Below are 56,357 nucleotides of genomic sequence, written 5' to 3'. Positions count from 1 at the left end.
AACCGTTTCAACCATACTTAATTCGTTTTCTGAATTGGCTTTTGCGGATTTACCAGCGTCTCGTAAATTAATAAGAAATACACGATGCGTAGCAGTGAAAACATCCGCAAAGTAATCACCAGTTTCATTAAATTGTGAATAGTGATGTGTAATGCAAAGTGGTTCGCCATTTCCTTTTGTAAAGAGTTCAAATGTGCCACGTTTTGTAGGGACCATTTGTTGCTTCCACATAATATCACACCTTTTCTCATAAAAATTGGACCGATTAATTGTGAAATAAAATATATCAGCGAATCTTAAGATATATCGGCGCAACTCGAAATATATCAGCGATTATCAAAATATATCGACTTACCGACAGAAAACGACAATACTAGCAAGCTATAAATAAAAGGAGGCTATTCAAAAACGAGCCTCCTTTTCGTTTAGTATAAAGATTTTGTCATATTATTCCGAATTATTTCAAGAGATTTCGCTACAGTTAATGCATTCTTTTCTTCAATTTCTGGTTTGCGGGGGATAGGTTTATACATGTTGTTTGGGTCTTCCCATGTGAGGGGAAGTTCTGTTTTGGCTTGTCCTTTCCAAGCGTCAATCCATTCTGGAGGGAGATAACCTGAGATGTTTTGGATGTTGTTCATTTCGAGCCAAATGAGTGCCCAAGCTCTTGGGACGACGCGCCAGTGGTCATAGCCACCACCACCGACAGCAATCCAGCGGCCTTCGCAATATTCGTTAGCGATTTCGCGAGCGAGCTTCGGTATTTCACGATAAAGATTCATCGTTGCGCAAAGGTGTGTAAGTGGGTCGTAATAATGTGCGTCAGCGCCATTTTGCGTTAAAATAATATCCGGTTTAAAGTAGGCGGCAACTTCTTTTACGACAGTTCGATATGAATCTAAAAACGATTCGTCTTCTGTAAAAGCATCGAGTGGAACGTTAAAAGAATAACTGTAGCCATTTCCTTGTCCGCGTTCATTTACAGCACCAGTTCCAGGGAATAAATAACGCCCAGTTTCATGTAGTGAAATGGTGCATACGTTAGGATCGTCGTAAAAAGACCACTGTACACCATCACCGTGATGAGCATCTGTATCAATATATAAAACACGTAAACCGTATTTTTTCTGAATATATTTCATGGCGATAGAACTATCGTTATAAATACAAAAGCCAGATGCCTTGCCGCGGAAGCCGTGATGTAAGCCGCCACCTAAATTAAGTGCGTGTTTTACATTCCCGGAAAGAACAGCATCGACAGCTGTTAACGTACCGCCAACGAGTAATGCACTTGCTTCGTGCATATTTGGAAACATCGGTGTATCTTCTGTTCCGAGTCCATATGTCATCGCGATTGATTTTTCTAACTTACCTTCTCCAGCACGTTTTACCGCATTTATGTACTCCTCTGTATGAACGTAGGCGATCTCTTCATCTGTAGCCATCCGTGGTGAGATGATTTGGGAAGGAGAGATGAAACCACCCTTTTGTAATAAATCATACGTAAGTGTGACGCGCAGTTGGTTAAAAGGATGATCAGGGCTAAACGAATAGCCCCGAAAGTCATCCGAATAAATAAACGCGCTACTCATGCTTGCATCCCCATAATATTTGGCCATAATACGCGGTAGCCTTCTGCTTCAAGTGCATCAATCACTTTTAGCGGATTCATCGTTTGAATGCGGAAAACGAGTACTTTATCATTCTCATCTTTTGCTGGATAGACGAGAACGCTCACGATATTGATTTGTAACTCACTAAAAATAGCAACGACTTTTCCGAGAATACCAGGTTCGTTTTTTACTTGAATTTCAATTTGTGAACTCGGTTGATGTGCTCCTGTTAATTTCACTAACGTGTGCAGCACAGTAGATTCAGAAATGATTCCAACTAGCTTTCCAGCCTTTGTAACAGGAAGACAGCCAATTTTATTTTCGAAAAATAAAGTGGCAATTTCCTCAACGAAATCGAGAGGATGGCAAGTCATAACAGGATGTTTCATAATAAGTTCAAGTGGTTGCTTCAGCATATCGAGTGAAACTTGTTCATCTAAAATAGACGGACTTGCATCTCTTACATCCCGATCAGAAATAATGCCTACGACATGATTATTTTGATCGACAATTGGAATGTGCCGAATGCCTTTCGTGCGTATCGTTCGGATTGCTGTTTCGATTGTATCGTTTGGGTGTAGTGTCACCACATCTTGATTCATAATTTCTTCTACAATCATTCCAGTTGCCCCCTTTATTAATACATAAAACGATTGTGAAAACGTAGACGATCAAATGCTTGAATAGAATCCGTATCAACGCGTTTACCGATGCGGACCATTAAACAGTTAGCAGGGTGCGAACAAATTTCAGGATCATCTGTAGCCATCCATTGTAAGCCACCAGCATTCATCATTTTTTCCATTACTTTTCGGTACTCCCAAACATTTAAGCCTGTTTGTTTTAAATCCCAGTGCCAATAATATTCAGTCGTCAATATAATGTAATCTTCCATATGGTCGTCCATCATTGAAACTTCTAATAAGTTCTTTCCGACAGCGCAACCGCGGAAGGCAGGGACAACTTCAATCGCCCCGAGTTCAATTAAGTTTTCTATCTTTCCTTCTGACCATCGTTCGAGTGGATCAGGATACAAGTATGTAACATATCCAACAATCGTTTGGTCATGTCTAGCAATAATGAGACGAGCTTCTGGTAGTTTAGAAATTTCGACAATTGCTTTATATTGCTGCTCGGCAGGACGAAACGCAATTAAGTCTGGATGAAATTCATACATTTCTAAGTTATGTGTAGAGACAGGACCTTCAATAATTAAAGTGCCTTTCGCTGTTTTTAAGTTTCTAGCATTATATATTTTTTTATGAATCAATGTATTGCTCACCACCTTGAGGGTTTGTGAATCTATTCATATCGTACTTTATAATATATGCGATGTGAATCGAAATTTGTCATTAAAAATTTGTCTAAAAATCAACAAATATACTGAAAATTTTAAATAATGTTATTATAATAGATAATAGAATACATAGGAGGGGGATGTAAAGTATGAAAGTAGAAACGCTTCCTGTCATTAAAGGAGAAAATAATTTGCCGAATTATGATGAGGCATACGCGAATTTTAACTGGGAAGAGGTTAATAAAAACTTTACTTGGAATGAGACAGGCCGAGTAAATATGGCGTATGAGGCAATTGACAAGCATGCGAAATCCGATCGTAAAAATAAAGTAGCCCTTTATTATCAAGATGGATCGCGAAAAGAGAAGTATACATTTAAGGAAATGAAGGATTTTTCTAATAAAGCAGGAAACGTCCTGAAAAATTATGGCGATGTAGAAAAAGGCGATCGCGTTTTTATTTTTATGCCGCGTTCTCCAGAATTATATTTCGCACTTCTTGGTGCAGTGAAATTAGGGGCAATCGTAGGTCCACTATTTGAAGCGTTTATGGAAGGCGCAGTTCGCGATCGTTTAGAAGATAGCGAAGCAAAGGTGTTAATTACAACGCCTGAATTGTTAGAGCGTGTACCATTAAATGATTTACCAGCCTTAAAAACAGTCTTCCTTGTTGGAGATAATGTAGAAGAAGGCGGCAAAACGGTAGCGTTTAATCCTTTATTTGAACAAGCTTCAAAGGAATTACATATTGAATGGTTAGGCCGTGAAGACGGTTTAATTCTACATTACACGTCTGGTTCTACTGGTAAGCCAAAAGGTGTGCTTCATGCGCAAAATGCAATGGTGCAGCACCATCAAACGGCGAAATGGGTATTAGATTTAAAAGAAGACGATGTATATTGGTGTACAGCTGACCCAGGCTGGGTAACTGGAACAGCTTACGGTATTTTCGCACCGTGGTTAGTTGGGGCATCAAATGTTGTTTTAGGTGGCCGCTTTAGTCCGGAAGCGTGGTATGAAGCGCTGCAAGATTACGGTGTAACAGTTTGGTACAGTGCGCCAACAGCGTTCCGTATGTTAATGGGAGCTGGACAAGACGCAATTAAAAAATATGATTTATCACAAGTTCGTCACGTATTAAGCGTTGGTGAACCGTTAAATCCAGAAGTAATTCGCTGGGGTATGAACGCATTTGGACTTCGTATTCATGATACGTGGTGGATGACAGAAACAGGTGGACAAGTTATTTGTAACTACCCTTGTATGGAAATCCGTCCAGGTTCAATGGGTAAACCAATTCCAGGTGTGAAAGCAGCGATTGTTGATAATGAAGGAAATGAAGTTCCTCCATACACAATGGGTAACTTAGCAATTGGTAAAGGTTGGCCAGCGATGATGCGTGGAATCTGGAATAACCAGCAAAAGTATGAATCTTACTTTATGCCGGGAGACTGGTATGTATCAGGTGATTCTGCTTATATGGATGAAGATGGATACTTCTGGTTCCAAGGGCGTATTGATGATGTAATTATGACGTCAGGTGAGCGCGTTGGTCCGTTTGAAGTAGAAAGTAAATTAATCGAGCATGCTGCTGTTGCAGAGGCTGGTGTAATTGGTATTCCTGATCCAGTGCGCGGCGAAATCATTAAAGCATTTATCGCGCTTCGGGCAGGATACGAACCATCTGATGAATTAAAAGAAGAGATTCGTCAATTTGTAAAAAAAGGACTAGCAGCTCATGCAGCGCCAAGACAAATTGAATTTAGAGATAAATTACCGAAAACGAGAAGTGGTAAAATTATGCGCCGCGTATTAAAAGCGTGGGAGTTAAACTTACCAACAGGTGACTTATCAACGATGGAAGATTAAGAGAGAAAGGTCTGAACAAGGAATATGTTCAGACCTTTCTCTTTTTATGATATCATAAACTTATACATACGAGTTAAAGGGGAGAAGGAAATGAAAACAGAAAAAGAAAAGATGATACAAGGGGAAATGTACATACCAGCTGATCCTGTTTTGGTGCAAGAGAGGGAGCAAGCTCGTATACTAACGAGAAAATTAAATGAAACACCAGAAGTACAATTAAAAGAGCGTAGCGAAATCGTAAAAGAATTATTCGGAACGACTGGAGATAACATTCATCTTGAATCTTCTTTTAGATGTGATTATGGCTATAACATTCACGTTGGCGAAAATTTTTACGCGAACTTTGACTGTACAATTTTAGATGTATGCCCGGTGACAATCGGAGTGAACTGTATGTTAGCTCCAGGTGTTCACATTTATACGGCAACACACCCGCTTGATCCGATAGAGCGCATAAGCGGATCAGAATACGGAAAACCAGTTACAATTGGTGATAACGTATGGATTGGCGGAAGAGCGGTTATTAATCCTGGTGTCACAATTGGAGACAACGCGGTAATCGCATCTGGCGCCGTCGTAACGAAAGATGTGCCGGACAATGTAGTAGTTGGTGGAAATCCTGCAAAGATTATTAAAAAAATAAAATAATATTTGAACGAAGTGCCTTCCTCGTCTGTATACATTTATGAAAGAATAGATGAGGGAGGCTTTTTTATGTCTAATAAATTACTTCTTACTTTTGCTTTACTTGGAATTATAGTCGTATTTTCTTGTGGCTTGCTATTACCGATGCCAATCGGATTTAAAGTATCAATGATTACAGCTGGGGTTATGATGATTGTTATGTTTTCAATCATTATCCCGTTTGATAGAAAACATATAGTACGGAAAAAAGGATATAAAATTGATTTTACAAAAACAAAAGTGTATTTTCGCTGGAATGTATTTGATACGATTTCGGCTTGTCTTGCAGTGTATGCATGTATATGTGTGCAAGCATTAAATATTTTAGTTTCAACGGGACAGACAATACAAAACCCGTATGTTCAATTTTTTACGAATCAATCCCAAGTATGGATTATCGTAGCAAGTTGCTATTTAATTTCCCGCATTTCATTAACGTTAAAAGGAATAAAGGAGATCAAAAATCATGGCGCAGATTGGGATTGAGGAAGAGCTCATGCTTGCGTATCAAAGTGGAGATAAACAGGCGGGAGAAAAACTATATGTTTTAATCAAACCAGCGCTATACACATTTTTATATCGATTTAACCGAGATGAACAATTAAGTATCGACCTTGTGCAAGATACGTTTTTGATGCTAGAGCGAAAGAAACATATGTATGAACCTGAAAAAGGAAAAATAAAAACGTATTTATTCCAAATTGGTTATCGCCTTATGATTAATAAATTAAATAGAAGAAAAAAGTGGCGTACGCTTTTGCCGTTTTTAGTGCCGATTCAGGAAAAAGAATTTTCTCACGAAGATCGGCTCACAGTAAGAGAGGCAATTTTGAAAGTTCCGGAAGAGCAGCGGGCTGTCCTTATTCTTTCTTATTATCATGATATGCAGCAAAAAGAGATTGCGGAGATATTAAATATTCCGATTGGAACAGTGAAGTCGAGACTCCATAACGGGATAAAGAAATTGAAACAATTGCTGGAGGTGGATGAAATTGAGCGAAAATCCCTTTAAGAATGAATATAAATTACAGCAACATTTAGATAGTGATCATGTAGAAATACCGGATTTTCCAAAAACGGTAAGTCGCTTCGACCGATTAATTGGATTTCTTGGTTCTCCAGCGAAAGATCCTGTGGAGGCGACGATTGGAAATGATTTATCGGTTGTGTTTCATGTATCGTTATTAGTTGGGGTTCCAATCCTTTCTCTTATTACGATACTCTTTGCGACGTTGTAAAGGATTGGAAAGAAGAGAAACCCGACCTCTATTTGACATGCCTATATAAATGATGGTATAAAGAAAAGTATATGAATAATTGAGCGTGGAAAGGGAGAAGTAGTGATCATTTCCCTGTTTTAGAGAGCTGATGGTCGGTGAAAATCAGCACATAGATGATCGCGAATTACGCCCCTAGAGCATCTTTTTTCGATTGAATTGTATTCAAAAGGGAAAAGACGGTGCTAAGCCGTTATATAAATAAGGTGGTAGGCTTTTTTGGCCTGCAACTAGGGTGGTAACGCGATAATCAAAATCGTCCCTTATTTGAAGGGGCGATTTTTTTATGTTTTCAACCTTCACGCCAGTAATGAACTTAAAGGAGAGTATGTAGGATATGGGTATTTTACAAGATCTTGAATTTCGCGGTTTAATTAATCAGCAAACAGATGCTGAGGGACTTGAGCAATTATTAGAAAAAGAAAGCGTTAAATTATACTGTGGTTTCGATCCGACAGCGGATAGCTTACACATCGGTCATATGTTACCAGTATTAATGTTACGTCGTTTCCAATTAGCTGGTCACCAACCAATCGCACTTGTTGGCGGTGGTACTGGTATGATCGGTGACCCAAGTGGTAAAAAAGCAGAGCGTACATTAAATACGAAAGATACAGTTGCTTACTACACAGAAAGCATTAAAAACCAACTTTCAAACTTCTTAGAGTTCGAAAACGTGGACAACCCAGCAACAATGGCTAATAACTATGATTGGCTTGGTAACTTAGATGTCATTTCATTCTTACGCGATATCGGTAAAAACTTCGGTTTAAACTATATGTTAGCAAAAGATACAGTAGCATCTCGTTTAGATACTGGTATTTCATTCACTGAGTTTAGTTATATGATTTTACAATCATACGACTTCTTAAACTTATACCAAAACCATAATTGCCGCTTGCAAATCGGTGGTAGTGACCAATGGGGTAACATTACAGCTGGTCTGGAATTAATCCGTAAATCAGAAGAAGATGCGAAAGCATTCGGTTTAACAATTCCACTAGTTACGAAATCTGACGGTACGAAGTTTGGTAAAACAGAAGGCGGCGCGATTTGGTTAGACCCAGAGAAAACAACTCCTTACGAGTTCTACCAATTCTGGATTAACACAGATGACCGCGACGTTGTTAAATACTTAAAATACTTCACATTCTTATCTCATGAAGAAATTCTTGAGCTTGAAAAGCAAGTAGCTGAAGCACCAGAAAAACGTGCAGCACAAAAAGCATTAGGTTCTGAAATGACTAAACTTGTTCACGGCGAAGAAGCATTAGAACAAGCAATTAAAATTTCAGCTGCATTATTCAGTGGTTCTGTAGCAGAACTGACTGCAAGCGAAATCGAGCAAGGATTCAAAGATGTACCATCTGTAGAACGTACTGCAGAAGATACAGTATTAATCGACTTACTTGTAGAAAGCAAAATCTCTCCATCAAAACGTCAAGCACGTGAAGATGTAACGAACGGCGCAATCTACGTAAACGGTGAGCGTACACAAGCATTAGACTACGTTGTAACAGAAAACGACCGTATCGAAGGTAAATTCACAATCATTCGCCGCGGTAAAAAGAAATATTTCTTAATTCGTTACTAATTAGAAACGAATATAAAACAAATAGTACCCCGGATTGTAGGCTGAAAAGTTTATGATTCGGGGTTTTTATGTATAAATTTAGATTGCCTTACGAGTTCTTGTAAATAGAATATGAAGAATTAATACGATCATATAAAGTAAGCTAATGAGCATAACAATAAATGCTGTTGGATAAAATTTTGCCGCATATATAAAGAAATCGATTTGATAAATATCTTCGTAATTTGAAACGGTGCCTTTAAAGTAATTTGTAAACTTAGCGCTATATTTCCATTCATCAGGATCATCTATTAAATTACTCCCCTGATACCAATTAATAAGCGCGGAAGCAATAAAGAACATACATGCACTACCCAATTGAACCATTTGGTTTATTGTCAAAATGAATCAACCTCCTATTTTATGGTTATTATAGCGTGCATTCGTATTCCTGTAACCTTTTTGTTGTAATCTCCTTTTCGAGTTCATATGGAAATCACATGTAAGCGGTATGATAAATGTATAACAACTAGAAAGGAGTGGTAAAACAAAATGTCACTAGAAGCACTCATTATTTTTTCTTTGCTAAACGCGGGTCAGCTTGCAGAGAATTCGAAGGTTGATATACATAAAGAGCAGAAAGATGCTTATGTATATGTTCAAAAAGAGGAAAATAAATAATTTTAATATATATAAATAAAAGCTACTCGAAGTAACTGTTTTGGTGTCTTCGGTAGCTTTTTTGTATGCATAGAATTCAAATTTAGTAAGTGGGCTATTTAATAGAGGGTTTGTAGAAGAAACAAGTATAATTAATGTGAACTGATAAATTGATAAAAATAAACCGTTATAAACAGGAGGATTTGTATGGAACATAGTGAGGCATCTCGAAGATTGTTACTTTCAGATTGCATGGATTCTATAATTACTATTCAAAAGTTAGGTAATAATGGTAGTTTAATATTTGAATTCCTTCCGTATATAGGCATTATTATTTCTGGAGTATTGGATTCCTTTGATGAGAATCAACAAGTAAGGTGGCATTCAGAAGAAATTCGTAAAATTATGAAGGTTAGGGCTGAAACAAAAGTCATAAATAAGGTCAATAAAACAGTTGAATCTGTATCTGAATCAATTTCATTATTTGACGATTATTTAACTAAGGATTATAACAGTTTTCAAAATATGTTTATCAATGTATTTGGACAAGATAATTTTGGGTGTTATAAATTTGAAAATGTATATGTAAGTAATACCTTTAGGGCAAACAAGATAGTAAATAATTTGATTCAGGAATTAGATAATGGTGAAGAACTCAAAGGTTTTGGTGAAATAATGACTCAAATTATTTGCACGTATTTGAGAGAGAATGGATTTACAATTCCAACAAATATTCCGATGGTAGAAATAAATATAAAGGATGAAGACTATAGATTTTCTTTGGAAGATAGGATGAAGTTATTTGGAAATGATGTAGACAATGATATTAATATTATTTTGTTTAATATTTTATGTGGCATAAATTATGTTCTGGCTATTTTACCACAAGTATTATCCAAAGAAACAAATCTTTATAAAAGGATAGTGTCTATCTGTTGTTATTCAAGTGTACAAGCGTTGGGTAAATTAATGAGAACAGATGAACAAAGTTCAAGATATTATGGCGCAGTTGAGAGAAAAGAAGAAATCACTATTATAATTGATTCAATAAATAAACTATATACATCTAGCTTACGAAATAATATTTTCCACTATGGCATAAGGGAAAATGATTTAAAGATGATTCGTAAGGAGATATCTTTTCTATTTGGATTAGTTGAAGAAAATATTGATATATCAGTATGTGAGTTTGTTCAAAATCAGGAAAAAATATTGTTAAGGGTACGAAAAATTATTACGGATTGGCTACAAATTAAATCAACAGAACATGTTTAAAAAAGATGATAAATTTTATATTTAGTTACGCTAAAGAAATGTGGCTTGTCAGTACCTTAAACTGTTGATAAAAGAGCAACTGTTTAAGGTACTATTTTTTATTATGAATAATAGGGATATAGTTAAAGCATCCAATATGGATGCTTTTTTGAGAAAATAATCTATGAATTTTTATTGTTTTTATTTTCAATATTGAACATGCTTATAAATCCTAAAAAGTTCTGAATTAAAATAGCTAAAAATGTTAAATCAAGAAATTTGCATGTATTAATATGAATTACTTGAATTGCTCTAGCTAATGTGTGTTCATTAAGTAATTTCACGTAGTTTTGGATGCTCTCTGAATTTATAGGTAATGCAAAATGGATGAGGAAACTAAAGTATGAAAATTCCCAAATGCTTGTTTCAAATAATTTATTATCATAAAAGCCGAATATAAAACTATAAATTATCCCGAAAATTATATCAGGTAATATTAATGTAGTAAAGAGAGCTATAAAAAGATGTATACCGAATCCAAATAGTTCAAATTTATTCTTAATACGCTGTGGTTTTTTAATATGTTTATAAAGATGAAATATTAACTCGAATAAAAAAAATAGGAATATAGAAACTGTATATAAGATTGTTAAATAAGATAGTTCTTTCATATACTTTAATGCTAAAAAGTATACAAAAGAAGTCTTTTGTTGAGATATTATCACCATAAAAGCGGAAAAAAATAATAGTGACAGCGTAAAAGCTAATAAACGATAAAATGGGATCATTGGTGTTGAATTCAGTTTAGCCATTATAAATCGTATAGTAATTCCATAATATGAAAGTAATATTGCGGCAAAGAAAAAGAAAATTCCACGGAATGTTGGAACTGTAAACCCAAAAACGGTCAAAGCAGGTAAAGAGAGCCCAATCAATGCGTGTACATAAACTTTAACAGGATATGTAGGATTATTCATATTATTCACCTCCTATCTAAGAGAATTATAGCAAAGAAACATAAAATTATAAATTTGTTTATATTAATACATTATTTTTAGTTGGAAAAAATCTTCCTTTCTAAAAATATGTTTGAATTTTATATGAGAAGTAAGGAGTATGCAAAAGGAGCTGTATGTAATGATAAGAGTTTTGAATTAAGTAACTATACTTTGAACATCTTTTATTGGACATAATGATCATTGTAAGTGTTGATATGTTACATGAATGAGAGGAATTTGAAAATTAATAGCAAGTCTTGGGAAAATAATGAAGATGATTGTAATATAAGAATTGAAATAGGAGTAATCGAATTTTGTCGTAAAATGTGTTTAGTTGCTGGGAATTTTTATGATAAAAATTTCGGAACAAGATATTTTTATCAATATTATTATTTCTGATGATTTATATAAGGTTTTGCGGCTTAATGATTCAAATTAAATTTGAGAAAATAATCGATAGGTAATTTAGAAAAAGTCATGTTTAATTAACTTGGCTTTTTCTAATTCATTGAAGATGTATATGTAAAATATATAGGGAAAGTAGCGTTTATCCACGATTATTTTATCCCTAAAATCCCTTATATATAAACGAAAAAAGCCAATCCAGAGGATTGGCTTTTTGTCATTAACGAGAGTAGAACTCTACGATTAATGCTTCGTTGATTTCAGCTGCTAACTCAGAACGCTCAGCGTGACGAGTGTAAGTAGCTTCTAATTTATCAGCATCGAAAGTTAAGTATTCTGGTACGAAATTGTTAACTTCGATCGCTTCTTTAACAACAACAAGGCTGTTAGATTTTTCGCGAACGCTGATTGTTTGACCAGGTTTTACACGGTAAGATGGGATATCTACGCGAGATCCATCAACTGTGATGTGGCCGTGGTTTACTAATTGGCGAGCTGCGCGACGAGTGCGAGCTAAGCCCATACGGTAAACTAAGTTGTCAAGACGAGCTTCAAGAAGGATCATGAAGTTTTCGCCGTGCTTACCAGGCATTTTACCTGCTTGGTCAAATGTGCGACGGAATTGACGCTCAGTCATGCCGTACATGTGACGAAGTTTTTGTTTCTCTTGTAATTGTAAACCGTATTCTGAAAGTTTCTTACGTTGGTTAGGACCGTGAGGACCTGGTGCGTAAGGGCGTTTTTCTAATTCTTTTCCTGTGCCGCTTAGAGAGATTCCAAGACGACGAGACAGTTTCCAAGCTGGACCTGTATAACGAGCCATAGTTGACTCCTCCTTTAAAAATGTTTTTATTTACGTAAAATAAAAACAGACGTAATCGATATTTACGGGCATTTTGTTTTCATGTACCTTCGCTCCAGCAGCAGGGAGTTACGAGATACACCTCCGTAGAGGAACAAAATACAAACGATAAACTCACATTACAAGGCTGCCTTTTTATTTTACACAAACGCTATTATATCTTTTACCCAGAGTTTCGTCAAGCAAGTACGTTTTTGTTTTATGCATATAAATTTTGGAAATGAACAAGAAGGAATTTAAAACGATATAAAAGAAGTGATAGAAACACAAATAAAACGCTTACATAAAATGTAGTAAAAAATGTTCATTAATTTTTTGTTGATGAATATGCGGCAGTAAAAACATAAAAGGGGATGTTTTTATGAAAAAGAAGCATATGGAGACAGCGTTAATTCATCACGGGTATACATCTGAGGAACATAAAGGAAGTTTAACACCACCTTTATTTCAAACGTCTACATTTACATTTGAGACTGCGCAGCAAGGAGAGGCGAGTTTTGCGGGAGTGGATCCGTCTTATATTTACTCAAGACTTGGAAATCCAACCGTAAAATTATTTGAAGAACGTATGGCTGTGTTAGAGGGAGGAGAAGAAGCTCTTGCTTTCGGATCCGGTATGGCAGCTATTTCCGCAACGTTAATTGGTTTTCTAAAAGCTGGAGATCATATTATTTGTTCAAATGGATTATATGGGTGCACGTACGGTTTTTTAGAAGTATTAGAAGAGAAATTTATGATTACGCATTCGTTTTGTGATATGGAGACAGAGGATGATGTCGAAAACAAAATCTGTCCAAATACAAAGGTTATTTTCGTTGAAACACCGATTAATCCAACGATGAAATTAATCGATTTAAAACAAGTGATTCGGGTTGCGAAGCGGAATGGCTTACTTGTCGTTGTTGATAATACGTTTTGTTCACCTTATTTACAAAGACCGCTTGAGCTTGGTTGTGACGTGGTTGTGCATAGTGCTACGAAATATATTGGCGGTCATGGCGATGTTGTGGCGGGTGTAACGATTTGTAAAACGAAAGCGTTAGCTGAGAAAATTCGCCCGATGCGAAAAGATATCGGTGGTATTATGGCGCCGTTTGATGCGTGGTTATTGTTACGCGGATTAAAGACGTTAGCGGTAAGAATGGATCGTCATTGTGATAATGCAGAACAGATTGTATCGTTCCTAAAAAATCATGATGCGGTAGAAGGTGTTTGGTATCCAGAAGGGGAGTTAGCATCTCGCCAAATGAAACGGGGCGGCGGTGTGATTTCTTTTTCAATTAAAGGCGGAAAAGAAGAGACGCAAGCGTTTATCAATGACCTTCACTTTATTACAATTGCGGTAAGTTTAGGGGATACAGAAACGTTAATTCAACATCCGGCAACGATGACGCACGCTGCGATTCCAGCTGAGTTAAGACAGGAAATGGGTATTTATGATAATTTAATACGTTTATCTGTTGGTTTAGAATCATGGGAAGATATCGTGTCTGATTTAGAGCAGGCGTTAAAGAAAATATCTACTGTTAGTAATCAATAAAAAAGAGCTAGCTATCGGTTTCGTACGTGATGTACGCAGTTGATAACTAGCTCTTTTCCTTTTACATATGTTTTAGGAGTGTTTCCACAAACTTTTCTAAATAGCGCTGATCTACTTCATCAAAACGATTTTTTTCAGGGCTATCAATATCAAGTACACCAATGACAGTTCCTTCTTTTACAATCGGTACAACGATCTCTGAATTCGAAGCACTATCGCAAGCGATATGTCCTGGGAATTGGTGAACGTCTGCTACAAGCTGCGTTGTTTTCGTTTCAGCTGCAACACCGCAAACGCCTCGTCCAAATGGAATGCGCACGCAAGCAGGCATTCCTTGGAAAGGTCCAAGAACAAGCTGATTTCCTTCTGTTACATAAAAGCCAACCCAATTCACACGATCAAAAAATTGGTTTAATAGTGCGGACGCATTTGATAAGTTTGCGACTACGTTTGATTCGCCAGTTAATAATGCATCCAGTTGTTTAATTACCATCTCATATTGCTCTTCACGAGATCCTGCATAACTTTCTTTAGTAAACATGGAAACAGCCCCTTTTTTATCGAGATGTGTAAAATATTAGCAAAATACGATGTATTTCACATGACTTTGTCGATAGAAAATTAAAGGAATTTGTCTTAAAAGTCAAGAAATTTACACTATAGCTGTTCAGTGAGAGGAAGTGAGCGCATGAAACAGACGAAACAAAAAGTAATTGATGCGGCAATATCGTTGTTTAACACGAAAGGTTATGATGGAACGTCGGTGCGAGACATTGCAAAGCGAGCGGATGTGAATGTAGCGAATATTTCATATTATTTTGCTGGAAAGCAAGGCCTATTAGAGCAGCTTATTACTGATTTTTTAGAAGGGTATATTCATGTGATTGAAACGTCCTTTGAACAGAGAGAGTATTTGTCGGCTAAAGATGTAATGGTGCAAATGGTGCGCGGGATTTTACGATATCAATTTGAAAATAGGGAACTGACACGTTTCTTCTACCGAGAGCTTTCACTGGATACGACATTAATTCGCGAAGTGATGACCATTTATTTTTCCAAAGAAAGATATTATATAGAGCAAATCATAAAGCAAGGACAAATGAAACGAGAGTTTAAGAAGGTATCTTTTACAATGTTTATGACGCAATTAAAAGGCATGATGAATATGCCGTTTTTATATCCGCAATATATATCAGAAGTGTTGCATTCTTTTCCGTCTGAGACATTTTTCATAGAAATGTACACGAAGGAAATTGAACAATGGATGGAACAAACATTATGTATAACGAATATGTATCAGGAATGGCCAAGAGCTGTTCATATGTGAAAAATCCCCACCTAACGAACTGAGGTGGGGATTTTTGTGCTTTCTTTTCTTTGCCATATATTGTTGCATATTAGCGCGATAATTGTTAAAGAGGCTCCGGAAATTTCGATTTTGTCGACTGTATAACCTCGAAAGATGGAACCGATAAGTGCAAGTACAGGAACTAAATTCATAAATAATATGCCGTTAATAGATGAAATATAGCGATTTCCTGTGTTCCAGCAAAATACAGCGATAACACCTGCAATAATCGACATATACAAGAGTTCAAAACGAACGTTCATAATTGTACGTAGTGAAGGTATAGTAATGACGTTTGTGTAAGTTAAAAAAGTGACGATAACGATGAGTGAAATTGAGCCGAATAAACAAGTTAACGTCGTATACCTGAGTGGTGACCAAGATTGAAAACGAGCACCGCCGTTCGTGTAAATGACCCAGCAAGTAACGCCGCATAGCATAAGTATATTTGTTGAGAGGTGACCGGCAGCTCCAAATAATAAGTGAATATTTCCTTTTGAAATGACAAGCATAACACCGAGCAATGCAACGAACATACAAAGGAATGTGTAGTTTTGTGGACGTTTATTTTTTGTTAGCCACTGCAATAATAAAGCGATGAGTGGCATAAGAGACTGGATCATCGAGGCATGGATGGCTCCAGAAGGTCCGGCAAGTTGTTGACCGTAAAAAACGAGAAAACCGTATCCAGCGAAGCCGACCGTTCCGTAAAAGAATAACGAAAGTGTTCTTTTTTCTAAGTGGAGTGAAGTTTTTCCTTCAGTAATGAATAGCAAAATAAGAAAAATGATAGCTGCTGATCCGTACCGGATAGTTGTGAAGAAGAACGGATCGATAAACTGTAGGGCATTTGCCATGACAGGAAACATAAATCCCCAAGCCGTTACGGCAAGTAGGCATAGGAGGGATCCGAGTAGCATTTGTTTTTTGTTCAAGAGTTTCATTCCCCTTTATATTTCGTTATAGTAAGTTGATGAAATAAGTATAAAGAGTAATTGTTTATAGAAGGAAATATCGATTTTTTATGACAGTTATAACTTTTGGTTAGAGGTGTGTACGATGGATTTGGAGGCAGTACGATCGTTTATTGAAGTAAAGAATACGCGAAGTTTATCGAAGGCGAGTAAGCTTTTACATATTTCTCAACCGGCGCTTAGTAAGCAAATTCAAAGATTAGAAGCGGATTTAGAGGTTACTTTACTGAAGCGTTCCGCGCAAGGAGTGGAGTTAACAGCGGCTGGAGAGTTATTTATAACAAGAATGTTACCGATTTTGAAACACATATATGAAGTGAAAGCCGAAATGAAGAAATTTCAGGAGAAGCGGAAAATTTCTATGGGCATATTGCCAAGTTTAGCAGCTCATTACATATCAAAATGTAAAGATGTATTAGGTGACGGGTTCGAAGTAGAATGGAAAATTGAGCATACGAAAGTACTAATGGGACTCTTTAAAGAACGGAAGATTGAAGCGATGTTCGTCGATTCAGTAGTAGAAGGCGCTACGTGTATAAAAGAAATGCGAGAAGAAAAAATTGTTTGTGTCGTTTCAAATGATCACCTTTATAAAGAGAAAACAGTGATCCGAATGGAAGATTTGCAAAATGAAAAGTTAATCGTATATCCAGAAATCTGTGATGTAAGGAAAATGATTACGAATATGTTTCAGGGGATAGGTGCGAAACCAATCATTGCATTTGAAACTTCTTATGCAGAACCGATGCTTGCGATGGTCGGGGCTGGACTTGGTATTACGTTACTTCCAGAAATGTCAGTAAAGCAAGCGGTAAAGCAAGGGAATGTGCATGCGATTTCTATTGAACCACCACTTGCACGCAAAATTTATTTCGTATCCCATATGGAAGAGAACCCGTTATTGCAATCATTTGATGATGGAAGCTAATCGAAACAGAAGATTGAGAAAGATTACAATTGCATTGAAAGAAACATGAAATTTTAAAAAAAACTAGGTCAAAAACAAGCCATTACATGGTATGATTAGTACATTGTTAGTTGTTAAATATAGGGGAATTCCCTTTTTATACATAATGCCTTCCATTTCATAAACGGAACGGACAAAAAAAGAGATATAACTAGGAGGCTTTTTTGCATGGATTCTATCCTGACGATCGTTATCATTGTAGTAAGCTCTATTCTAGTGCTGCTCATGATAGAGCTTGTGATAAGAAATCGTTCATATAAAGATATTGAAGCACTTGAACAGTGGAAACAAGAGATAAAAGATAAACCTGTGGCAGACGAACTAAAACGGGTGAAAGATTTAAACATGACGGGTCAAACAGAAGAACTGTTTGGTAAATGGCGTGAAGAATGGGATGAGATTGTATCAACAACCCTTCCGAAAGCAGACAAAGATTTAGCGCAAGCGCGAAAATTCGCCTCGCAATTCTCCTTCCGAAAAGCAAAGCATGCGATGAATGAATCCATAAGTGGTTTAGATGACGCTGATAATCGTATTACAGACATTTTAAATGAATTACAGCAATTGTTAGAAAGCCATGAAAAAAATAGCTCGGAAATTGAAGAGTTACGTGATACATATCGTAGTATGAAGAAGAGTGTTCTTGCTCATAGACATATGTATGGAGCAGCAGAGCAGAAAATCGAAGAGATGCTAGACGCTGAATCTAATAAATTTAAAAGCTTTGAAGAGGCAACAGATAATGGTGACTATTTAAAAGCGAGAGAAATTGTTATTAGTTTAGAAGAAGGTTTGGCAAGCTTAGAAATCATTATTCACCAAATTCCAGATTTATTGGTAGAGTGTCAAGCGACGTTACCAGTTCAGCTGGAAGATTTATTACACGGACATAATGATATGGTAAGACAAGGTTATGTATTAGAGTATTTGGAAGTCCCTAAAGAAGTTCGTGATATGACGACACAACTACACACATGTTTAATGGATATACAGGAGCTTCATATAACGGAAGCAGCCGAAAAAGTAGAAAACTTAAAAACGCGTTTAGATGGCTTCTATGATCAATTGGAACAAGAAGTACATGCGAGACATTATGTGGAGCAAAAAACACTTTCTGTTTATGAAGACTTAGAAGAAATTCGCGCTGAAACGATTGAAACAAAAGCAGAAACACAACTTGTAAAACAAAGTTATCAGCTACAAGATAAGGACATTGAGTCTCAAAAAGTAATTGAAAAGCAAATGCATATTTTAACGAAACGTTTTGAAATGCTGCAATTACGTGTTGCGGAACAAGATATTGCCTTCTCTATTATTCGTGAGGAACTAGAAGAGGTTTATGAGCAATGTGAAACGTTAAAAGTACTTCATGCAGAATATAAAGAAATGCTGCAAACGATGCGTAAAGAGGAATTTGAAGCGCGTGAGAAGTTGCAAGAAATGCGAAATATCATTTTTGAAACGAAACGTTTTATGCAAAAGTCGAATTTGCCAGGTCTTCCAGAAAGCATTATGGAAGATTTAAAAAGAGGACAAATGGCAATGCAAGCTGTATATGAACAGTTAGAAGTAAAACCGTTAAATATGAACGCTGTAAATAGCAGTTTAGAAGAAGCGTACACAACTGTTAATGGTGTAGCTGAAATGACAGAAGAGTTAATTGGACAAGCGTATTTAGTTGAAAAATTAATTCAATACGGTAATCGTTACCGCAGTCATGATGAGAACCTTGCAGAGAGCTTAAATTATGCGGAGAAATTATTCCGTGAATATCAATACGATGCAGCTTTAGAACAAGCGGCTTCTGTACTAGAGCAACTTGAACCTGGCGTTGTTCAAAAAATAGCTGAATATGTAGACAATGAACAAACCCTTTCATAAGGGTTTGTTTTTTTGTGTAATTTTGGGGACGATGTTGCTATAATGAATAGCGGAATACAGTAAGGTTATTCGTTTTAAGGTAAAGTGAAAGGGGATCCTCACTAGTTATCGGCCTTCACAATCGGGATAAAATGGAACCTTTGAGTAGTCTTAGCGTAATTACACGTATTTGTGATATGATTATATGATGTGATAGCGCTGAAAGGGGAAGAACGATGATCTATTTTGATAATAGTGCGACGACGAAGCCATATCCAGAAGCCCTTCAATCGTACGTAACGGTTGCTGGAAAATATTTTGGAAACCCTTCTTCTATTCATTCGCTTGGAGGAGAGGCAGAGCGTCTATTAACACAATCAAGAACGATTGCAGCGCAGCTTCTTCACGTTAAACCTTCTGAGATTATTTTCACATCAGGTGGAACGGAAGGGAATAACCTTGCGATTAAAGGAATAGCGATGAGGAATCGTTCGCGCGGTAAACATATCATTACAACAAATATTGAACACGCGTCTGTGTTTGAAGCATATAAACAATTAGAAGATCTCGGTTTTGATGTAACATATTTACCGGTTAATGAACATGGTGTTGTATCGGTAGAAGATGTAAATCGGGCCCTTCGTGAAGATACAATTCTTGTGTCAATTATTCACGTGAACAACGAGACTGGAGTAATTCAGCCTGTTGCTGAAATTGGAACGTTATTATCGAATTATCCGAAAATAAGATTCCATGTGGACCATGTGCAAGGGATAGGAAAAGTACCGCTTGATTTATATGCTTCTCATATTGATCTTTGCTCAATATCTGGACATAAATTCCACAGTGTAAAAGGAACGGGTCTTCTTTATGTGCGTGATGGCGTAAGGTTAGATCCAATTTTATCAGGTGGTCAACAAGAGCTTAAGTATCGCTCTGGTACAGAAAATTTACCTGGCATTGTAGCGATGGTGAAAGCACTTCGCATGACAATGGAACAAGTGAAAGAAAAGATAGCTCATTTGCACAATTTACAAACAGAGCTTGTCCGTTTCTTTAAAGAGATGGAAGATGTAACGATCAATACGTCGCTTGCCTATGCAGCACCGCACATTTTAAATGTATCATTTGTTGGTTTAAAACCAGAAGTGGTCGTTCATGCTTTAGAAGAGCACGGTGTATATGTATCGACGAAGTCTGCTTGTTCTTCAAAAGCAAATGAAGTGAGCAGAGTGTTAGTGTCAATGGGAGTACCGCATGCCGCTGCTGCAAGTGCTATTCGCATTAGTTTGGCACCAGAAAACACGATGGAAGAAGTAAAACAATTTGAAGGTATTGTGAAAGAGACGATGCCAAAATTATATGAAGTGATGAGGTAAAGAAATATGATGACATATGAGTATATTTTAGTTCGTTATGGAGAGATGACGACTAAAGGTAAGAACCGTTCTAAATTTGTAAGCACATTAAAAGATAACGTAAAGTTCAAACTGAAAAAGTTCCCAAATATTAAAATCGATGCAACACATGATCGTATGTACATCCAATTAAATGGTGAAGACCATGAAGCAATTTCTGAAAGATTGAAAGATGTATTTGGTATTCATAAGTTTAACTTAGCGATGAAAGTACCATCAGAATTAGAAGATATTAAAAAAGGTGCATTAGCAGCTTTCTTACAAGTAAAAGGCGATGTGAAAACATTTAAAATTACAGTGCACCGTTCTGATAAGCGCTTCCCAATGAAAACGATGGAGTTACTTCCAGAAATCGGTGGGCACATTTTAGAAAATACAGAGGATATCACAGTAGATGTTCATAATCCAGATGTGAATGTACGTATAGAAATTCGCAGTGGTTACAGCTATATTATGTGTGGTGAGCATATGGGAGCTGGCGGTTTACCAGTTGGCGTTGGCGGAAAAGTAATGGTACTTCTTTCTGGTGGTATCGATAGCCCAGTAGCAACGTACTTAACGATGAAACGCGGCGTGTCTGTGGAAGCAGTTCACTTCCATAGCCCACCTTTCACAAGCGAGCGTGCAAAACAAAAAGTAATCGATTTAGCACAAGAGTTAACGAAGTACTGTAAACGTGTAACACTTCACCTTGTTCCATTTACAGACGTGCAAAAAACGATTAATAAAGAAATTCCATCTAGCTATTCAATGACAGTTATGCGCCGTATGATGATGCGTATTACAGAGCGTATCGCAGAAGAGCGTAATGCACTTGCAATCACGACGGGTGAAAGCCTTGGACAAGTAGCAAGCCAAACATTAGATAGTATGCATACAATTAACGAAGTAACAAACTATCCAGTTATTCGTCCACTTATTACGATGGATAAATTAGAAATTATTAAAATCGCTGAAGAAATCGGCACATATGATATTTCAATTCGTCCGTACGAAGATTGCTGTACAGTATTCACACCAGCAAGCCCAGCGACGAAGCCGAAGCGTGAAAAAGCGAATCGTTTTGAAGCAAAATACGATTTCACACCATTAATCGATGAAGCTGTAGCGAACAAAGAAACAATGGTATTACAAACGGTAGAAGTAGTGGCGGAAGAAGAAAAATTCGAAGAACTTTTCTAAAACCATAAATTACCATATCTAAAACATGTATGAAGTCATGTTGTTTATCACACTCTATACTCACAAGGAGGTGATACAACATGGCAAGCAACAATAAATTAGCAGTATCTGGTGCTCAAGCAGCATTAGATCAAATGAAATACGAAATCGCTCAAGAGTTTGGTGTTCAACTTGGAGCTGATGCAACATCTCGCGCTAACGGTTCTGTTGGTGGCGAAATCACTAAACGTCTAGTTTCACTAGCTGAGCAACAATTAGGCGGTTTCCAAAAATAATCCCATATATGATGGCTTAGAAAGAGCGGGTTCTCCCGCTCTTTCTTTTTGTTGTTTGCACCGTTATACATTTATCCCGCTTTAATGGGCAGTAAGACCCCCACCTCAAAATTCAGCGAAAGCAAAGAAGTTAGGTGGGGGATCAACTGCCCATAAAAGTCCGATTGGTGAGGGCTAATAATCAGTGGGGGATGAAGAAAACCCCCACTGATTAAAGTTTCACTTTATTTCGACATAGACATAAAAAATTTGTCAAAAGAAGAGGGTTCAAAATTAACTGAAAATTCTTTATTATATAAGGGAGGCATAGAAATGGAGGAGGATATTGTATGAAGAGAGAAGAATTGTTGGCGCCGCCGTCTTATAATTTAGTTTCTGAAATAGAGAAATATACAGGTGATAAAGAGAAGCTTGCTTTAATTTGGCAAGATGATAAAGGAAATAGACGAGAAGTTACATACACTGAGTTAATGCAAGGTGCGAATAAAATTGGAAACGCTTTTATAAAGAGTGGTCTACAAAAAGGGGACAAGCTTCTTATCATGATGCCGCGTTTAATTGAAGCGTACATGACGTATATCGCTGCAATTAAAGCAGGATTTGTCGTAATTCCAAGTTCGGAAATGTTACGTAAAAAAGATATTGAATATCGAATCGAGCACGGGGAAGTAAAAGGGATTGTAAGTTATGAGCCGTACATTGGCCAGTTTGATGATATAGAAGCGATGGAGTCTCTTCAAAAATTCGTTCTGAGCGAGCAGTCAGTAGATGGATGGATTAATTTAAAAACAGCGTTAGAAACAGAAAGTGACCTGTTAGAAATGGCGAAGACAGATAAAGAAGATATGGTCTTTTTATCTTACACGTCAGGAACGACAGGAAATCCAAAAGGTGTTGTTCATACGCATGCGTGGGCATACGCTCATTTACGTACGAGCGCTCCAAATTGGCTCGGAATTGAAGAGAATGATGTTGTGTGGGCAACAGCTAGTCCAGGCTGGCAAAAATGGATTTGGAGTCCGTTTGTAGCAACTCTCGGATCAGGAGCAACAGGATTTGTATATCACGGTAAGTTTGAACCAAAAACGTATTTAAATTTATTAGGTGAGAATAAGGTGAATGTGCTTTGTTGTACGCCAACTGAGTATAGATTAATGGCAAAAGTAGAAGACTTAAGCCAGTACAATTTAGAAGCGTTACATAGCGCTGTATCGGCAGGTGAGCCGTTAAATAGAGAAGTCATTGAAACATTCCAAAAGCACTTTAATATTACAGTGAGAGACGGCTATGGGCAAACGGAAAATACATTGCTTGTTGGTGTAATGAAAGGGATGGATATTAGACCAGGATCAATGGGAAAACCAACGCCAGGCAACCACGTTGATATTGTAGATGAGGAAGGTATTCCGGTACAGGTAGGAGAAGTTGGTGATATTGCAGTTCACATTGAAACACCAGCCCTCTTTAAACAATATTATAAAGACGATGAGCGCACAGCGATGCAATTCCGCGGTGATTATTATATTACTGGTGATAAAGCGAAGAAAGATGAAGACGGCTATTTCTGGTTTGAAGGGCGCGGTGATGATATTATTATTAGCTCTGGTTATACAATCGGACCGTTTGAAGTAGAAGATGCACTTGTAAAACATCCTTACGTAAGAGAGTGCGCAGTTGTTGCAAGTCCTGATGAAATTCGCGGAAGTGTCGTGAAGGCATTTATCGTATTAAGAGAGAATATAGACAAAAACGAAGAAACATTAATTCCAGCACTCCAACAACACGTCAAAGAACTCACTGCACCATATAAATACCCTCGCAAAATTGAATTTGTAGATGAACTACCAAAAACGATTTCCGGAAAAATTCGCCGTATTGAACTTAGAAAACAAGAGATGGAGATTCCATCAAAATAATTTCGAAAATAGTTGAATGAACTGTAAACCGTATGGTATTATAAAAACGAACATAAGTTCGTTTTTATAAATTAAAAAAAGAGGTGTCCGTATGATTTTAGGTATTAATCCGTACTTAGTTTTAGATGGTAGTGGGCAAGAAGCTGTACAGTTTTATAAAGAGGCGTTAGATGCAAAAGTAGAAGTCATGCAAACATTTGGTGACATGCCTGAAAATCCAGAATATCCGATTCCAGCTGAAGCGAAAGAGCGCGTTTTACATGCTACTTTAAAAGTTGGTAATACGGACCTTATGATTTCTGATACATTCCCAGGTCAAGGGCATGCAATCGGATCTCAAGTAACAATTGCAATTCAAATTAGTGATGCAGAAAAAGCGAAAGAAGTATTCGAAAAGTTACAAGAAGGTGGAGAAGTTATTATGCCACTTCAAGAAACGTTCTGGAGCCCAGCATACGGACAACTAAAAGATAAATTTAGCATTGAATGGCAAATTACAACGTCTACTACTGAGCAAAAGTAATTTTTAGAAAAGCACCATGTTTTGAAATGGTGCTTTTTTTTATACAATAAAAACAAAGGAGATGGGATATATGGGAGAAATTTGGTATGGCGGCACCATTTATACGATGAGAGAAGAGAATGAAAAAGTAGATGCTGTTTATGTTGAAAACGGTATGATCGTTGATGTCGGAAGTAAAGAAGAGTTAGGAGACCGATATGCTACGGTTAAATTGCATGATTTAGAAGGTAAAACGATGATTCCAGGTCTCGTTGATAGTCATATGCATCTTATTGGGCATGGAGAGAGGTTACTCCGTCTAGATTTATCAAACTGCACATCTTATAGCGAAGTGCTGACTCTCGTGCGGAAGCGAGTGGAAGAAGCTCCAAAGGGCTCTTGGGTTATTGGAGAAGGATGGAATGAAAATAACTTTATAGATACGAAAGATGTTCATGTGAAAGATTTAGATGAAATTTCGAAAGAACACCCCATTTTATTAAAGCGTGTTTGTCGTCACGTGACGTGGGTGAATTCATACATACTGCAAGAAGCGAACATAACAGAAGCGACGCAAGACCCGAAAGGCGGAAAAATTGGCCGTGATGCGTCAAATAATTTAACAGGACTTTTATATGAACAAGGGCAAGAGTTAATTAAACATGTTCAGCCAGAAATTGATGAAGCTTATTTACAAAGCGCTTTGCAAACAGCGATTAAAGACTGCTGGCAATATGGTCTGGTTGGTGGGCATACGGAAGATTTAAATTATTACGGTGGTTTTAGAAAAACGCACAATGCGTTTTCTCATGTTACAAAGGAAATGCCATTTAAAGCACATTTACTCGTTCACCATGAAGTAGCGCATGAACGAAAAGAATATGAAAATGAGCATTATATTGAATTTGGGGCGATGAAAATTTTTTCTGATGGTTCTTTTGGCGGAAGAACAGCTTTATTAAGTGAACCGTATGAAGATGCGCAGGAAACAAATGGAGTTGCGATCTTCTCACGCAAAGAGCTTGCGGAGTTAGTGAAAAAAGCACGAGATTTACATATGCCAGTAGCGATTCATACAATCGGTGACTTATCGCTAGAATATGTCATTGATGCACTTGAATTATATCCACCAGCAGAAGGATTACGTGACCGTATTATTCATTGTCAGCTCGCTCGTGAAGAGTTGATTGAGAGAATGAAAAACTTACAAGCCATTATTGATATACAACCAGTTTTTGTTTCATCAGATTTCCCATCAGTCATTGAAAAACTAGGCGAGCATCGTCTTCGTTATGCGTACGCTTGGAAGACGTTATTGGAAGCAGGATTACACTGCAATGGTGGATCTGACGCGCCAATTGAACAAGTGAATCCATTTTTAGGCATATATAGCGCTGTTACACGCAGAAGTTTTATTGACGGTGTATGTTATATGTCAGAAGAGAGATTAACGGTATATGAGGCTGTCTCTTTATTTACAACAGGAAGTGCCTATGCAATCGGAAAAGAAGCGAAGCGAGGACAAATTGCAAAAGGATATGAAGCAGATTTTACGATAGTAGATCGCAATATTTTTGAAATAGAGGCTGAAGAAATAAAAGAAGTACAAGCAGAAATGACCGTAATTGATGGGAAGATTGTGTATAGGAAAGACGTGTGAAATTATATCGAATTACCGACAAAATCTACCAATATTGACCGATAGCGAGAGAAATAAAAAACCGCCGCATTATCATAATGCGGCGGTTTTTTTCATGCTATAAAAACGTTCTCTGTACTTTTTCCCAGAAGGAATTGTTTTTTAATTTAACTGTTTTAATTTGTTTATCGCTTAAGCGTACAACAGCTTTTTCTACTTGTTTAATGCTAAGCGCTTCATTATCCATACCGATAACAGGATAATCGTTACCGTCTGGTCTTAGTTTTAAAGTTAATGTACGTTCGTGATTTAAAATGAACGGTGAACCGAGTGTACGGTAAGTGTTGTTATTTAAAGATGCTAGTTCGCTTACTTGGAAACATGGGATAAGCGGATCAACAACTGCACCATGCAATGATTTGTTGTAAGCTGTACTTCCTGTTGGGGTAGAAACTACTAAACCGTCCCCTCTAAATGTTTCGAAGTATAAATCATCAACGTGAACATCTACAACAAATGTTTTAATAATGCTAGAACGTAATGAGAACTCATTTAAACAATAGAAAGATGTACCGTGATCTACATCTACCTGAATTGTTGGATATTTGCGCACTTCAATTTCGTTTTTTGTAATTTCTTGAAGGGCTGTATCGATGTGATCAATGTGGAAATCACAGTAGAACGAAATTTCATCTTTCGTAGAAATCCCTGCGTATAAGCAATCTTCTCTAAAACCAGTTTTACGAACGGCTTGTAAGAAGGTTGCATCATCTCCAACACTGACGATAGCGTTTGCATTTTTTGGATGATCTAATATGGTAAATCCATTCTCTTCTAAAATACGATAGATTGGGTTCATTTTTTCAACGAGCGTTGCTTTGTCATCACCATAAAAGAAAAATAAATTGCGACGATCTGCCATTATGTATCCCTCCACTGCAGTTAAATTTTCTGTTTTTCGTGCTACATATCATTAGAGTCCGTTCTCGATGATATGTTCAAATAATATATTTCGATATAAAATGTCAAAATCCCTTTTTATTTTTAGAAAAATTTTTATATTCAATCTTATGGAATTCTGTTTAATGATGAATAAACTTGTCGATAATGGGTACGGAGTGAAAGGATGATACGTATGCAGTGGTTCGTAATTGGAATAATAATTCTTCTCCTTTTTATTTTGCTTATACTATTGTCGAAAATAAAGCTTAAAGTGACATTTTTATATTCAGAAATGGAAAAGCAATGTTTGTTTCAAGTGAAAATATGGATGATTCGATATACATTCGATGTACTGGAAAGAATTGAAAAGCAACAGAAGAAGACAGGACAAAAGATCGAGAAAGCTGAAGAGGACGGCGGATTAGATAATAAAATTATAGCGCAACTTGATAGTATGGGGGAGCTGATAAAAAAGCTGCAAGAAGTTCATACTATTGTTAAAGATTTTCTCAAACGAGTGAAAATCAATGGTTGGAGATGGCATACGCAAATTGGTGCAGGTGATGCAGCTAGTACTGGAATTGTCACTGGATATGCATGGGGGACAAAAGGAATGGCTGCTGGAGTTGTAGGACAATATATGCATATTGTCGATGTACCTGAATTTGAAATTACGCCTGTTTTTCAAGGGAAAGGATTTGCGTCAAGATGTGAGTTAACAGCATCCTTTCGTATATTCCGTACTGTAAAAACAGCGGTGAAATTGCTCATGTTTATGAGAAAGCAAAAATCTGGTGTGACAGAAAAATCTGTTCAAGCATAGGGGGGATATAGAATGGACCATCCAATTCAAGGTTTAATGACAACCGCAATGCAGCATTTAAAACAAATGACTGATGTAAATACAATTGTTGGTGATCCGATTAAAGCGGCAGATGGAAGTGTAATTCTTACCGTTTCGAAAGTTAGTTTCGGCTTTGCCGCTGGTGGAAGTGAATTTGGTAAAGAACAAGCAGGCCGTCATCCATTTGGTGGGGGAAGTGGAGGAGGAGTTTCTATTAATCCTGTTGCTTTTCTTGTTATAAATGGAGACGGTGTAAAAGTATTGCATTTAGATAAGCAAACACACGTCATCGATAAAATAATTGAATTAGCGCCACAAGCTGTTGATAAAGTGAAGGAAATGATGGATAAACGAAAAGAAGACGATCCTGAATTTCAAATTTAACAAATAAAGAAGCTGATCAATGGATTGGCTTCTTTAATTTTTTTGTAAATAAAGCGATTTTATTTGCATTATCGATAGGGACAAACTATCATTTACATTGTACATATTTTGTTTAAATAAGGGAGGATTTTCAAGTGGCAAACGTAACTTTTAAAGGTAATCCAATGACTTTAGTTGGAACAGAAGTTAAAGTTGGCGATCAAGCGCCAAACTTCCAAGTATTAGCAAACGACTTATCTCCAGTAAGTTTAGAAACATACAAAGGCGAAGTAAAATTAATTAGTGTTGTACCTTCAATCGACACAGGTGTGTGTGATGCACAAACACGTCGTTTTAACCAAGATGCAGCAGGTATTGAAAACGCGAAAGTATTAACAATTAGCGCTGACTTACCATTCGCTCAAAAACGCTGGTGTGCAGCAAACGGTTTAGAAAATGTTGTAACACTTTCTGACCACCGTGACCTTTCATTCGGTGAAGCTTACGGCTTAGTAATGAAAGAGCTTCGTTTACTTGCTCGTGCAGTATTCGTAGTAGATAGCAACGACAAAGTAGTTTACGCAGAGTACGTAAGCGAAGGTACAAGCCATCCAAACTATGAAGCAGCATTAGAAGCAGCTAAATCTGCAAAATAATGTGAAGGAAATGACCTCTTATAAAGAGGTCGTTTTTTCTCATATATTGCTGCATAACGGTACCAATATATGAGAAAAAACGTTATATCGCATATAACTGAAAGGGGAGCTCTTTGCAGGAGGTCGCTTTTTCTTTTTGGAAAAAAACACTTTGTGGTATGATATAAGTTATGTGTAAAAGAGAGAAGGAGGAATGTACGTGAGTCAGACAGTAGAAACATTATTTTCTATTTTTGATTCTTCTGCGGTAGTTTTACGTAAAGAATTAGATGTAACATATTTAGAGGCGCTTGTAGAAACAGGTGATAACTTGTTTGAAGGAGCAATTTTACAAGAGGAATTATCTGAGTCAGCAATTGAAAGGCTGAATCGTGAATATAGTACGTTTAATGAAGAAACATATAAAGGTGAAGAAATTCGTAAAGCATTTCAGTTAGCCATTTTAAAAGGAATGAAAGAAGGCGTACAAGCGAATCACGAAATGACGCCTGATGCAGTTGGCATGTTCATGAGCTACTTATTCCATAAATTTATGCAAGGTCAAAACGAAATTACTGTGTTAGACCCTGCGATTGGAACAGGTAACTTAATGACTACAGTGTTTAATAGCGCCAAAGAAGGACTAGCAATGAGTGGATTTGGTGTAGAAGTGGATGAAGTGCTAATTAAACTTGCTTTAGTAAATGCGAATTTACAAAAGCATGCAATCGAATTCTTCCATCAAGATGGACTAGCGCCACTTTATATCGATCCGGTTGATGCAGTCGTTTCAGACTTACCGATTGGTTACTATCCAAATGAAATCGGTGCAAGTGAATATAAGTTAAAAGCAGATGAAGGAATGTCGTATGCACATCACCTATTTATTGAACAAAGTGTGAAACATACGAAAGAAGGCGGGTACTTATTCTTCCTAGTGCCAAACTTCATCTTTGAAAGTGATCAAGCACCAAAATTACATGCATTTATTAAAGAAACATGTTTTATTCAGGGGTTATTACAGCTACCTGTTTCCATGTTTAAAAACGAGAAAAATGCAAAAAGTATATTTGTTCTTCAAAAGAAAGGCCCTAGTGTAACGATGCCAAAACAGGCGTTATTAGTGGAGTTACCTAAATTCTCCAACATGAAGGCGATGGAGAACATTATGGATCAGTTAAATACTTGGTTTGCAACGCATAAATAAGGCTAGGTATATGTAACAGGGTAAGTAATTCATGTAGTACAGTTTTATATGATATGTCATATTTTTAAATATATACTAGATTTAACTGAATTTTTTTGAAATCTGTAATATATATTTTTTCTTGGTGTTACAATTTTTTCACTTGAAATATATGTCGGACGATGTTTAAATTAAAATCGTGAGTATAAAATTTGCTAATGATGAAACGTTTTCATATGAAGTGAATTTAATTAGATAAAATCGAGCGGTTTGTGGAAACATCCACACAACTACCAAGAGAAAAAGGGGCGAAAGACTAGATGTCAAAAATCATCGCGATTAACGCAGGAAGCTCTTCCTTAAAATTCCAATTATTTGAAATGCCAAGTGAAACAGTATTAACAAAAGGTTTAGTAGAACGTATCGGTTTAGAAGATAGTATCTTCACTATTACTGTAGATGGCGAAAAACAAAAAGAAATTACAAACATTCCAGATCACGCAGTAGCAGTTAATATGCTTCTTAAAAAATTAACTGAAAACGGAATCGTTAAGTCTCTAGATGAGATTGGCGGTATCGGTCACCGTGTTGTTCACGGCGGCGAAAAATTTGCTGATTCTGTTTTAATTACTGATGAAGTATTAGCTGATATCGAAGAATTAAGCGATTTAGCACCACTTCATAACCCAGCAAACCTTGTTGGTATTAAAGCATTCCAAGAAGTATTACCAAACGTACCAGCAGTAGCAGTATTCGATACAGCATTCCACCAAACAATGCCGGAATCTGCATTCCTATACAGCTTACCATATGAGTACTATGAAAAATTCGGCATCCGTAAATACGGTTTCCACGGAACTTCTCATAAATACGTAACTGAGCGTGCGGCTGAATTATTAGGTCGTCCACTTGAAAGCTTAAGCTTACTTTCTTGTCACTTAGGTAACGGTGCAAGTATCGCAGCAGTAGAAGGCGGTAAATCTATCGATACTTCTATGGGCTTCACTCCACTTGCTGGTGTAACAATGGGTACACGTTCTGGTAACCTTGACCCTGCGTTAATTCCATACATCATGGAAAAAACAGGCCAAACAGTAGAAGAAGTAGTTAACGTATTAAACAAGAAGAGTGGTATGCTAGGTCTTACTGGGTACTCTAGTGACCTACGTGACATCATTGCGAAAGAAGAAGAAGGCGACCACCGTGCGAAAGTAGCACTTGATGTATTCGTAAGCCGTATCCACAAATACATCGGTTCTTACACTGCTCGTATGAAAGGTGTAGACGCAATCATCTTTACAGCTGGTGTAGGTGAAAACAGTGCAATTATTCGTGAGCGCGTATTAGAAGGCCTTGAGTACATGGGCGTATACTTCGACGTAAAACGTAATAACGTATTTGGTGAAGAAGCATTCATCAGCTTCCCACACTCTCCAGTAAAAATTATCGTAATTCCAACTGACGAAGAAGTTATGATCGCTCGTGACGTACTACGTCTTGGAGATATTGGTTAATATACTATATAAAAAAAGACGAGATCCTATAGGGTTTCGTCTTTTTTCTTTTGGATATAGTTTAAAATTCCATCTGGATATAGTACTTTTTCCTTCTGAATGAAAGCTGTAATGGGCATCCATTTCGCATACGATACTGTTTGCTCATCTTGTATATTCATTATTTCCATTTCATATAGTGATGTGCCTAGTAAACGTAAAGAATATAGCTGAATGATTTCATGACCAATTTCTCCATCAAGATGAAAGATGTTTTCTAAGCATCCTAAATAATGGGTGATTTCCACTTCTGTATGAAGTTCCTCTTTAAATTCACGAATAACGGTATGTGCTGATTTTTCACCAAGTTCAATTGAACCACCAAGAGGTCGGTAAAATGTTTCATCGCCTGTATGATATTCTTGTACGAGAAGGCGACCTTGATGTGTAGCAAGACCAAAAGCTTTTGCACGTGGATACATATACAATCACTCCTTATTTATTTTGTATAAGGATGATTATAATCTGTTTTGTAATAAAAGGTGTCGTGTATTTAAGCCTGTGTTCTAATCGTGATCCCATTAAATAAGTCATTCCAAAATGCTTCATTATACTGAAATACATCCATAATAGGGCATTTTATAGCGCAAATATTTTGTAATCCCCAATCTTCTTCTACAACAGTTGGTACATCTTCAGGAATGAGTAATAGGACAGAGAATGTATGTTTAACTATTTGAGATAAAATGTGTTCCAAGGAACGAGCTTCTTCGTATGTTCCTCCAGTTCGAATAAACAATATGGATTCTTCCGTTTCAATTGTAGTTAGAAAACGATGAATTCGATGCTCATAGTTTAACTTAATTTCTGTATAAGAAGGCCAAGAAGTTGGTGTGTTTACATCTGTTTTAAAATCATGGCAGGAGTCGATTTCATATAGGTTATCACGGAGCCTTAATTTCGCATCATCATCCCAAAATGAGATGAAGGATAAGTTTTCGAACTGTAAAAAACGGTCAAATCGATTTTGTAATAATACATTCACTTTTTCTAATGAAGGGCTTAGCATAAAATCGATAACACCAAAAAATGGTGATAATTTGAATTGATATAAAGCCCAAGCAGGCCAGCAATTTTGTCCTAAGCTGAATACTGCATTATATTCTTTTTTTATATTGGATAGATTCATGTGGTTCATCTCATCCTTTTTGTTAATATTTTATGTCATTAAAAAATGGTATGTGAATAAAGATAGACAAGCATATTTGCAAAGAATAAGCAGAAATATGTTACAATAGAAAAAAATCGAACGAGGTGGTTGTTACGATGCGATCGAAGCGAGAACAAGCCATTTTAGACAATATAAAAGAATGGGAATCGCAATTAGTTGAGCAAGAAGCGACTGATTTTCAAAAAATGTTTGATAAATGGGTACATACGACAATTGCGAAATTACCTGAGAAAAAACGAAAAGATTTCTTTACGAAAGCAGATGGATGGCTCTTTCATTTGCATGCATTGATTCAAAGTTCACAATCACAGTTAGATGCGCGTAATCGTATTTTAGGAACGTCGAGATTATTTGATGAATCGATTGAACAACTGGAAGATTTAAAAGCGCTATCTATTGATCAATTAACATACATAGCAGAGCAGCAAACAGCACGACATCGTTTATATTCATTCGTACAAGGCGGAGCAACGGGTGCTGGAGGTTTATTATTATTAACGGCTGATTTTCCGGTTATGATCGCGTTAAATGTGAAGGCTGTCCAACTTATTGCCACATCATTTGGGCATGATGTGAACAAGCCTTATGAAATGATGCTTGCGTTAAAGGTGTTTCATGCGTCATTACTACCAGGAAGACTTCAGCAATATGCATGGTACAATTTACTGCAAGAGCTAGAGCAAGAAGATTCGTTCTTCTATGAAGGGGACGAAGCGGTGTTACAACCAGCTTCTACTGAAGTTGTGTTAAAACAAATTTTGAAAACATTTTCGATTTATGCTCTTCGTCGTAAATTATTCCAAGGTATTCCGGTAATTGGAATGGCAATTGGGTCTACAGTGAATTATCGTTTAACGAGAAACGTTACTGAATTTGCAAATAGATTTTATCAAGTACGCCACATAGTCGAGAAGGAAAAAAGAGCATAAAAAAAGCGAGAGGCCGAAGCCTTTCGCTTTTTTAATTTGTTGCGTGCTTTTTGGACATTGGAATAGATACTGGTTGCTTTTCTGTTTTCTTCTCTGCTTTTGGATAATAAATTAAATCCAATGTTTTTGCCTGTACGGCAATCGAAAGAATAGTAAAAGCAATTTCTGTCCAATTTAAATAATATAATGAAAGCGCAAGAACAATCGCGTCAAAGACGAAGAAAATTTGCCCAATTGTAAAACGAGTTCGTTTACTTAATACAATTGTTAAAATATCGTCCCCGCCGGTTGCACCGCCAAATCGCAATATAAAACCGAGTCCAATACCAGCTAATGCACCGCCAACTACTGCAGCTATAAATAAATTGTTTGATAAATCGACCGTAAATGGAGAATAATTTTCCATAAGAGAATAAAATACTCCGAATGAAATCGAACCTAGGAATGAATAGCCAACCATTTTTCTACCTAAAAATGAAGCACATAGTAAAATAATTGGGATATCCATAATTACAGTTGAAATAGATGGTGAAATATCATAAAAATTTTGGATGAATAGTGCAATTCCTACAAAGCCACCTTCTGTTAAGTGGTTTTGGAAGTGAATATGGTATAGCGCTGCTGCTAAAATAAATGAACCGATTAAAACCATAAAAATTTCTTTAATAATTTGTCGACTTTGGATGTTCCTCATCGTTATTCCTTCTTTCCGTAGTTAGTAGTCCTGTTTGTGTTGTAAACTAACTACGAGCTCACATGTAGCTTTCAGTTAGTTTACGAAAAAACTAACTACGCTATATGTCGCTGAAGAAATAACGAATAATCCTCTCGTCCATCAATTCTCCCTACCTTCGTTTTAGTTTAAGTCTTAAAACGACTAAACAAAACGTGGAGTAGGATTCTTCATTTAGCAATCCTTCTCTTCTTTGTTTTGTTTAGCTAGTAACAATTAAGTCCTAAACAAAACGCTATGTGTAAGAAGAGTCTTTTTTTTGCCAAATTATCCTTCGGGCAATCATAATTTCCCCACTCTCGTATTTTTTTCGCTAGACTAAAGTATCTGAGCTGAAAAATACGCTACGTGTATGATTCGTCAATACGATGCCACATGCTCCTTCGAGCGATCATGATATCAAAATCCCTTCCTTCAAGATTTATATTATTATATCATACTTTCAAAAAATGTATGCGGATGGAAACCGACAATAAACGGAGGGAATCTACAAAAATTGTTATGTTTAAATATTTTTGTAGAAAAGCCTAAGTTATTTCGCTAAGTCGGACAGTTTTTTTAGTTTGTCCAATAAGTAAGAAAAGAAGAGTTTTTATTCAGTTGTATTTTTTTCATCACTTTTATCTTTAAAAAACGTATCCCAGCTAATCACACTTAAAAACGTTAAAGCGATAATAACGAAAGCGCGCATTAATTTTAGACCTCCTTTTGTACACAGTATATGAATCATTCACTTTGAAATGTGTCATTTTTTTACAAGTCTTAACTATTATGAGAGTATATTAATATAGATAGATGAAAGGGAGAGTGAAGATATGCTAAAAGACATATTTAAAAGAAAAGAATTAACATGCGTTTCATGTCAGAAAAAGATTCAATATGAAGAAGAGCTAGTTGCCTTTGTAAAGTTACCAAAAGAAAGAAGTATATTAGTCGGTCCGTTTGATGTGTGTTTGGCGAAAACAGCACAAGAAATATATTGTAAATCGTGTTACGACAAAAAAGCATGACCCAAAGTAATTGAGGGGCATGCTTTTTTCATTGGTGTGCTTTCCCCTCAGATACATTTTGAGTGAGTCGATACCAAAGCCAAAGGTCATTAATGATGGAAGCGAGATCGGCAATTTCTGAATTCAGTTTGCAAGAAATTTCGAAGTCTTCTTCGTTATTTAAATGATGCTGTTTTGCATTAATAGAGTGCTCGAGTTCTTTTATTCGATCAGGAATCTTTCCGCGAACTTGTTCCCATTTCAATAAAATAGCATGCTGCATTTTTTCGGGGATATCTTCCCAATCTTCTTGTAAATGAGGAATTTCAATTCCTAGATGATCATCGTATAAGAAATATTTTTCCATAAGTTCACCCCCGTTGTCCTGCTTATATTGTACATGAAAACAGAAAGAAGCTCGATGGAATTGTTTGAAAAAATTTGAAAATGACTCTTGATACATTTTGTAAAAGGTGTTAAAGTGTGAATTATTATAAAAGAAAATGAATATTTATTCTTTAGGGGGATGCAAAATGGAGAAGAAAAAAGTGGTATTAGCATATTCCGGAGGTCTTGATACTTCCGTTGCAATTAAATGGTTACAAGAGAAGAATTATGATATTATCGCGCTTTGTTTAGACTTAGGGGAAGGTAAAGACTTAGCATTTGTAAAAGAAAAGGCACTTTCAGTAGGTGCAATTAAATCATATATGATTGATGTTCAAGAAGAATTTGCAAATGAATATGCATTGATGGCGATGCAAGCGCACACGTTATACGAAGGGAAATACCCTCTCGTTTCAGCGTTATCACGTCCACTTATCGCGAAGAAATTAGTTGAAATTGCAGAACAAGAAGGAGCGACTGCAGTTGCACATGGATGTACAGGGAAAGGGAATGATCAAGTTCGTTTTGAAGTTTCTATTCAAGCATTAAATCCTTACTTAGAAGTGATTGCGCCTGTACGTGAATGGAAATGGTCACGTGAAGAAGAAATTGCCTATGCAAAAGAAAACAATGTACCAATTCCGATTAATTTAGATAGCCCGTTTTCAATCGATCAAAATTTATGGGGACGCAGTAACGAATGTGGCATTTTAGAAGATCCATGGGCAGCGCCGCCAGAAGATGCATATGAGATGACATTAGCTTTAGAAGATACACCGAATAAACCAGAGTTTGTAGAAATCGGTTTTGAAGCAGGCGTACCGACGACTTTAAATGGTACTGCATATTCACTTTCAGAACTAATTAAAACGTTAAATGCACTTGCTGGAAAACATGGCGTTGGACGTATCGATCACGTAGAAAATCGTCTTGTTGGTATTAAATCGCGTGAAGTATACGAATGCCCAGCAGCGATGACATTAATTACGGCGCATAAGGAACTTGAAGATTTAACACTCGTAAAAGAAGTAGCGCATTTTAAACCGATGATTGAGCAGAAAATAACAGAACTTATTTATAACGGTTTATGGTTCTCTCCTTTAAAACAAGCGCTTAACGCTTTCTTACAAGAAACGCAAAAGAATGTAACAGGTACAGTGCGTGTGAAATTATTTAAAGGCCATGCGATTGTAGAAGGACGTAAATCTGAGTACTCTTTATATGATGAAAAACTAGCAACATATACTGCCCAGGACGAATTTAATCATGATGCAGCAGTTGGATTCATTTCATTATTCGGTTTACCGACGAAAGTATACAGCCAAGTGAATCAAAAGAAGGTGGAAGCGTGAGCAAACTTTGGGGCGGACGTTTTACAGAAGAAGCGGAAGCATGGGTTGAAGAGTTCGGAGCATCCATCTCCTTCGATCAACAATTAGTAAATCAAGATATAAAGGGAAGTATTGCGCACGTAACGATGCTAGCAAAGCAAGGCATCGTTACGAAAGAAGAAGCAGAGAAAATAAAGGTAGGTCTTCAATATTTATTAGAAGAAGCGAAACAAAATAAATTACATTTTTCAGTTGAAGCGGAAGACATTCATTTAAATATCGAAAAGATGTTAATTGAAAAAATCGGTGAAGTAGGAGGGAAACTTCATACTGGCCGAAGTCGTAATGATCAAGTAGCGACTGATATGCATTTATATTTAAAAGAAAAAGTAGAACATATTATAAGAGCTACAAAACAATTGCAGACGGTTCTTGTTCATCAAGCAGAAAATAATATTGAAACCATTATGCCTGGTTATACGCATTTGCAGCGTGCGCAGCCGATTTCATTTGCGCATCATATTCTCGCTTACTTTTGGATGTTAGAGCGTGATGTGAATCGTTATGAAGATTCATTAAAGCGCATTAACATTTCACCATTAGGAGCAGGAGCATTAGCTGGGACGACATTCCCGATTGACCGAGAATATAGTGCGGAGCTTCTTGGATTTAATGGGATCTATGAAAATAGTTTAGATGCAGTAAGCGATCGTGATTTCATACTGGAGTTCCTAAGTAACTCATCTATGCTCATGATGCACTTATCACGCTTTTGCGAAGAGCTTATTTTATGGAGTAGCCAAGAGTTTCAATTTATTGAAATGAGCGATCAATACGCAACGGGAAGCAGCATTATGCCGCAAAAGAAAAATCCGGATATGGCGGAACTTATTCGTGGTAAAACAGGCAGAGTGTATGGTAATTTATTTAGTTTACTTACAGTCATGAAAGGATTACCGCTCGCTTACAATAAAGACTTGCAAGAAGATAAAGAAGGAATGTTTGATACAGTAAAAACAGTTGAAGGGTGCCTTCATATTATGGCAGGCATGCTAGAAACGATGACTGTAAACAAAGAAAAAATGGGGCAAGCTGTGACGCAAGATTTCTCAAACGCAACAGAAATTGCTGACTACTTAGCAAGTAAAGGACTACCATTCCGTCAAGCTCATGAAATTGTTGGGAAGCTAGTGCTACACTGCACACAAAAAGGAATTTATTTATTAGATGTACCACTTGAAACGTATAAAGAAATGAGTTCGTTATTTGAAGAAGATTTGTATGAAGTTCTTTCACCATATGCAGCTGTGAAACGTCGTAACAGTGCTGGCGGGACAGGGTTTGAGCAAATTGAAAAAGCTTTGGAGAAGGCGAAGGGATTAGTTGGAGAGTTTGTTGGAAGTTGATTGATAGGAAAGAAGGTACGCTAACCTTAGTAGAGGAAAGCGTACCTTTTTTTGTTTTTATAGAATCTAAATTATTGTTGGTTTGTTTTCCTCAATTTTCGTTCTTTTATAAGTTTCCTAATATCCTTAATTATATAAATAGTAAGTCCGATCATCAGTACAATATAACAAATTTGCCAAACGATATATATCCATGTATCTTTAGATCCTTGAGTGACAAAAAAACTTTCGATTAACATAGAACCAAAATAAACTGAGAAAAATAATAGGGCAGTATCTTTTTTCTTACCCATGAAAAACAGTATTAAAAACATAATAGAAAGACCCATGGGCCAATACATACTTTCGAACATTGAAATTATAAACCACCTTTTATTCGTGCATATAATATGAAGAAATGAAAATGTTTGTTAAGGAACATTATCTTTCTTGGTTATGCATTTGCATTATATTTTGCAACAATTGTTCTCTTACTTAGTTTGATGCATAACACAGTATATACTACATATGTAGGGAAATAAACAATAAAATAGTCATAGCTAGGATTTCTTATGCCTATCTCGTCCTATTGATTTATTTTCTTGTCTTTCAAAAAAAGTGGTGGAGAAATCTTCTCCACCGCCTAAAATTAATCATATTTATGTCGATCTTCCGTAATTCGAATAAACTCAATATCCATCAAATCTCGTAGTAATGCACCGTTACTTAGTTCCACACCATGTCTTTCTTTGAAATGTGTACGGATTGTATCTAACATTTCGAGCTCTTTCCCGTTCACATCTAAAATAATACGTTCAGAATCATTCATGTAGCATCCTCCTTTTTTAAACATCTATATTTTGTCCATCTATTTCTAAAAAATGTATGTTAACCTAAAGTTAGGAAATAAGAAAGGAATGGAAAATGAGACGTATTTATTTTGTTGGGTTAATTTTGTACACGCTAATCGTATTACACGGTGCATTCCCAAATATCTTTTCATTTAAGGATGTAGAAACAGTACATGTTGGGATATTTATTTTTATTCTATTTGTAGTAGATTGCTGTATTTCAATATGGCTTTCGAAAAGAAAACATGTACAAAATAAAAAAGAAATGGAACGGAAAAAGAGAAAACGTTCCTTTTGGATGACGACGTACTGTTTTTCTTTAGTACTTATTGCTGTTTTTTTTAGTGAGCATATTCCATTAGAAAGATTAGATATTGGATTTGGAGCGTTCGTATTTGCATATTATTTTTTCATGCACTTTCTTCCTTATATGAAAGGAAAACGAGGAGAAGAGGAAGATTCGCTTGTAGAAGAAGCGAGAGAACAAGAGCATAAGAGAATAGAAGAAGATATACAGAAACTTGGAGAACAAAAATGGTATTTAAAATCTAAAATCATATATGTTCTGTGCTTTATCACGCCGCCAATCGGTTATTTGTATGTGTTCTTGCTTCGTAAAAAAATGACAGAAGATGCAAAGCAAACGTATTTGACGGTTGCGACGATTATGATGGCATTATGGTCTTTGAAGTTCTTACCGCCATATGTGCTGGCAGTAGCTGTTGTAGTGATTGTTTGTCTTGTGTTTATAGTGAAGTATGTGAAATGAAGAAAAACAAGAGCTTGTAATATTAAGCTAATAGATAGATTAAAGCAAGAAATGTTATACTATAATTTTCTTATTTAGTAATAATAGGAGGGATAATAATGGTTCAATCAATAGTTCATATCGCATTAGTAGTAAAAGACTACGATGAGGCAATAGAGTTCTATACAAAGAAACTAAATTTCACATTAGTCCAAGATATATATCAGCCAGAGCAAAACAAAAGATGGGTAGTGGTATCTCCTCCTGGTTCAGTCGGCACCACAATATTACTGGCTAGAGCATCTAAACCGGAACCAGATTCCTTTATCGGTAACCAGTCAGGCGGCAGAGTTTTTCTTTTCTTAAATACTGACGATTTTTGGAGAGATTATAATGAAATGATTTCAAGAGGAATAGAATTTGTGAGGGAGCCGAAAGAGCAAGAATATGGAATAGTTGCAGTATTTAAGGATTTGTACGGGAATTTATGGGATTTGTTACAACTAAAAGAGAATCATCCAATCGCTCAAAGAATTAAGTAGAATACAGTTTAAACTTTATTAAATAGTCAATTGAAAAATGAGGATTTTAAAATCCATGTAAGAGTAGAGAAAAAACAGAGAAGATTTATTCCTATGAAGAAAGGCATGTCGTGAAAAAAAGGAGTGGATTACCCACTCCTTTTTTATTTTCTTATCATTGTTTAACAACATGTATTTATCGTTCATTCGAGCCTCAAGCTTCATTTCCCTTATTCTTCAGTAAAACATATGGACTTAGTGTTTTATTAATAAATTAAAGATCACCTTGCTCCTCATCACCACGAACAACAAGGACATCGCATTTCGCATAGCGAATAATATGTTCAGAGACGCTACCAATTAGGAAACGCTCAACAGCATTTAAACCAGTTGCACCACACATAATTAAATCTACTTTATGATTTGGAGCGATTTCTTTTGAAATTTTAGATTTAGGATTACCAAATTCTAATACAGTTTCAATTTTTTCAAGGCCAGCTTCAAGCGCAGTTTTTTTGTAGTCTTCTAATAAGTCTTCTGCAAATAGATTTGCACGTTCAGCAATTGCGCGGCTATAAGCCTCTACTGCTGAGTATGCTTTTACATCAACGATATGAGCAATTGTTAATGTTGCATCGTTTCGTTTTGCGACTTGAATTGCTTTTTTAAAGGCTTTTTCTGCTTCTTTAGAACCGTCCACCGCGATTAAAATATTTGTATATGTATTATTCATAGTAAATTCCTCCCAATCATTTTTATTACCGTTTACAACTTTATTATAAAACAAATTTTGGTAATGTGCTTGTCCGAAACGTTACAGAATTTTGAAAACTCTGTTTCAATTCATTTTAGTTGTAATTGGTGCAAGAACTTGTTACATATGAAGTATAGCAATTTAAAAGGAGGCATGTTTGTGAGACACGCGCTCATTACAGCCGGTACGAAAGGTTTAGGAAAGCAAGTAACAGAAAAGCTATTGGCTAAAGGGTATTCAGTCACAGTAACATATCATAGCGATATAGCGGCTATGGAAGCGATGAAAGAAACATATAAAAATATGGAAGAGCGTCTACAATTCGTGCAAGCGGATGTCACGAAAAAGGAAGATTTACATAAAATAGTAGAAGCAGCGATAAGCCGTTTTAGCAAAATTGACTTTCTAATTAATAATGCTGGTCCATATGTATTTGAACGGAAAAAGTTAGTCGATTATGAAGAAGACGAATGGAATGAGATGATTCAGGGTAATTTAACAGCGGTGTTTCATTTGTTGAAACTTGTCGTTCCTGTTATGAGAAAGCAAAACTTTGGCCGTATTATTAATTACGGATTCCAAGGAGCAGATAGCGCACCGGGCTGGATTTATCGTTCAGCTTTTGCAGCAGCGAAAGTAGGACTTGTTTCATTAACGAAAACAGTTGCTTACGAAGAAGCAGAATATGGTATCACTGCAAACATGGTATGTCCTGGTGATATTATTGGTGAAATGAAAGAAGCGACAATTCAAGAAGCACGTCAGTTGAAAGAACAGAACACACCAATTGGTAGATCTGGAACAGGTGAAGATATCGCAAGAACGATTTCGTTTTTATGTGAGGACGATTCCGATATGATTACCGGTACAATTATTGAAGTAACTGGTGCAGTAGATGTTATTCATAGACATCGATAGAGCGAAATAAAGTGAAGTTTCGAATAATTGGACAGTTTATCCTGTACGCTGAGAGGTGCGGATAATACTGTCCTTTAATGTAAAATTAAATCTATCGGAAAACTGGTATTATTTTTTGTCAAATATTGAGATATTATGTTAAAATATAAGAGCGTAGAAAGCGCTTTAAAAAATGATTCAGGGGTCATTTCATAACTCAAGGGGGAACTAATAATGCGTATCGGTATTCCAACAGAAATTAAAAACAATGAAAATCGCGTGGCAATGACGCCAGCGGGAGCAGTACATTTAGTACACAATGGTCATGAAGTTTTTGTTCAAAAAGGAGCAGGTATAGGATCAGGCTTTACAGATGAAGAATACGTACAAGCTGGTGCGAAACTTGTTGAAACTGCTGAAGAAGCATGGAATCAAGATATGGTTATGAAGGTAAAAGAGCCAGTTGCAAGTGAATATGGTTATTTCCACGAAGGTTTAATTTTATTCACATACTTGCACTTAGCTCCAGAACCAGAATTAACGAAAGCATTAATTGATAACAAAGTGGTATCAATTGCATACGAAACAGTGCAATTAGACAATCGTTCTTTACCATTACTTGCACCTATGAGTGAAGTAGCTGGTCGTATGTCTGCACAAATCGGTGCACAATTCCTTGAGAAAAACAAAGGCGGTAAAGGTATTTTACTTGCAGGCGTTCCAGGGGTAAAACGCGGCAAAGTAACAATTATCGGCGGTGGTCAAGCTGGTACAAACGCAGCGAAGATTGCAGTAGGTTTAGGTGCAGATGTAACAATCATCGACTTAAGTGCAGAACGTCTTCGTCAACTAGATGATATTTTCGGTAACCAAGTAAAAACGTTAATGTCTAACCCATACAACATTGCGGAAGCTGTAAAAGAATCTGACCTTGTGATTGGTGCGGTATTAATTCCAGGTGCAAAAGCGCCAAAACTTGTAACAGAAGAAATGATTCAATCAATGGAACCAGGTTCTGTCGTTGTAGATATTGCGATTGACCAAGGTGGTATTTTCGAAACAACTGACCGTATTACAACTCACGACAACCCAACTTACGAAAAACATGGCGTTGTTCATTATGCAGTTGCTAATATGCCAGGTGCGGTTCCACGTACATCAACTCTTGCATTAACAAACGTAACAGTACCATATGCAGTACAAATTGCGAACAAAGGCTACAAAGATGCTTGCCTAGGCAATACTGCATTACTAAAAGGTATTAACACATTAGATGGTTATGTAACATTCGAAGCAGTTGCAGAAGCTCACGGTTTACAATACGCTGATGCGAAAGAGCTTCTTGAAAAAGCTCCTGCTTTATCATAATAGAGATACATTTGAGACCTTCCTTTATGAGGAGGGTCTTTTTTATATGAAAAAATTGCTGTTAGCAGTGGATATTTATGATAATTTAGAATTATGTGTAAAAAAAGCGCGGAAGAAGGGTGTATAAATGTGGAGAAAGTAAATCTATTAGAATTAACAAAGGACATTCAAGATCAACATAAAAATTTCGCCGTTTCAATTGTAAACAGTCATTGCTTACGAATAGCCGTATTTACTGGTGAATATGATTGGCACTACCATTCTAATTCGGATGAATTATTTATTGTGTTAGAGGGAGAATTACTTATCGATTTTGAAGATGGAGAAACAGCGGTTTTAAAGCCAAATGATTCTATCTTAATTCCAGCATGCACGATTCATAGAACGAGAGCATTAAAGAGAACAGTAAATCTTTGTTTTGAAAATATAGAAGCTGATACGATTAAAGTGGAGCAATTATGAAAAAATTATCTGTAGCCGAGTATAGAGAAATCCTTCCGATTTTAGAAAGTAATACAACAACGACGACGTTTGCTTATGCGGTATGTGACCAAATGATAGATGGTGAGATTTTTGCCAACGAGAAGTTAACAGCAGGATTCATTCGTACAGCTAACGGTATCTATTATTTATTTGGTGATACGGATGATCAAAATTATAATGGAGATTTATTGATGTATTTAAAAATGGCTATTGAAAAAACAGAGAAGAGATTTACACTCTTCGCTTCAAGTGAAGAGTGGGAAATAATGATTGAAGGGCGTTTTAGTAATGTACTTCGGAATATGCCACGAATGAAATTCCAAAGAGAAGTCTTTGAAGAGAAAAAACAAGATGCAAATAAAAATACATATGAAGTGAAGCGTATTGATAAAAGTGATATAGAACGAAGTAATGAATTTACAGAGGAGTACTATAAAGAATATTGGGGATCAAAAGAAGCGTTTTTGAACGGTGGTTTCGGATTTTGTATAGAACAAGATGGGATAATTGTAGCTGAATGTGTTTCGATATTTAGCGGGAATGGATTTGCTGAAATTGATATTGCAACGCATAAAGCATATCAAGGGAAAGGATTAGCCCAAGCTGTTGCAACGCGGTTCATTGAATATTGCATAAAAAATGATATTACACCGTGCTGGGATTGTTATGTAGATAATATTCCTTCGCAAAAATTAGCTAGTAAATTAAGTTTTCATAATCCAATAGAATATAGATTGTTTGTACGGAAGAAAACGGGGGAATAAAAATGAATGTGGAGTTAACGAGATTTAAAGTGAAACAAGGTAAAAGTCATCGTGTAGATGAATGGATGCGGCTTCTTAATGACAATATGAAAGAAGTGCTTTTGACACTAAACGACGAAAAGATGTACGTTGAGACAATTTTCCGGGAAATAAGAGATGGAGAGGAGTACTTATATTGGTATTCTGTGCAAGGAGAAGCTGGGGCTCTTGTCGAAAATTCTCATCATGAAATTGATAAAAAGCACTTAGCGTTTTGGTATGAATGTATTGATGAAGAAGTACAGTCTGTTGATATGAAAACAGAAGTTGTTATGATTCAAGATGTTGTGAAGGAAGCGATGAAATAATAGAATAGTATGTTGGAGAGAAGCGCATCAAAATAGATGTGCTTTTTTATTTTGAAAAAAATTATAGAAAAGCTGTATACATTTTACGCTCTCAAACGTTGAGTATATAGAAAGGAGAGCAGGATGAGCTATGATACGTTTGAAACATTATTAATAGAGAAGTCAAAAGCTGTGTTTGGATATTTAATTAAGATTGGAGCAGATAGAAAAGAAGCAGAGGATATTGTGCAAGATACGTTGTACAAAGCTTTATTACTTATGGAGGAAATACCGTTAGAGCATTTAACACCGTGGCTCTTTAGAGTTGCGATAAATCAGCACCGAGATTTACATAGGAAAGAAAAAAGACTAAATCCCATTGCGATTGAATCTGTCGTTTTTATTGGTCAAAAGTCGTTAGATGAAGTGCTTTTAACAAGTGAATTACAAGGCGAGGTACAAGCAATATTGGAGACGATGACGGAGGATTATCGTCATATCTTACTGTTGAAATATGAATATGAACTATCTTATAAGGAAATTGCCATTTTATTAAGTATGAAAGAAGAAACAGTGAAAACAAGTTTGTACCGTGCAAGAAATCAATTTAAAAAATTGTATAGGAGGAGAAACGATGAGTCGGAAGGACTTTGATTTGAATATGGATGATAAGCAGATGAAAGTTTTGATGAAGAAGGCGAAGAGGAAGCAGTTTTGGAGAAATCTCGTGATTTCAGTAGTTGTGACATTGGTCTTGATTATAGGTAGTATGAGTTTGTTAATTTATTTTAACGAGAAGAATAAGCGAGAAATGGATCAGAGAGTATATTTACGACACAGTGTTCAAGGGCCTAATATTATTTTTAATGGACATACAAAACTAAGTATGGGAATAGCTAGCGGTACAATGATGTACAGTTCCTATAAAAATATTCAAGGACAACCAGTTAAATGGATTGATGAAATTTATGAGTATTCAATCTTTGGTTATAGTCAAAAAAATGATAATGGAAATACCGGTTTAGAAGAAGAGAATATAAATAAACAATCAGAATTTGAGACAAGACAAGATTACAATAGACAGACAATGCAAAGAGAAATGCGGTTTTATTTACCTTTTGTAAAGTATTTAAACTATGTGAACGATTTAGAGAGAATTAGTGAATTGCAGAATAAAGTCGCAGAGGTAGCTCTATCTTTTGATAAGGCATATACAGCGGAGGAAGTAGTGAAAATGCTTCCTGAAGGAATACGACCTGTGTGGTTTTGGGTAGATACATATGATGAAACGAAAGCAGAGACGTATACCGGACTAGCAGAACCTGAAACGGGAGCGGTGTTAAATGCAGAGGTATCAATGAATATTTTTGGTTTTGAGGGTAGTTATGCTGATAAGAAGGAAGACGAGTACGAGGATATTAAAGGAAACTCAGCGGGGTTTCTTGGATCTATGAAATCTTTAAGTGAAAATAAAGGGGGATTTCAAGAGTATTTTAGGACAAACTATAATGAAATCAAAAACACCGAACCGAAAGACTTACAAATATATGGTGTAGTTGTAACAGGCAAAACAGAGGATTTACAAAGTTTACAAGGAGCACCATATATTAAGGCAGCTGTTAGAGGTGTAACAGTTGAGAAATATTGATCACAAGTTATTAATGTGAATAATCAGAAAATTTATGTTATAATATGGGAAAAGGAGGTTTATATGAGGCAAATACATGGAGCAATTTATATTTACATAACAATGTTTTTCGTGGCGATATCCTATGGATTAGGGCACGTGTATTCGCATCCTATACTAACTTTTTTAAGCGGAGCATGTATGGCGTTTGCGCTTCTTGTCCACCTTTTCTCAGTTTGGATCGTGAAATTTCAATTAAATATTAGTGAAATAGAAGAAGGCACTTTTTAAGTGGCCTTCTTTTTTTAATAATATTTTGGAAGCTCTTGTAATAATTTTTCAATTTCGCATTCGGTTTCTTCACATATAGACAGTGTGCGTAGTCTGAAAAATAAGCTGCGTAAGAAGGATTTTATATTTCCGTATAAGTACTCATACGATTTAATATGTAATGTTTGTTTTTGGACGGGTAATCGAGCTACTAAATCCTGAAGGGCTAATATGAGTACTTCTTCCTTTAGACCACTTTGTAGCATTGTGACAATCGGATAAACGATACGTTCATCTTCTTCATATTTGTAATAGATGGAGTGAACACAAACTTTGTTTAATAAAGTTTGTAGTATCTCTTCGTAATATAAAGTTTCCAGTTTAGGACTATTCACAAGCGCTTCAAATGTATCAGAAGCATGAGCGATACTATGCGCCCAGCCGTGGTCTTGAACATATCCACGGAAATCATGTTCATTGTTCATATATAGAATTAAGTGATCTTTTACAGTTAAAATATCATTCTGTGATAAGAAATTATATTTTGTATCCGCATCAATAAGGAGCGCCATTAATAATGTCGTAAATGCACGGGTAAATACAGCATCTTCGTCATCTGAATGAATGTTATAAAATAAATAGTTTTCGCTGATGCTTTCTAATAATAATTTCTGTAATTGTGTGTGTGAAATGTAGTCCTTTTTGATGAGATGGTAAAAAGTAGAGTAAATAAGTTTGTCTCTTAAATAGCTATCAGTAACACCTATGTGTTTAAGCATATTTGAACTTAAAGAATCAATGTTAATTGTGTTATCCATTATGTAATTATTATTACGAATTTCTTCTAACTGTTGTTGTAACATATAAACCTCCTATTTTAGAAAATTCTGTATTTTAATAGTATAATAAGAGGAAGAAATAGACAATAAATAAATGCTTTTGAATGGAGGGGCATGATGAAGAGAGCATTAGTCTTTTTGATTAGTATTTTCTTTTTAGGAAGCTGTTCACTTTCGTATGTTACTTTTTCTAGCGAGAGCAAAAGTTGGACGGTGCAATATAAAGGGCATATTCAGGATGACAGTGAAGATGGAATGTTTACGTTTCAGTATAAAGGCGGAGATGGCAATACAGAATTTAAAAATTTAGAGGTTGCTATTAATGGAGCCTTTAGCACAATGACACAAACTTCGGAAGTTCATAAAGGAGCAAAGGTTGAAATGAAGTCTTCTTGCGTAAGTTGTGCACCTCTTTCTAAAGATGAACCGATAGAAATTGTGATTAAATGGGATGATAAGTATGAAGAGAAGATGGTTTTAAAACGGAAATAGAAAAAGGCAGCAATCACGCTGCCTTTTTTCTTATTTCACAAATTGTAATTCTTTCGGGAATTTCGTTAAAATTTCTGATCCGTCTTTTGTGATGTAAATATCATCTTCAATACGAACGCCACCTACGTTTGGTACGTAAATACCTGGTTCGATTGTGAAGACCATACCTTCTTTTAATGGAGACTCGTTACCAGCTTTTACATCTGGATATTCGTGTACGCTAATTCCAAGTCCGTGACCAAGGCGGTGCGGGAAGAAGTCGCCGTAACCTGCATCTGCAATCACAGAGCGAGCAGCGTTGTCGATTGCGCCAAGTGTAACACCTGGTTTACATGCTTCAACTGCTTGTAGTTGTCCAGCAAGTACAGTGTTATAAATGCGAGTTTGTTCTTCAGAAAGTTCACCGAATGCTACTGTACGTGTAATGTCAGAGCAATAACCTTCAATGATTACACCTAAATCAAATAGTACGAAATCGCCGCGTTTCATTTTGTTTGCACCTGGAATACCGTGTGGAAGAGCAGAGTTTGCACCTGCTAATACCATCGTATCAAATGACATTTTATGTATGCCCTTTGTTTTTAATTCGTGTTCAATAATTGCTAGTACTTCTAGCTCGCTACGATCTTCTTTAATTGCATTTACACCAACTTCAACAGCGTAGTCCGCCATTTTAGCTGCTTCACGTAAAATAGAAAGTTCTTTTTCATCTTTAATTAAACGAAGTTCGCGAACTTTTTCTTCAGCTGATTTGAAAGCTGCATTTGGGAATAGTTTTGTTAATTCTTCGTAACGTTCTACGTTTAAATGTTCTTTTTCAATTGCAACTGCGTTTGCATTGATGCCGCGGTCTTTAATTGCTTTTGCAATCATATCCCATGGTCTGTCAGTATCAGTAAATCCGATAATTTCATGTGCCCAGCCAGCGTTACGCGCTTGACCTTCTTCCATTTTAGGACAAATTAAAATAGGCTCTTTTTCTTGGAATACAAACATACCAAGAAGTCTTTCGTGTGGTTCACAGTGGAAGTTTGTCATGTAGAAAACGTTTGGTGTAGAAGTTAAGAACGCAGCTTCTACGTTTTTTTCTTTTAGCCATTGCATTAAATTTTCTAATCTAGCATTCATCGATTGGCACCCCCGAGATATTTAATTACAAATATAACTTTACATCGGAGGAAAGCGTTATGACAAGTAAATAGATGTTAGAAAAGACAGGGAATTTAAAAATCATGTAGAATAAAAAGTGAGAATGTGAATAGGGGAGGAATGTAGTAATGAAAGTATCTTATCACGGGCATTCAGTTGTAAAGATTGAAACGAATGGAAAGGTGATTTTAATTGACCCATTTTTAACTGGAAATCCTACAACAGATTTAAAGGCTGAAGATGTTAAAGTAGATGCGATTCTTTTATCGCATGGACATGGTGATCATGTTGGCGATACAGTAGAGCTTGCGAAGAAAAATAATGCAGTTGTTGTGGCACCATTTGAACTAGCGACCTTTTTAAGTTGGCAAGGTGTGAATACACATCCGATGCATATTGGTGGTTCGCATGAATTTGACTTCGGAAAAGTGAAGTTTACACAAGCATTCCACGGTTCTAGTTATATTGATGAAGAAAATAAGACGATTACATATACAGGTATGCCAGCAGGAATTTTATTTACAGCAGAAGAGAAAACTGTGTACCATGCAGGAGATACCGCTCTATTCTCTGATATGAAATTAATTGGGGAACTGAACAACATTGATCTGGCATTTTTACCAATTGGTGATAATTTCACAATGGGACCAGAAGATGCTGTTTTAGCAGCAAAATGGGTTGAGGCGAAAACTGTTGTACCGATGCATTACAATACGTTCCCAGTAATTGAACAAGATCCACATCAATTTGTAGAAAAGCTACAAAATTGTACAGGGAAAGTATTAGCGGCTGGAGAAAGTATTACACTATAGAAAAGAAACCCTTCATTTGAAAAGACAAGTGAAGGGTTTTTTACGTGTGTAGGACAGCTTTTAAAGTTTGTACTTGTTTTGGTGATTCTTTTCTTTTTGGAAGTGGTTGTTCAGGTGTTTCATTCAATTCCATTGCAACTTTTTTCCCGTCTACGAAAGCTAAAAATACAGCACCTACAACTTCTAATAATTTTTTCATCATGTATCCGCTCCTTTGTTTCATTTCTTGTCTTCATTGTATATTGAAGCGGCTGGACAAACTATCGAACGAGATGACAATACCATTACATTGTTGTAATAGAAGAAGTAGTATAATGTAAGGCGTATTTTGTTATAAAAAAAATAGTACAGACATACAAAGAGAGAGTGTAACAGTTTTGAAAATATAGTATACTGAAAATACAACACATGAAGAATTTAGGGAAAAGAAAGTATGGTGAAACCATTTGGCTACCAAGCATAACCAAATTTTAGAACATATTAATAGCCTGCCAGTAGGGCATAAAATTTCTGTAAGGCAAATTGCGAAAGATTTGAGTGTAAGTGAAGGGACAGCTTACCGTGCAATTAAAGATGCAGAAAATAAAGGATATGTTAGTACGATTGAACGTGTCGGAACAATTCGAATTGAACAAAAGAAGAAAGAGAATATTGAAAAGCTGACATACGCTGAGGTTGTTAACATTGTCGATGGTCAAGTACTTGGGGGCAGAGAAGGACTACATAAGACGTTAAATAAATTCGTAATCGGGGCAATGAAATTAGAAGCGATGATGCGCTATACAGAAGCAGGAAACTTACTGATTATCGGTAATCGTACGAACGCACATCAATTAGCGTTAGAAGCTGGAGCTGCGGTATTGATTACGGGTGGATTTGATACGGAAGATCATGTGAAGAAATTGGCAGATGAATTAAAACTGCCGATTATTTCAAGTAGTTACGATACATTTACAGTTGCGACGTTAATTAACCGTGCAATTTACGATCAGCTTATTAAAAAAGAAATAGTACTCGTTGAAGATATTTTAACACCAATTGAAGAGACACTATATTTAAAACCAGGTGATACAGTACAGCAATGGCATGCGTATAACGAAGAGACGATGCACGGAAGATATCCAATTGTTGATGAAAACAAAAAGGTATTAGGTATTGTAACTTCAAAAGATATGATCGGTGTAGCGAAAGAAACACCAATTGATAAAGTGATGACAAAACATCCAATTACGGTAAATGGAAAAATGTCTGTCGCGGCTGCGGCACGTATGATGGTGTGGGAAGGTATTGAGTTACTTCCTGTTGTCGATGAAGGAAATAAACTGCAAGGTATTATTAGCCGTCAAGATGTACTTCAGGCGTTGCAAATGATTCAGCGTCAACCACAAGTCGGGGAAACAATCGATGATATTGTAACGAATCAATTCATGACACCGAAAGAAGCAAAAAATGAACATCTATATCAATTTTCAGTGACGCCGCAAATGACCAATTCAATCGGAACGTTATCTTACGGTGTATTCACAACGATTGTGACGGAAGCAACGAACCGTGTTATTCGTGCGCAAAAGAAAAGTGATTTAATTGTTGAGAACTTAACAATTTATTTCGTGAAACCAGTTCAAATTGACAATGTTGTATCGGTTCATCCGAAAGTATTAGAAATTGGGCGTAAATTTGGTAAGGTGGATGTAGAAGTACATCATGAAGGTAATGTTGTCGGGAAAGCATTACTTATGGTGCAGTTGATCGATAAATAAAAAGATGGAGCAAGCCGCTTTGGTTTGTTCCATTTTTTTATTTAAAAGGATAGAAACAAAAATAAATAGCGTATCATTTCATATTTATAGTAAAAGACTAAAAAATTTGAAGATGTGGAAATGGAATAGCGATAAGGAGGAAGCGAATAGACGGAATCATTTTCTTTTTAGTGGTCGTATGTTTCATCATTATGCATGTGTTAACGCATAGAAGAATGAATGCTATTAAAAAGAGGCTGTATTTTATAAGTTTAACTCTTGCTAGTGTGGGCGCCTTTATTCCTATATCAGGAGAAAATGAGCCGGACTTTCTTTACTTTGGTATACCAGCTGAAACGTTTGTTTATTATGGTGGATGGGAATGCTGGTTTAATCCATTAGGTTTTTTTTAACTTTATTTTGTTTTATTGGGTTTTGAAGTTAATACTTAAGCTATGTAAGAGTTCGGGTAGAGAAGTGAAAAAATAGAAGGATATGTATCAATGTGGATAGAAAATTGATTGTTAGTCGATTACGTTACTAATCGTTAAGAGATAACAATCGTGTAATTGAATAGGGAAACGATGCTTCACTATATGAACTAGGGGGAGAAGAATGGATTTTTACATTACAGAGCAGTTATGTAAGCAATATAATTTAAATAATCTTACGAAAGTTTCATTGTTGCATGGGGGAGAAAATCAAACATATCTATTCGAATCGGACAAAAATAAATTTGTAGTTAGGCAGTATAGAGAAGGACGTTATACATCCGGGCAAATAGAGGCTGAAATACATTGGTTAATAGCGATGCAAAAACAAATGTTAGTACCAGAAGTAGTTGCAAATAAAAATGGTGATTGGGTCACATCTGTTATGAAAGATGAGGGAAGTATCCAGTGTTTTATTGTCTTTAGGTTTATAAACGGAAGTGAAATTTTAGAACCAAGGGATAGGGACTATGAAAAACTTGGATCACTAATGCGAATGTTTCATGAAAAAACAAATGAAGTGCTCAAAAGAGTACCGCAAACTTGGAGAGGTTACGAAAGGCCTATATATAGTAAGCAAAAGATAATCCACGAGCCTTTACAGCGATTACTAAATGCTTCATTTCTATCGCATGCGGATAAGCATAAATGCATGAAAATTGCAGAAAGAATACAAGAACTCACAAATTCAACTCAACTAGGAGAAAAACAATTTGTTCATGGGGATATGCATTTTGGTAATGTTCTTGTAGACAAAGAGGATTGGTATTTACTTGATTTTGATGAATGTGGATTTGGATATAAAGAGTTTGATATCGGTGTTCCGAGATTACATTTAATTGCTTCGGGACAGTTAGAAGATGTATGGGGGAATTTCATGATGGGATATGGGGAAAATATTTCGGAACCAGTCATTCGACTTGGGACTGCCTCAAGAATTTTTTATATGGCGGGAAAGATTCCGTTAAGGCTTGATATCGAGCCTATTAGAAAAGACCCCGGTGCTTTTATCCGACGATATGTCCAGTATGCTGAAAAAGAGTTATGTGGAGAGACGGTTATATAAAGAAGACAGAATAGTGATTTAATTAGGTTATATATTATGTTATAATTACATTGTAAGAAAATGGATTTCGGGAAGGTGGTATGCAATATGTCATCAGAAGTGCTCTTCTTTGGTGGAATCGCGCTATTTTACTTTCTTGTGATGATACCGTTTCAATATTTATACTTACAAGGTTTACATGAAAAAAAGAAACGAACAGGATTATCTCAGCGAGAGCTGTATGAAAAAATGTCTTTTGAGGAAGAACAATTACATTTCCACGTACAAGGGAATCTCTTTAATATACCGTCTGCGTTTGTTGCATATATGATTTTGAAAGTTAGAGGACGTAAAAAAGCATCACAATATTGATGCTTTTTTTACGTTGCTTCAGACAGATTCGGCTTCTTCAACGGCTAATGGTAAGAAATGTTTGTATTGGCGAAATCCATTAAATACACTTGCACTACCAAATAGAACAAATAAAACACCAACGATAATACGAGCTGTTGAAAGTTCTAAAAAGAATTGATTTATCCCGAAGAATAAGACGAATGAACCGAGTGCCATTGCGGATTTTCCTGAGAGCCAACCTTTCTCCATTGGGCGGTTTGTACGAAAGTATTTTGTTTTGTAGAAGAGGTACAACATAAATGAGACGATAATACAGAAGACTAATACTGGCATAATGCACACTCCCATCGCTTTGTAAAAAATAATAGTGGAGAAAAAAGAAATATCTAAACTTTCTAACTTTTATTATAAAGCAATTGTTCGCATGTATGAAATACTTTCCGTTATAATGGAAGATAAAGTGAAGAAGTTGAGTAAAAAGGAGATTATACATATGCATGAACAAATTTTAGCAGCAATTAAAGAGTTTGATACAATTATTATTCATCGTCATGTACGTCCAGATCCAGATGCGTTAGGTTCACAGGGCGGTCTTGGTACCATTCTACAAGAATCGTTTCCAGAGAAAAATATTTATACGGTTGGGTACAATGAACCGTCACTAGAATATTTACGAGTAATGGATGATGTTGAAGATAGTGTATATGAAAATGCACTTGTTATCGTATGTGATACTGCGAACCAAGAACGTGTTGACGATCAACGCTACGCAAAAGGGAAGATGTTAATTAAAATTGACCATCATCCGAATGAAGATCCGTATGGAGATATTACGTGGGTAGATACGACAGCAAGTTCTACAAGTGAAATGATTTATGAGTTTTACAGTTATGGAAAAGATAAAGGATTACAGATAACAAAAGAAGCAGCTCGTCTTATTTTAGCGGGTATTGTTGGGGATACAGGTCGTTTCTTATTCCCGAATACAACAGCGAAAACACTTCGTTATGTAAGTGAGCTTGTTGATATGGATGTGAAATTCACAGATTTATACAATGAAATGTATAAGACGAAAGAAAAGATTGCTCGTTTGAACGGCTACATTTTACAAAACTTTACGATGGTAGAAGAAGGGGCAGCTTACATTAAATTAACGAAAGAAGTATTAGAAAAGTTTGATGTACTTCCTTCTGAGGCATCTGGCGTTGTTGGAGCACTTGGTAATATTGATGGATTAAAGTCGTGGGTTCTATTTTTAGAGGAAGACGATGTGATTCGTGTTCGTCTTCGTTCAAAAGGACCAGTGATAAATAAATTAGCAATGCAATATAATGGCGGAGGGCATCCGATGGCTTCTGGTGCAAAAGCATCTTCTTGGGAAGAAGCGGATCGTCTTTTTGCTGATTTACGTGAGCTGTGTAGATAAGAGATTATATAGTAGGACAAAAAGAAGGAGCGGCGCTAAAGCCCTCCTTCTTTATTTTTCTTTCTCTATAGTAATGCTAATTTCAAGCACGGTATCAAAAGATATTGTATCGACTTTAAAGCGGTATAGACGATCGTAATGTTTATACGTTTTATTTTCGATTGCTTTTTTGAGCAGGTCTTTATTTTTTGCGATACTTTGTATGTTTTTCGTTAAAAGGTGCTGGAGGTCATTATGAATAGAAGTGGTCATGTTTTCGAGTGTAAGATTGTCTAAATCGTATTTTTCTCGATTAATTATTTTTATTTTAATCTCTTGAATAGTTAAGAGTCGTTTATTTTCTGTATTCAATTTTTCTTGATCTTCGAGAAGGACGTGGAGCTTTGCTTCTTGTTTTTCTATAATTTCTCGTTGTTCTGCTATTTTACTAGCTTGTTCTTCTTGAAAAACACCGTATATGTACAAAAAAATAAACCAGCTCAACACGCCTCCAACAGCAGCACCAGCTAAAACTAAATACCATTTTTTTGCTGTATTGGCACTTGGTACTCTCATACATGTTCCTGCGTCAGCCATTTAATAATAGTAAGACCTGTTTGCATACCACCCGTTGCGAAAAAAATAAGGAGAATTTGTTTTACGATATCTTTCATATCTCCGCCAAAGAAACTTCTTTCAAAGCTATAAAAAGTATCAAATGTTCCGCCAATTGCTGCAACGAGTGCCCAAATCCTTAAATTTTGGGCGAATTGATTAATGTAGGTTAGAGTTGGTTTTCCGATAAGAAATGCACCAAAGCCGCCAATTAATGAACCACCGAGTATAACCCCAAAGGCAATAA

The 56,357-nt window shown here is 36.2% G+C and carries 65 protein-coding genes, 2 pseudogenes and 1 other annotated feature (2 of these 68 cut by a window edge); of the genes and pseudogenes, 45 read left to right on the top strand and 22 right to left on the bottom strand.

What is annotated here, in order from left to right:
• From MR113_RS03030 to acuA, 4 genes are all read right to left on the bottom strand, one after another.
• On the bottom strand, positions 1–231 hold the start of the coding sequence (locus MR113_RS03030; protein WP_242250902.1) for an alpha/beta fold hydrolase. The gene continues 615 nt to the left of window position 1, outside the view; only the first 231 of its 846 coding nucleotides appear in the window; it begins with the start codon at positions 229–231; the stop codon falls past the left edge of the window.
• A gap of 194 nt (positions 232–425) precedes the next feature.
• Positions 426–1,592, bottom strand: coding sequence for an acetoin utilization protein AcuC (acuC, locus tag MR113_RS03025; RefSeq protein WP_242250901.1), 1,167 nt, complete (start codon positions 1,590–1,592; stop codon positions 426–428).
• A complete protein-coding gene (locus MR113_RS03020; protein ID WP_000634568.1) occupies positions 1,589–2,233 on the bottom strand; it encodes an acetoin utilization AcuB family protein in 645 nt (214 codons plus the stop codon). Before MR113_RS03020 ends, acuC begins: the two co-directional genes overlap by 4 nt.
• A 17-nt stretch (positions 2,234–2,250) precedes the next feature.
• Positions 2,251–2,883: an acetoin utilization protein acetyltransferase AcuA gene (gene acuA, locus MR113_RS03015; protein ID WP_061680131.1), complete on the bottom strand. Its 633-nt coding sequence runs from the start codon at positions 2,881–2,883 to the stop codon at positions 2,251–2,253.
• Positions 2,884–3,059: 176 nt separating this feature from the next.
• On the opposite strand from acuA, the gene acsA reads away from it, so the two are divergent.
• The 6 genes from acsA to tyrS all read left to right on the top strand — a co-directional run bounded on the left by acsA (position 3,060) and on the right by tyrS (position 8,333).
• Positions 3,060–4,778 (top strand): acetate--CoA ligase, encoded by a 1,719-nt coding sequence (acsA, locus tag MR113_RS03010; protein ID WP_016130337.1) that lies wholly within the window; start codon positions 3,060–3,062, stop codon positions 4,776–4,778.
• A gap of 90 nt (positions 4,779–4,868) precedes the next feature.
• Positions 4,869–5,426, top strand: a complete 558-nt coding sequence (locus MR113_RS03005) for a maltose acetyltransferase domain-containing protein (protein ID WP_098130571.1) — start codon at positions 4,869–4,871, stop codon at positions 5,424–5,426.
• A gap of 66 nt (positions 5,427–5,492) precedes the next feature.
• Positions 5,493–5,948 (top strand): hypothetical protein, encoded by a 456-nt coding sequence (locus MR113_RS03000; protein WP_000066455.1) that lies wholly within the window; start codon positions 5,493–5,495, stop codon positions 5,946–5,948.
• Positions 5,929–6,474 carry an RNA polymerase sigma factor gene (locus tag MR113_RS02995; RefSeq protein WP_097818395.1) on the top strand — a complete coding sequence of 182 codons (546 nt, stop codon included), beginning with the start codon at positions 5,929–5,931 and terminating at the stop codon, positions 6,472–6,474. The genes MR113_RS03000 and MR113_RS02995 overlap by 20 nt, the downstream gene beginning before the upstream one ends.
• A complete protein-coding gene (locus MR113_RS02990; protein ID WP_088048001.1) occupies positions 6,455–6,700 on the top strand; it encodes a hypothetical protein in 246 nt (81 codons plus the stop codon). The genes MR113_RS02995 and MR113_RS02990 overlap by 20 nt, the downstream gene beginning before the upstream one ends.
• Positions 6,701–6,777: 77 nt before the next feature.
• Positions 6,778–7,006 (top strand) — a binding site (T-box leader).
• Positions 7,007–7,076: 70 nt separating this feature from the next.
• Positions 7,077–8,333 (top strand): tyrosine--tRNA ligase, encoded by a 1,257-nt coding sequence (tyrS, locus tag MR113_RS02985; protein ID WP_000512075.1) that lies wholly within the window; start codon positions 7,077–7,079, stop codon positions 8,331–8,333.
• 78 nt (positions 8,334–8,411) lie between these two features.
• Here tyrS and MR113_RS02980 read toward each other — a convergent pair whose 3' ends face one another.
• The gene (locus MR113_RS02980; RefSeq protein WP_242250900.1) at positions 8,412–8,714 is read right to left on the bottom strand and encodes a YjdJ family protein; all 303 of its coding nucleotides are present in this window, start codon (positions 8,712–8,714) and stop codon (positions 8,412–8,414) included.
• 150 nt (positions 8,715–8,864) lie between these two features.
• On the opposite strand from MR113_RS02980, the gene MR113_RS02975 reads away from it, so the two are divergent.
• Entirely contained in the window at positions 8,865–8,993 is a 129-nt protein-coding gene (locus tag MR113_RS02975; protein ID WP_000050940.1) for a hypothetical protein, read from the top strand.
• Positions 8,994–9,179: 186 nt separating this feature from the next.
• Positions 9,180–10,247: a hypothetical protein gene (locus MR113_RS02970; protein ID WP_132130965.1), complete on the top strand. Its 1,068-nt coding sequence runs from the start codon at positions 9,180–9,182 to the stop codon at positions 10,245–10,247.
• Between the two features lie 161 nt (positions 10,248–10,408).
• Here MR113_RS02970 and MR113_RS02965 read toward each other — a convergent pair whose 3' ends face one another.
• Entirely contained in the window at positions 10,409–11,203 is a 795-nt protein-coding gene (locus MR113_RS02965; RefSeq protein ID WP_132130966.1) for a hypothetical protein, read from the bottom strand.
• A 270-nt stretch (positions 11,204–11,473) separates the two neighbouring features.
• Here MR113_RS02965 and MR113_RS28470 point away from each other — a divergent pair.
• A pseudogene (locus MR113_RS28470) lies at positions 11,474–11,663 on the top strand (hypothetical protein); the annotation flags it as partial.
• Positions 11,664–11,849: 186 nt separating this feature from the next.
• Here MR113_RS28470 and rpsD read toward each other — a convergent pair.
• On the bottom strand, positions 11,850–12,452 hold the full coding sequence (gene rpsD, locus MR113_RS02960) for a 30S ribosomal protein S4 (protein ID WP_000135322.1): 603 nt from the start codon (positions 12,450–12,452) through the stop codon (positions 11,850–11,852).
• 400 nt (positions 12,453–12,852) lie between these two features.
• On the opposite strand from rpsD, the gene megL reads away from it, so the two are divergent.
• Positions 12,853–14,031, top strand: a complete 1,179-nt coding sequence (megL, locus tag MR113_RS02955; protein WP_242250899.1) for a methionine gamma-lyase — start codon at positions 12,853–12,855, stop codon at positions 14,029–14,031.
• Between the two features lie 61 nt (positions 14,032–14,092).
• On the opposite strand, the gene MR113_RS02950 is transcribed toward megL, so the two are convergent.
• On the bottom strand, positions 14,093–14,572 hold the full coding sequence (locus tag MR113_RS02950; RefSeq protein ID WP_242250898.1) for a GAF domain-containing protein: 480 nt from the start codon (positions 14,570–14,572) through the stop codon (positions 14,093–14,095).
• 147 nt (positions 14,573–14,719) lie between these two features.
• On the opposite strand from MR113_RS02950, the gene refZ reads away from it, so the two are divergent.
• Complete coding sequence (refZ, locus tag MR113_RS02945; protein ID WP_061679867.1) at positions 14,720–15,358, top strand: forespore capture DNA-binding protein RefZ; 639 nt, start codon at positions 14,720–14,722, stop codon at positions 15,356–15,358.
• A gap of 11 nt (positions 15,359–15,369) precedes the next feature.
• On the opposite strand, the gene MR113_RS02940 is transcribed toward refZ, so the two are convergent.
• A complete protein-coding gene (locus MR113_RS02940; RefSeq protein WP_242250897.1) occupies positions 15,370–16,314 on the bottom strand; it encodes a DMT family transporter in 945 nt (314 codons plus the stop codon).
• A 124-nt stretch (positions 16,315–16,438) separates the two neighbouring features.
• Here MR113_RS02940 and MR113_RS02935 point away from each other — a divergent pair, with 124 nt between their 5' ends.
• From MR113_RS02935 to MR113_RS02900, 8 genes are all read left to right on the top strand, one after another.
• Positions 16,439–17,281: a LysR family transcriptional regulator gene (locus MR113_RS02935; protein ID WP_242250896.1), complete on the top strand. Its 843-nt coding sequence runs from the start codon at positions 16,439–16,441 to the stop codon at positions 17,279–17,281.
• 207 nt (positions 17,282–17,488) lie between these two features.
• Entirely contained in the window at positions 17,489–19,201 is a 1,713-nt protein-coding gene (gene ezrA / locus MR113_RS02930) for a septation ring formation regulator EzrA (protein WP_242250895.1), read from the top strand.
• A gap of 215 nt (positions 19,202–19,416) precedes the next feature.
• Entirely contained in the window at positions 19,417–20,559 is a 1,143-nt protein-coding gene (locus MR113_RS02925) for a cysteine desulfurase family protein (RefSeq protein ID WP_242250894.1), read from the top strand.
• Between the two features lie 6 nt (positions 20,560–20,565).
• Entirely contained in the window at positions 20,566–21,780 is a 1,215-nt protein-coding gene (thiI, locus tag MR113_RS02920) for a tRNA uracil 4-sulfurtransferase ThiI (protein ID WP_242250893.1), read from the top strand.
• A gap of 80 nt (positions 21,781–21,860) precedes the next feature.
• A complete protein-coding gene (locus tag MR113_RS02915; protein WP_000157912.1) occupies positions 21,861–22,055 on the top strand; it encodes an alpha/beta-type small acid-soluble spore protein in 195 nt (64 codons plus the stop codon).
• Positions 22,056–22,384: 329 nt separating this feature from the next.
• The gene (gene mbcS / locus MR113_RS02910) at positions 22,385–23,971 is read left to right on the top strand and encodes an acyl-CoA synthetase MbcS (RefSeq protein WP_242250892.1); all 1,587 of its coding nucleotides are present in this window, start codon (positions 22,385–22,387) and stop codon (positions 23,969–23,971) included.
• Positions 23,972–24,062: 91 nt separating this feature from the next.
• Entirely contained in the window at positions 24,063–24,494 is a 432-nt protein-coding gene (locus MR113_RS02905) for a VOC family protein (RefSeq protein WP_088097996.1), read from the top strand.
• A 70-nt stretch (positions 24,495–24,564) separates the two neighbouring features.
• Entirely contained in the window at positions 24,565–26,133 is a 1,569-nt protein-coding gene (locus MR113_RS02900; protein WP_242250891.1) for an amidohydrolase, read from the top strand.
• Positions 26,134–26,230: 97 nt separating this feature from the next.
• Here the strand turns inward: MR113_RS02900 and MR113_RS02895 are convergent, their stop codons facing one another.
• Positions 26,231–27,034, bottom strand: coding sequence for an NAD kinase (locus tag MR113_RS02895; protein WP_071724291.1), 804 nt, complete (start codon positions 27,032–27,034; stop codon positions 26,231–26,233).
• A gap of 204 nt (positions 27,035–27,238) precedes the next feature.
• Here MR113_RS02895 and MR113_RS02890 point away from each other — a divergent pair, with 204 nt between their 5' ends.
• From MR113_RS02890 to ackA, 5 genes are all read left to right on the top strand, one after another.
• The gene (locus MR113_RS02890) at positions 27,239–27,877 is read left to right on the top strand and encodes a DUF2953 domain-containing protein (RefSeq protein ID WP_063260709.1); all 639 of its coding nucleotides are present in this window, start codon (positions 27,239–27,241) and stop codon (positions 27,875–27,877) included.
• 12 nt (positions 27,878–27,889) lie between these two features.
• Complete coding sequence (gene ytfJ / locus MR113_RS02885) at positions 27,890–28,282, top strand: GerW family sporulation protein (protein ID WP_063260710.1); 393 nt, start codon at positions 27,890–27,892, stop codon at positions 28,280–28,282.
• Between the two features lie 134 nt (positions 28,283–28,416).
• Positions 28,417–28,917 (top strand): thiol peroxidase, encoded by a 501-nt coding sequence (gene tpx, locus MR113_RS02880; RefSeq protein ID WP_000024525.1) that lies wholly within the window; start codon positions 28,417–28,419, stop codon positions 28,915–28,917.
• 199 nt (positions 28,918–29,116) lie between these two features.
• Positions 29,117–30,103, top strand: coding sequence for a class I SAM-dependent methyltransferase (locus MR113_RS02875; protein WP_000084362.1), 987 nt, complete (start codon positions 29,117–29,119; stop codon positions 30,101–30,103).
• Between the two features lie 299 nt (positions 30,104–30,402).
• The gene (gene ackA / locus MR113_RS02870) at positions 30,403–31,596 is read left to right on the top strand and encodes an acetate kinase (RefSeq protein ID WP_000034572.1); all 1,194 of its coding nucleotides are present in this window, start codon (positions 30,403–30,405) and stop codon (positions 31,594–31,596) included.
• Between the two features lie 26 nt (positions 31,597–31,622).
• On the opposite strand, the gene MR113_RS02865 is transcribed toward ackA, so the two are convergent.
• Both MR113_RS02865 and MR113_RS02860 read right to left on the bottom strand, forming a co-directional pair.
• Positions 31,623–32,057, bottom strand: coding sequence for an NUDIX hydrolase (locus tag MR113_RS02865; RefSeq protein WP_242250890.1), 435 nt, complete (start codon positions 32,055–32,057; stop codon positions 31,623–31,625).
• 71 nt (positions 32,058–32,128) lie between these two features.
• Complete coding sequence (locus tag MR113_RS02860; protein WP_242250889.1) at positions 32,129–32,764, bottom strand: DUF1796 family putative cysteine peptidase; 636 nt, start codon at positions 32,762–32,764, stop codon at positions 32,129–32,131.
• Positions 32,765–32,901: 137 nt separating this feature from the next.
• Between MR113_RS02860 and MR113_RS02855 the strand changes: the two genes are divergently transcribed.
• Positions 32,902–33,735, top strand: a complete 834-nt coding sequence (locus MR113_RS02855; protein WP_001256871.1) for an EcsC family protein — start codon at positions 32,902–32,904, stop codon at positions 33,733–33,735.
• Between the two features lie 31 nt (positions 33,736–33,766).
• Here the strand turns inward: MR113_RS02855 and MR113_RS02850 are convergent, their stop codons facing one another.
• A complete protein-coding gene (locus tag MR113_RS02850) occupies positions 33,767–34,429 on the bottom strand; it encodes a YitT family protein (protein WP_073516718.1) in 663 nt (220 codons plus the stop codon).
• An 854-nt stretch (positions 34,430–35,283) separates the two neighbouring features.
• Between MR113_RS02850 and MR113_RS02845 the strand changes: the two genes are divergently transcribed.
• Positions 35,284–35,478, top strand: a complete 195-nt coding sequence (locus MR113_RS02845; RefSeq protein ID WP_242250888.1) for a hypothetical protein — start codon at positions 35,284–35,286, stop codon at positions 35,476–35,478.
• 28 nt (positions 35,479–35,506) lie between these two features.
• On the opposite strand, the gene MR113_RS02840 is transcribed toward MR113_RS02845, so the two are convergent.
• Complete coding sequence (locus MR113_RS02840) at positions 35,507–35,824, bottom strand: hypothetical protein (protein ID WP_063245305.1); 318 nt, start codon at positions 35,822–35,824, stop codon at positions 35,507–35,509.
• A 166-nt stretch (positions 35,825–35,990) separates the two neighbouring features.
• Here MR113_RS02840 and MR113_RS02835 point away from each other — a divergent pair, with 166 nt between their 5' ends.
• Both MR113_RS02835 and argH read left to right on the top strand, forming a co-directional pair.
• Positions 35,991–37,196, top strand: coding sequence for an argininosuccinate synthase (locus MR113_RS02835; RefSeq protein WP_097845525.1), 1,206 nt, complete (start codon positions 35,991–35,993; stop codon positions 37,194–37,196).
• On the top strand, positions 37,193–38,581 hold the full coding sequence (gene argH, locus MR113_RS02830; protein WP_242250887.1) for an argininosuccinate lyase: 1,389 nt from the start codon (positions 37,193–37,195) through the stop codon (positions 38,579–38,581). The genes MR113_RS02835 and argH overlap by 4 nt, the downstream gene beginning before the upstream one ends.
• A gap of 628 nt (positions 38,582–39,209) precedes the next feature.
• On the opposite strand, the gene MR113_RS02825 is transcribed toward argH, so the two are convergent.
• Entirely contained in the window at positions 39,210–39,389 is a 180-nt protein-coding gene (locus MR113_RS02825) for a ProA domain protein (RefSeq protein ID WP_242250886.1), read from the bottom strand.
• 95 nt (positions 39,390–39,484) lie between these two features.
• Between MR113_RS02825 and MR113_RS02820 the strand changes: the two genes are divergently transcribed.
• Together MR113_RS02820 and MR113_RS02815 are read left to right on the top strand one after the other, a co-directional pair.
• The gene (locus tag MR113_RS02820; protein WP_242250885.1) at positions 39,485–40,180 is read left to right on the top strand and encodes a hypothetical protein; all 696 of its coding nucleotides are present in this window, start codon (positions 39,485–39,487) and stop codon (positions 40,178–40,180) included.
• 98 nt (positions 40,181–40,278) lie between these two features.
• Positions 40,279–40,701: a VOC family protein gene (locus tag MR113_RS02815; protein ID WP_242250884.1), complete on the top strand. Its 423-nt coding sequence runs from the start codon at positions 40,279–40,281 to the stop codon at positions 40,699–40,701.
• Between the two features lie 253 nt (positions 40,702–40,954).
• Here MR113_RS02815 and MR113_RS02810 read toward each other — a convergent pair whose 3' ends face one another.
• Positions 40,955–41,413 (bottom strand): universal stress protein, encoded by a 459-nt coding sequence (locus MR113_RS02810; RefSeq protein ID WP_063260721.1) that lies wholly within the window; start codon positions 41,411–41,413, stop codon positions 40,955–40,957.
• A 147-nt stretch (positions 41,414–41,560) separates the two neighbouring features.
• Here MR113_RS02810 and MR113_RS02805 point away from each other — a divergent pair, with 147 nt between their 5' ends.
• The 8 genes from MR113_RS02805 to MR113_RS02770 all read left to right on the top strand — a co-directional run bounded on the left by MR113_RS02805 (position 41,561) and on the right by MR113_RS02770 (position 47,190).
• The gene (locus MR113_RS02805) at positions 41,561–42,352 is read left to right on the top strand and encodes an SDR family oxidoreductase (protein WP_242250883.1); all 792 of its coding nucleotides are present in this window, start codon (positions 41,561–41,563) and stop codon (positions 42,350–42,352) included.
• Positions 42,353–42,565: 213 nt separating this feature from the next.
• Positions 42,566–43,699, top strand: a complete 1,134-nt coding sequence (gene ald / locus MR113_RS02800) for an alanine dehydrogenase (RefSeq protein ID WP_061677019.1) — start codon at positions 42,566–42,568, stop codon at positions 43,697–43,699.
• Between the two features lie 129 nt (positions 43,700–43,828).
• Positions 43,829–44,161, top strand: coding sequence for a cupin domain-containing protein (locus MR113_RS02795; protein ID WP_242250882.1), 333 nt, complete (start codon positions 43,829–43,831; stop codon positions 44,159–44,161).
• Complete coding sequence (locus MR113_RS02790; protein ID WP_242250881.1) at positions 44,158–44,946, top strand: GNAT family N-acetyltransferase; 789 nt, start codon at positions 44,158–44,160, stop codon at positions 44,944–44,946. The genes MR113_RS02795 and MR113_RS02790 overlap by 4 nt, the downstream gene beginning before the upstream one ends.
• A 2-nt stretch (positions 44,947–44,948) precedes the next feature.
• Positions 44,949–45,293 carry a DUF6176 family protein gene (locus MR113_RS02785; protein WP_242250880.1) on the top strand — a complete coding sequence of 115 codons (345 nt, stop codon included), beginning with the start codon at positions 44,949–44,951 and terminating at the stop codon, positions 45,291–45,293.
• A 123-nt stretch (positions 45,294–45,416) separates the two neighbouring features.
• On the top strand, positions 45,417–45,926 hold the full coding sequence (locus MR113_RS02780) for an RNA polymerase sigma factor (protein WP_242250879.1): 510 nt from the start codon (positions 45,417–45,419) through the stop codon (positions 45,924–45,926).
• Complete coding sequence (locus MR113_RS02775; RefSeq protein ID WP_242250878.1) at positions 45,907–46,920, top strand: anti-sigma factor; 1,014 nt, start codon at positions 45,907–45,909, stop codon at positions 46,918–46,920. Before MR113_RS02780 ends, MR113_RS02775 begins: the two co-directional genes overlap by 20 nt.
• Positions 46,921–46,983: 63 nt before the next feature.
• Complete coding sequence (locus MR113_RS02770) at positions 46,984–47,190, top strand: hypothetical protein (protein WP_001248905.1); 207 nt, start codon at positions 46,984–46,986, stop codon at positions 47,188–47,190.
• Between the two features lie 14 nt (positions 47,191–47,204).
• Here the strand turns inward: MR113_RS02770 and MR113_RS02765 are convergent, their stop codons facing one another.
• Entirely contained in the window at positions 47,205–48,032 is an 828-nt protein-coding gene (locus MR113_RS02765; protein WP_242250877.1) for a DUF2785 domain-containing protein, read from the bottom strand.
• A 93-nt stretch (positions 48,033–48,125) separates the two neighbouring features.
• Here MR113_RS02765 and MR113_RS02760 point away from each other — a divergent pair, with 93 nt between their 5' ends.
• Positions 48,126–48,500 (top strand): hypothetical protein, encoded by a 375-nt coding sequence (locus MR113_RS02760; RefSeq protein WP_242250876.1) that lies wholly within the window; start codon positions 48,126–48,128, stop codon positions 48,498–48,500.
• A gap of 30 nt (positions 48,501–48,530) precedes the next feature.
• On the opposite strand, the gene pepQ is transcribed toward MR113_RS02760, so the two are convergent.
• Positions 48,531–49,628: a Xaa-Pro dipeptidase gene (pepQ, locus tag MR113_RS02755; RefSeq protein WP_061677028.1), complete on the bottom strand. Its 1,098-nt coding sequence runs from the start codon at positions 49,626–49,628 to the stop codon at positions 48,531–48,533.
• A gap of 149 nt (positions 49,629–49,777) precedes the next feature.
• Between pepQ and MR113_RS02750 the strand changes: the two genes are divergently transcribed.
• The gene (locus tag MR113_RS02750; protein ID WP_242250875.1) at positions 49,778–50,461 is read left to right on the top strand and encodes a metal-dependent hydrolase; all 684 of its coding nucleotides are present in this window, start codon (positions 49,778–49,780) and stop codon (positions 50,459–50,461) included.
• A gap of 40 nt (positions 50,462–50,501) precedes the next feature.
• On the opposite strand, the gene MR113_RS02745 is transcribed toward MR113_RS02750, so the two are convergent.
• Positions 50,502–50,660, bottom strand: a complete 159-nt coding sequence (locus MR113_RS02745; protein WP_170956879.1) for a hypothetical protein — start codon at positions 50,658–50,660, stop codon at positions 50,502–50,504.
• 247 nt (positions 50,661–50,907) lie between these two features.
• Here MR113_RS02745 and MR113_RS02740 point away from each other — a divergent pair, with 247 nt between their 5' ends.
• The 4 genes and pseudogenes from MR113_RS02740 to MR113_RS02725 all read left to right on the top strand — a co-directional run bounded on the left by MR113_RS02740 (position 50,908) and on the right by MR113_RS02725 (position 54,108).
• Entirely contained in the window at positions 50,908–52,221 is a 1,314-nt protein-coding gene (locus MR113_RS02740; RefSeq protein ID WP_061677030.1) for a CBS domain-containing protein, read from the top strand.
• A 146-nt stretch (positions 52,222–52,367) separates the two neighbouring features.
• Positions 52,368–52,689: pseudogene (locus MR113_RS02735) on the top strand (hypothetical protein).
• A 126-nt stretch (positions 52,690–52,815) separates the two neighbouring features.
• Positions 52,816–53,757: a phosphotransferase enzyme family protein gene (locus tag MR113_RS02730; RefSeq protein ID WP_242250874.1), complete on the top strand. Its 942-nt coding sequence runs from the start codon at positions 52,816–52,818 to the stop codon at positions 53,755–53,757.
• Positions 53,758–53,844: 87 nt separating this feature from the next.
• Entirely contained in the window at positions 53,845–54,108 is a 264-nt protein-coding gene (locus tag MR113_RS02725; RefSeq protein ID WP_073516697.1) for a DUF3949 domain-containing protein, read from the top strand.
• A gap of 18 nt (positions 54,109–54,126) precedes the next feature.
• Here the strand turns inward: MR113_RS02725 and MR113_RS02720 are convergent, their stop codons facing one another.
• Positions 54,127–54,423 (bottom strand): YtpI family protein, encoded by a 297-nt coding sequence (locus tag MR113_RS02720; protein ID WP_001144772.1) that lies wholly within the window; start codon positions 54,421–54,423, stop codon positions 54,127–54,129.
• 160 nt (positions 54,424–54,583) lie between these two features.
• On the opposite strand from MR113_RS02720, the gene MR113_RS02715 reads away from it, so the two are divergent.
• Positions 54,584–55,516 (top strand): DHH family phosphoesterase, encoded by a 933-nt coding sequence (locus MR113_RS02715; protein ID WP_242250873.1) that lies wholly within the window; start codon positions 54,584–54,586, stop codon positions 55,514–55,516.
• Between the two features lie 51 nt (positions 55,517–55,567).
• Here MR113_RS02715 and ytrI read toward each other — a convergent pair whose 3' ends face one another.
• Together ytrI and ytrH are read right to left on the bottom strand one after the other, a co-directional pair.
• A complete protein-coding gene (ytrI, locus tag MR113_RS02710; protein WP_061677035.1) occupies positions 55,568–56,071 on the bottom strand; it encodes a sporulation membrane protein YtrI in 504 nt (167 codons plus the stop codon).
• Positions 56,068–56,357, bottom strand: the 3' portion of a protein-coding gene (gene ytrH, locus MR113_RS02705; RefSeq protein ID WP_073516695.1) for a sporulation membrane protein YtrH. 124 nt of this gene lie beyond the right edge of the window; 290 of the gene's 414 nt are visible here — the last part of the coding sequence; its start codon lies beyond the right edge, outside the window; its stop codon occupies positions 56,068–56,070. The genes ytrI and ytrH overlap by 4 nt, the downstream gene beginning before the upstream one ends.

Source organism: Bacillus cereus group sp. BfR-BA-01379 (assembly GCF_022663605.1).
GTDB lineage: Bacteria > Bacillota > Bacilli > Bacillales > Bacillaceae_G > Bacillus_A > Bacillus_A mobilis.
The sequence above is the reverse complement of the archived record's forward strand: the minus strand, read 5'-3'. Positions and strand labels throughout refer to the sequence as shown.

Excerpts from the sequence above, each read along its gene's own strand:
- MR113_RS02770 (WP_001248905.1), top strand. The coding sequence starts at position 46,984 with ATGAGGCAAATACATGGAGCAATTTATATTTACATAACAATGTTTTTC.
- refZ (WP_061679867.1), top strand. The coding sequence starts at position 14,720 with ATGAAACAGACGAAACAAAAAGTAATTGATGCGGCAATATCGTTGTTT.
- MR113_RS02745 (WP_170956879.1), bottom strand. The coding sequence starts at position 50,660 with ATGAAAAAATTATTAGAAGTTGTAGGTGCTGTATTTTTAGCTTTCGTA.
- ytrI (WP_061677035.1), bottom strand. The coding sequence starts at position 56,071 with ATGAGAGTACCAAGTGCCAATACAGCAAAAAAATGGTATTTAGTTTTA.
- MR113_RS02750 (WP_242250875.1), top strand. The coding sequence starts at position 49,778 with ATGAAAGTATCTTATCACGGGCATTCAGTTGTAAAGATTGAAACGAAT.
- MR113_RS02965 (WP_132130966.1), bottom strand. The coding sequence starts at position 11,203 with ATGAATAATCCTACATATCCTGTTAAAGTTTATGTACACGCATTGATT.
- MR113_RS02995 (WP_097818395.1), top strand. The coding sequence starts at position 5,929 with ATGGCGCAGATTGGGATTGAGGAAGAGCTCATGCTTGCGTATCAAAGT.
- mbcS (WP_242250892.1), top strand. The coding sequence starts at position 22,385 with ATGAAGAGAGAAGAATTGTTGGCGCCGCCGTCTTATAATTTAGTTTCT.
- MR113_RS02775 (WP_242250878.1), top strand. The coding sequence starts at position 45,907 with ATGAGTCGGAAGGACTTTGATTTGAATATGGATGATAAGCAGATGAAA.
- MR113_RS02890 (WP_063260709.1), top strand. The coding sequence starts at position 27,239 with ATGATACGTATGCAGTGGTTCGTAATTGGAATAATAATTCTTCTCCTT.
- acsA (WP_016130337.1), top strand. The coding sequence starts at position 3,060 with ATGAAAGTAGAAACGCTTCCTGTCATTAAAGGAGAAAATAATTTGCCG.
- MR113_RS02950 (WP_242250898.1), bottom strand. The coding sequence starts at position 14,572 with ATGTTTACTAAAGAAAGTTATGCAGGATCTCGTGAAGAGCAATATGAG.
- MR113_RS02905 (WP_088097996.1), top strand. The coding sequence starts at position 24,063 with ATGATTTTAGGTATTAATCCGTACTTAGTTTTAGATGGTAGTGGGCAA.
- ackA (WP_000034572.1), top strand. The coding sequence starts at position 30,403 with ATGTCAAAAATCATCGCGATTAACGCAGGAAGCTCTTCCTTAAAATTC.
- MR113_RS02845 (WP_242250888.1), top strand. The coding sequence starts at position 35,284 with ATGCTAAAAGACATATTTAAAAGAAAAGAATTAACATGCGTTTCATGT.
- ezrA (WP_242250895.1), top strand. The coding sequence starts at position 17,489 with ATGGATTCTATCCTGACGATCGTTATCATTGTAGTAAGCTCTATTCTA.
- ytfJ (WP_063260710.1), top strand. The coding sequence starts at position 27,890 with ATGGACCATCCAATTCAAGGTTTAATGACAACCGCAATGCAGCATTTA.
- MR113_RS02975 (WP_000050940.1), top strand. The coding sequence starts at position 8,865 with ATGTCACTAGAAGCACTCATTATTTTTTCTTTGCTAAACGCGGGTCAG.
- MR113_RS02730 (WP_242250874.1), top strand. The coding sequence starts at position 52,816 with ATGGATTTTTACATTACAGAGCAGTTATGTAAGCAATATAATTTAAAT.
- MR113_RS02720 (WP_001144772.1), bottom strand. The coding sequence starts at position 54,423 with ATGCCAGTATTAGTCTTCTGTATTATCGTCTCATTTATGTTGTACCTC.
- MR113_RS02855 (WP_001256871.1), top strand. The coding sequence starts at position 32,902 with ATGCGATCGAAGCGAGAACAAGCCATTTTAGACAATATAAAAGAATGG.
- MR113_RS02900 (WP_242250891.1), top strand. The coding sequence starts at position 24,565 with ATGGGAGAAATTTGGTATGGCGGCACCATTTATACGATGAGAGAAGAG.
- MR113_RS02935 (WP_242250896.1), top strand. The coding sequence starts at position 16,439 with ATGGATTTGGAGGCAGTACGATCGTTTATTGAAGTAAAGAATACGCGA.
- MR113_RS02760 (WP_242250876.1), top strand. The coding sequence starts at position 48,126 with ATGAAGAGAGCATTAGTCTTTTTGATTAGTATTTTCTTTTTAGGAAGC.
- MR113_RS02925 (WP_242250894.1), top strand. The coding sequence starts at position 19,417 with ATGATCTATTTTGATAATAGTGCGACGACGAAGCCATATCCAGAAGCC.
- MR113_RS02865 (WP_242250890.1), bottom strand. The coding sequence starts at position 32,057 with ATGTATCCACGTGCAAAAGCTTTTGGTCTTGCTACACATCAAGGTCGC.
- MR113_RS03005 (WP_098130571.1), top strand. The coding sequence starts at position 4,869 with ATGAAAACAGAAAAAGAAAAGATGATACAAGGGGAAATGTACATACCA.
- ald (WP_061677019.1), top strand. The coding sequence starts at position 42,566 with ATGCGTATCGGTATTCCAACAGAAATTAAAAACAATGAAAATCGCGTG.
- MR113_RS02780 (WP_242250879.1), top strand. The coding sequence starts at position 45,417 with ATGAGCTATGATACGTTTGAAACATTATTAATAGAGAAGTCAAAAGCT.
- MR113_RS02970 (WP_132130965.1), top strand. The coding sequence starts at position 9,180 with ATGGAACATAGTGAGGCATCTCGAAGATTGTTACTTTCAGATTGCATG.
- MR113_RS02765 (WP_242250877.1), bottom strand. The coding sequence starts at position 48,032 with ATGTTACAACAACAGTTAGAAGAAATTCGTAATAATAATTACATAATG.
- MR113_RS02915 (WP_000157912.1), top strand. The coding sequence starts at position 21,861 with ATGGCAAGCAACAATAAATTAGCAGTATCTGGTGCTCAAGCAGCATTA.
- MR113_RS02895 (WP_071724291.1), bottom strand. The coding sequence starts at position 27,034 with ATGGCAGATCGTCGCAATTTATTTTTCTTTTATGGTGATGACAAAGCA.
- acuC (WP_242250901.1), bottom strand. The coding sequence starts at position 1,592 with ATGAGTAGCGCGTTTATTTATTCGGATGACTTTCGGGGCTATTCGTTT.
- MR113_RS02805 (WP_242250883.1), top strand. The coding sequence starts at position 41,561 with ATGAAGTATAGCAATTTAAAAGGAGGCATGTTTGTGAGACACGCGCTC.
- MR113_RS02725 (WP_073516697.1), top strand. The coding sequence starts at position 53,845 with ATGTCATCAGAAGTGCTCTTCTTTGGTGGAATCGCGCTATTTTACTTT.
- MR113_RS02820 (WP_242250885.1), top strand. The coding sequence starts at position 39,485 with ATGAGACGTATTTATTTTGTTGGGTTAATTTTGTACACGCTAATCGTA.
- MR113_RS02860 (WP_242250889.1), bottom strand. The coding sequence starts at position 32,764 with ATGAATCTATCCAATATAAAAAAAGAATATAATGCAGTATTCAGCTTA.
- MR113_RS02790 (WP_242250881.1), top strand. The coding sequence starts at position 44,158 with ATGAAAAAATTATCTGTAGCCGAGTATAGAGAAATCCTTCCGATTTTA.
- MR113_RS02825 (WP_242250886.1), bottom strand. The coding sequence starts at position 39,389 with ATGAATGATTCTGAACGTATTATTTTAGATGTGAACGGGAAAGAGCTC.
- pepQ (WP_061677028.1), bottom strand. The coding sequence starts at position 49,628 with ATGAATGCTAGATTAGAAAATTTAATGCAATGGCTAAAAGAAAAAAAC.
- rpsD (WP_000135322.1), bottom strand. The coding sequence starts at position 12,452 with ATGGCTCGTTATACAGGTCCAGCTTGGAAACTGTCTCGTCGTCTTGGA.
- MR113_RS02715 (WP_242250873.1), top strand. The coding sequence starts at position 54,584 with ATGCATGAACAAATTTTAGCAGCAATTAAAGAGTTTGATACAATTATT.
- thiI (WP_242250893.1), top strand. The coding sequence starts at position 20,566 with ATGATGACATATGAGTATATTTTAGTTCGTTATGGAGAGATGACGACT.
- MR113_RS03000 (WP_000066455.1), top strand. The coding sequence starts at position 5,493 with ATGTCTAATAAATTACTTCTTACTTTTGCTTTACTTGGAATTATAGTC.
- MR113_RS03020 (WP_000634568.1), bottom strand. The coding sequence starts at position 2,233 with ATGATTGTAGAAGAAATTATGAATCAAGATGTGGTGACACTACACCCA.
- MR113_RS02850 (WP_073516718.1), bottom strand. The coding sequence starts at position 34,429 with ATGAGGAACATCCAAAGTCGACAAATTATTAAAGAAATTTTTATGGTT.
- MR113_RS02840 (WP_063245305.1), bottom strand. The coding sequence starts at position 35,824 with ATGGAAAAATATTTCTTATACGATGATCATCTAGGAATTGAAATTCCT.
- megL (WP_242250899.1), top strand. The coding sequence starts at position 12,853 with ATGAAAAAGAAGCATATGGAGACAGCGTTAATTCATCACGGGTATACA.
- MR113_RS02810 (WP_063260721.1), bottom strand. The coding sequence starts at position 41,413 with ATGAATAATACATATACAAATATTTTAATCGCGGTGGACGGTTCTAAA.
- tyrS (WP_000512075.1), top strand. The coding sequence starts at position 7,077 with ATGGGTATTTTACAAGATCTTGAATTTCGCGGTTTAATTAATCAGCAA.
- MR113_RS02815 (WP_242250884.1), top strand. The coding sequence starts at position 40,279 with ATGGTTCAATCAATAGTTCATATCGCATTAGTAGTAAAAGACTACGAT.
- MR113_RS02835 (WP_097845525.1), top strand. The coding sequence starts at position 35,991 with ATGGAGAAGAAAAAAGTGGTATTAGCATATTCCGGAGGTCTTGATACT.
- MR113_RS02785 (WP_242250880.1), top strand. The coding sequence starts at position 44,949 with ATGAATGTGGAGTTAACGAGATTTAAAGTGAAACAAGGTAAAAGTCAT.